46 protein-coding genes, 1 other RNA gene and 1 pseudogene (2 of these 48 cut by a window edge) are annotated in these 57,671 nt (G+C 68.7%); 25 read left to right on the top strand and 23 right to left on the bottom strand.

Features of this window, described 5'->3' with window-relative positions:
- A protein-coding gene (locus tag ABGB08_RS28330) for a Dabb family protein (RefSeq protein ID WP_347595774.1) crosses the window boundary here: on the bottom strand, window positions 1–58 show its start. It extends 242 nt beyond the left edge of the window; only the first 58 of its 300 coding nucleotides appear in the window; it begins with the start codon at window positions 56–58; its stop codon lies off the left edge, out of view.
- Window positions 59–232: 174 nt separating this feature from the next.
- Here ABGB08_RS28330 and ABGB08_RS28335 point away from each other — a divergent pair, with 174 nt between their 5' ends.
- Together ABGB08_RS28335 and ABGB08_RS28340 are read left to right on the top strand one after the other, a co-directional pair.
- Entirely contained in the window at window positions 233–907 is a 675-nt protein-coding gene (locus ABGB08_RS28335) for a GntR family transcriptional regulator (protein WP_347595777.1), read from the top strand.
- A gap of 67 nt (window positions 908–974) precedes the next feature.
- Window positions 975–1,880, top strand: a complete 906-nt coding sequence (locus ABGB08_RS28340; RefSeq protein WP_347595780.1) for an NADP-dependent oxidoreductase — start codon at window positions 975–977, stop codon at window positions 1,878–1,880.
- Between the two features lie 647 nt (window positions 1,881–2,527).
- Here the strand turns inward: ABGB08_RS28340 and ABGB08_RS28345 are convergent.
- The 8 genes from ABGB08_RS28345 to ABGB08_RS28380 form a co-directional block, all read right to left on the bottom strand.
- The gene (locus tag ABGB08_RS28345) at window positions 2,528–3,829 is read right to left on the bottom strand and encodes a CopD family protein (RefSeq protein ID WP_347595783.1); all 1,302 of its coding nucleotides are present in this window, start codon (window positions 3,827–3,829) and stop codon (window positions 2,528–2,530) included.
- Window positions 3,826–4,416, bottom strand: a complete 591-nt coding sequence (locus ABGB08_RS28350) for a copper resistance CopC family protein (protein WP_347595786.1) — start codon at window positions 4,414–4,416, stop codon at window positions 3,826–3,828. Before ABGB08_RS28350 ends, ABGB08_RS28345 begins: the two co-directional genes overlap by 4 nt.
- A 143-nt stretch (window positions 4,417–4,559) precedes the next feature.
- Window positions 4,560–7,166, bottom strand: a complete 2,607-nt coding sequence (locus ABGB08_RS28355) for a chitinase C-terminal domain-containing protein (RefSeq protein WP_347595789.1) — start codon at window positions 7,164–7,166, stop codon at window positions 4,560–4,562.
- 245 nt (window positions 7,167–7,411) lie between these two features.
- Window positions 7,412–8,056, bottom strand: coding sequence for a cupin (locus tag ABGB08_RS28360; RefSeq protein WP_347595792.1), 645 nt, complete (start codon window positions 8,054–8,056; stop codon window positions 7,412–7,414).
- Window positions 8,044–8,877, bottom strand: a complete 834-nt coding sequence (locus ABGB08_RS28365; RefSeq protein ID WP_347595795.1) for a PmoA family protein — start codon at window positions 8,875–8,877, stop codon at window positions 8,044–8,046. Before ABGB08_RS28365 ends, ABGB08_RS28360 begins: the two co-directional genes overlap by 13 nt.
- On the bottom strand, window positions 8,868–9,899 hold the full coding sequence (locus ABGB08_RS28370) for a Gfo/Idh/MocA family oxidoreductase (protein WP_347595798.1): 1,032 nt from the start codon (window positions 9,897–9,899) through the stop codon (window positions 8,868–8,870). Before ABGB08_RS28370 ends, ABGB08_RS28365 begins: the two co-directional genes overlap by 10 nt.
- 159 nt (window positions 9,900–10,058) lie before the next feature.
- Window positions 10,059–11,465, bottom strand: a complete 1,407-nt coding sequence (locus ABGB08_RS28375) for a glycoside hydrolase (protein WP_347595801.1) — start codon at window positions 11,463–11,465, stop codon at window positions 10,059–10,061.
- A 189-nt stretch (window positions 11,466–11,654) separates the two neighbouring features.
- Complete coding sequence (locus tag ABGB08_RS28380) at window positions 11,655–13,358, bottom strand: alpha/beta fold hydrolase (RefSeq protein WP_347595804.1); 1,704 nt, start codon at window positions 13,356–13,358, stop codon at window positions 11,655–11,657.
- Between the two features lie 294 nt (window positions 13,359–13,652).
- Between ABGB08_RS28380 and ABGB08_RS28385 the strand changes: the two genes are divergently transcribed.
- The 3 genes from ABGB08_RS28385 to ABGB08_RS28395 all read left to right on the top strand — a co-directional run bounded on the left by ABGB08_RS28385 (window position 13,653) and on the right by ABGB08_RS28395 (window position 16,832).
- Window positions 13,653–14,945, top strand: coding sequence for an extracellular solute-binding protein (locus ABGB08_RS28385; RefSeq protein WP_347595807.1), 1,293 nt, complete (start codon window positions 13,653–13,655; stop codon window positions 14,943–14,945).
- 76 nt (window positions 14,946–15,021) lie between these two features.
- On the top strand, window positions 15,022–15,984 hold the full coding sequence (locus ABGB08_RS28390) for a sugar ABC transporter permease (RefSeq protein WP_347595810.1): 963 nt from the start codon (window positions 15,022–15,024) through the stop codon (window positions 15,982–15,984).
- Window positions 15,981–16,832: a carbohydrate ABC transporter permease gene (locus tag ABGB08_RS28395; RefSeq protein ID WP_347595813.1), complete on the top strand. Its 852-nt coding sequence runs from the start codon at window positions 15,981–15,983 to the stop codon at window positions 16,830–16,832. Before ABGB08_RS28390 ends, ABGB08_RS28395 begins: the two co-directional genes overlap by 4 nt.
- Here the strand turns inward: ABGB08_RS28395 and ABGB08_RS28400 are convergent.
- Entirely contained in the window at window positions 16,807–17,841 is a 1,035-nt protein-coding gene (locus tag ABGB08_RS28400; protein ID WP_155344099.1) for a LacI family DNA-binding transcriptional regulator, read from the bottom strand. The two genes, ABGB08_RS28395 and ABGB08_RS28400, sit on opposite strands and share 26 nt — an antisense overlap.
- Before the next feature lie 164 nt (window positions 17,842–18,005).
- On the opposite strand from ABGB08_RS28400, the gene ABGB08_RS28405 reads away from it, so the two are divergent.
- The 3 genes from ABGB08_RS28405 (at window position 18,006) to ABGB08_RS28415 (ending at window position 23,983) form a co-directional block, all read left to right on the top strand.
- Window positions 18,006–19,385: a cellulase family glycosylhydrolase gene (locus tag ABGB08_RS28405; RefSeq protein WP_347595817.1), complete on the top strand. Its 1,380-nt coding sequence runs from the start codon at window positions 18,006–18,008 to the stop codon at window positions 19,383–19,385.
- A gap of 27 nt (window positions 19,386–19,412) precedes the next feature.
- Window positions 19,413–22,352, top strand: coding sequence for an endo-1,4-beta-xylanase (locus tag ABGB08_RS28410; RefSeq protein ID WP_347595820.1), 2,940 nt, complete (start codon window positions 19,413–19,415; stop codon window positions 22,350–22,352).
- A gap of 80 nt (window positions 22,353–22,432) precedes the next feature.
- Window positions 22,433–23,983, top strand: coding sequence for a glycoside hydrolase family 43 protein (locus tag ABGB08_RS28415; protein WP_347595823.1), 1,551 nt, complete (start codon window positions 22,433–22,435; stop codon window positions 23,981–23,983).
- 124 nt (window positions 23,984–24,107) lie between these two features.
- On the opposite strand, the gene ABGB08_RS28420 is transcribed toward ABGB08_RS28415, so the two are convergent.
- On the bottom strand, window positions 24,108–26,234 hold the full coding sequence (locus tag ABGB08_RS28420) for a prolyl oligopeptidase family serine peptidase (RefSeq protein WP_347595826.1): 2,127 nt from the start codon (window positions 26,232–26,234) through the stop codon (window positions 24,108–24,110).
- Between the two features lie 97 nt (window positions 26,235–26,331).
- On the opposite strand from ABGB08_RS28420, the gene ABGB08_RS28425 reads away from it, so the two are divergent.
- From ABGB08_RS28425 to ABGB08_RS28455, 7 genes are all read left to right on the top strand, one after another.
- Window positions 26,332–27,555, top strand: coding sequence for an amidohydrolase family protein (locus ABGB08_RS28425; protein ID WP_347595829.1), 1,224 nt, complete (start codon window positions 26,332–26,334; stop codon window positions 27,553–27,555).
- Complete coding sequence (locus tag ABGB08_RS28430; RefSeq protein WP_347595832.1) at window positions 27,552–28,487, top strand: DMT family transporter; 936 nt, start codon at window positions 27,552–27,554, stop codon at window positions 28,485–28,487. The genes ABGB08_RS28425 and ABGB08_RS28430 overlap by 4 nt, the downstream gene beginning before the upstream one ends.
- Complete coding sequence (locus tag ABGB08_RS28435; RefSeq protein ID WP_347595835.1) at window positions 28,454–29,620, top strand: acyl-CoA dehydrogenase family protein; 1,167 nt, start codon at window positions 28,454–28,456, stop codon at window positions 29,618–29,620. The genes ABGB08_RS28430 and ABGB08_RS28435 overlap by 34 nt, the downstream gene beginning before the upstream one ends.
- Window positions 29,617–31,416, top strand: a complete 1,800-nt coding sequence (locus tag ABGB08_RS28440) for a thiamine pyrophosphate-binding protein (protein ID WP_347595838.1) — start codon at window positions 29,617–29,619, stop codon at window positions 31,414–31,416. Before ABGB08_RS28435 ends, ABGB08_RS28440 begins: the two co-directional genes overlap by 4 nt.
- The gene (locus ABGB08_RS28445; protein WP_347595841.1) at window positions 31,416–32,570 is read left to right on the top strand and encodes a Glu/Leu/Phe/Val dehydrogenase dimerization domain-containing protein; all 1,155 of its coding nucleotides are present in this window, start codon (window positions 31,416–31,418) and stop codon (window positions 32,568–32,570) included. Before ABGB08_RS28440 ends, ABGB08_RS28445 begins: the two co-directional genes overlap by 1 nt.
- 55 nt (window positions 32,571–32,625) lie before the next feature.
- A complete protein-coding gene (locus ABGB08_RS28450; protein WP_347595844.1) occupies window positions 32,626–34,986 on the top strand; it encodes an acetate--CoA ligase family protein in 2,361 nt (786 codons plus the stop codon).
- A 137-nt stretch (window positions 34,987–35,123) separates the two neighbouring features.
- On the top strand, window positions 35,124–36,317 hold the full coding sequence (locus ABGB08_RS28455) for an FAD-dependent oxidoreductase (protein ID WP_347595847.1): 1,194 nt from the start codon (window positions 35,124–35,126) through the stop codon (window positions 36,315–36,317).
- Here the strand turns inward: ABGB08_RS28455 and ABGB08_RS28460 are convergent.
- The 5 genes from ABGB08_RS28460 to ABGB08_RS28480 are packed head-to-tail and all read right to left on the bottom strand — an operon-like array spanning window position 36,277 to window position 41,888.
- Complete coding sequence (locus tag ABGB08_RS28460; RefSeq protein WP_347595850.1) at window positions 36,277–37,230, bottom strand: DUF6879 family protein; 954 nt, start codon at window positions 37,228–37,230, stop codon at window positions 36,277–36,279. The genes ABGB08_RS28455 and ABGB08_RS28460 overlap by 41 nt on opposite strands.
- Window positions 37,231–37,233: 3 nt before the next feature.
- A complete protein-coding gene (locus ABGB08_RS28465) occupies window positions 37,234–38,151 on the bottom strand; it encodes an SCO2521 family protein (protein WP_155356789.1) in 918 nt (305 codons plus the stop codon).
- A gap of 40 nt (window positions 38,152–38,191) precedes the next feature.
- Window positions 38,192–39,136 (bottom strand): SCO2522 family protein, encoded by a 945-nt coding sequence (locus tag ABGB08_RS28470; protein ID WP_155356790.1) that lies wholly within the window; start codon window positions 39,134–39,136, stop codon window positions 38,192–38,194.
- Complete coding sequence (locus tag ABGB08_RS28475; protein ID WP_155344114.1) at window positions 39,133–40,047, bottom strand: SCO2523 family variant P-loop protein; 915 nt, start codon at window positions 40,045–40,047, stop codon at window positions 39,133–39,135. Before ABGB08_RS28475 ends, ABGB08_RS28470 begins: the two co-directional genes overlap by 4 nt.
- A 2-nt stretch (window positions 40,048–40,049) precedes the next feature.
- The gene (locus tag ABGB08_RS28480; RefSeq protein ID WP_347595855.1) at window positions 40,050–41,888 is read right to left on the bottom strand and encodes an SCO2524 family protein; all 1,839 of its coding nucleotides are present in this window, start codon (window positions 41,886–41,888) and stop codon (window positions 40,050–40,052) included.
- Between the two features lie 228 nt (window positions 41,889–42,116).
- Between ABGB08_RS28480 and ABGB08_RS28485 the strand changes: the two genes are divergently transcribed.
- Together ABGB08_RS28485 and ABGB08_RS28490 are read left to right on the top strand one after the other, a co-directional pair.
- The gene (locus ABGB08_RS28485; protein ID WP_347595858.1) at window positions 42,117–43,082 is read left to right on the top strand and encodes an NAD(P)-dependent oxidoreductase; all 966 of its coding nucleotides are present in this window, start codon (window positions 42,117–42,119) and stop codon (window positions 43,080–43,082) included.
- Between the two features lie 113 nt (window positions 43,083–43,195).
- Window positions 43,196–44,776 carry a thiamine pyrophosphate-binding protein gene (locus ABGB08_RS28490; RefSeq protein ID WP_347595861.1) on the top strand — a complete coding sequence of 527 codons (1,581 nt, stop codon included), beginning with the start codon at window positions 43,196–43,198 and terminating at the stop codon, window positions 44,774–44,776.
- On the opposite strand, the gene ABGB08_RS28495 is transcribed toward ABGB08_RS28490, so the two are convergent.
- Together ABGB08_RS28495 and ABGB08_RS28500 are read right to left on the bottom strand one after the other, a co-directional pair.
- On the bottom strand, window positions 44,771–45,361 hold the full coding sequence (locus tag ABGB08_RS28495; RefSeq protein WP_246268657.1) for a TetR/AcrR family transcriptional regulator: 591 nt from the start codon (window positions 45,359–45,361) through the stop codon (window positions 44,771–44,773). The two genes, ABGB08_RS28490 and ABGB08_RS28495, sit on opposite strands and share 6 nt — an antisense overlap.
- Window positions 45,362–45,382: 21 nt before the next feature.
- Window positions 45,383–46,726 carry a HAMP domain-containing sensor histidine kinase gene (locus ABGB08_RS28500; protein ID WP_347595866.1) on the bottom strand — a complete coding sequence of 448 codons (1,344 nt, stop codon included), beginning with the start codon at window positions 46,724–46,726 and terminating at the stop codon, window positions 45,383–45,385.
- A 174-nt stretch (window positions 46,727–46,900) separates the two neighbouring features.
- Here ABGB08_RS28500 and ABGB08_RS28505 point away from each other — a divergent pair, with 174 nt between their 5' ends.
- Window positions 46,901–48,361 carry an AMP-binding protein gene (locus ABGB08_RS28505; protein ID WP_347595869.1) on the top strand — a complete coding sequence of 487 codons (1,461 nt, stop codon included), beginning with the start codon at window positions 46,901–46,903 and terminating at the stop codon, window positions 48,359–48,361.
- Here ABGB08_RS28505 and menC read toward each other — a convergent pair.
- From menC to ABGB08_RS28525, 4 genes are read right to left on the bottom strand one after another with little or no spacing between them, the layout of a single operon-like run.
- A complete protein-coding gene (gene menC / locus ABGB08_RS28510) occupies window positions 48,338–49,441 on the bottom strand; it encodes an o-succinylbenzoate synthase (RefSeq protein WP_155356795.1) in 1,104 nt (367 codons plus the stop codon). The two genes, ABGB08_RS28505 and menC, sit on opposite strands and share 24 nt — an antisense overlap.
- Window positions 49,438–50,262, bottom strand: a complete 825-nt coding sequence (locus ABGB08_RS28515; protein WP_347595872.1) for a GNAT family N-acetyltransferase — start codon at window positions 50,260–50,262, stop codon at window positions 49,438–49,440. The genes menC and ABGB08_RS28515 overlap by 4 nt, the downstream gene beginning before the upstream one ends.
- The gene (locus tag ABGB08_RS28520; RefSeq protein WP_347595875.1) at window positions 50,259–51,380 is read right to left on the bottom strand and encodes a M20 family metallopeptidase; all 1,122 of its coding nucleotides are present in this window, start codon (window positions 51,378–51,380) and stop codon (window positions 50,259–50,261) included. Before ABGB08_RS28520 ends, ABGB08_RS28515 begins: the two co-directional genes overlap by 4 nt.
- A complete protein-coding gene (locus ABGB08_RS28525) occupies window positions 51,377–52,414 on the bottom strand; it encodes a membrane dipeptidase (protein WP_347595878.1) in 1,038 nt (345 codons plus the stop codon). Before ABGB08_RS28525 ends, ABGB08_RS28520 begins: the two co-directional genes overlap by 4 nt.
- Before the next feature lie 108 nt (window positions 52,415–52,522).
- Here ABGB08_RS28525 and ABGB08_RS28530 point away from each other — a divergent pair, with 108 nt between their 5' ends.
- The 3 genes from ABGB08_RS28530 to ABGB08_RS28540 are packed head-to-tail and all read left to right on the top strand — an operon-like array spanning window position 52,523 to window position 55,493.
- The gene (locus ABGB08_RS28530) at window positions 52,523–53,350 is read left to right on the top strand and encodes a Nif3-like dinuclear metal center hexameric protein (RefSeq protein WP_246268661.1); all 828 of its coding nucleotides are present in this window, start codon (window positions 52,523–52,525) and stop codon (window positions 53,348–53,350) included.
- A 2-nt stretch (window positions 53,351–53,352) separates the two neighbouring features.
- Window positions 53,353–54,093, top strand: a complete 741-nt coding sequence (locus ABGB08_RS28535) for a C4-type zinc ribbon domain-containing protein (protein ID WP_347595882.1) — start codon at window positions 53,353–53,355, stop codon at window positions 54,091–54,093.
- On the top strand, window positions 54,090–55,493 hold the full coding sequence (locus ABGB08_RS28540) for a bifunctional RNase H/acid phosphatase (protein ID WP_347595885.1): 1,404 nt from the start codon (window positions 54,090–54,092) through the stop codon (window positions 55,491–55,493). The genes ABGB08_RS28535 and ABGB08_RS28540 overlap by 4 nt, the downstream gene beginning before the upstream one ends.
- A 174-nt stretch (window positions 55,494–55,667) precedes the next feature.
- Here ABGB08_RS28540 and ABGB08_RS28545 read toward each other — a convergent pair whose 3' ends face one another.
- Complete coding sequence (locus ABGB08_RS28545; protein ID WP_347595888.1) at window positions 55,668–56,279, bottom strand: GNAT family N-acetyltransferase; 612 nt, start codon at window positions 56,277–56,279, stop codon at window positions 55,668–55,670.
- A 126-nt stretch (window positions 56,280–56,405) separates the two neighbouring features.
- Between ABGB08_RS28545 and rnpB the strand changes: the two genes are divergently transcribed.
- From rnpB to ABGB08_RS28565, 4 genes and pseudogenes are all read left to right on the top strand, one after another.
- An RNA gene (rnpB, locus tag ABGB08_RS28550) (RNase P RNA component class A) lies at window positions 56,406–56,792 on the top strand.
- A gap of 274 nt (window positions 56,793–57,066) precedes the next feature.
- Window positions 57,067–57,363 (top strand): annotated as a pseudogene (locus ABGB08_RS28555) (DUF6247 family protein); the annotation flags it as partial.
- A gap of 34 nt (window positions 57,364–57,397) precedes the next feature.
- Window positions 57,398–57,586: a type II toxin-antitoxin system RelE/ParE family toxin gene (locus ABGB08_RS28560; RefSeq protein WP_347595906.1), complete on the top strand. Its 189-nt coding sequence runs from the start codon at window positions 57,398–57,400 to the stop codon at window positions 57,584–57,586.
- Window positions 57,587–57,588: 2 nt separating this feature from the next.
- Window positions 57,589–57,671: the 5' portion of a helix-turn-helix domain-containing protein gene (locus ABGB08_RS28565; RefSeq protein ID WP_347595891.1), read on the top strand. Its footprint extends 265 nt past the window's final position; 83 of the gene's 348 nt are visible here — the first part of the coding sequence; it begins with the start codon at window positions 57,589–57,591; the stop codon falls past the right edge of the window.

A 57,671-nucleotide genomic window follows, 5' to 3' on the forward strand; every position in this document is an offset into this window, starting at 1 on the left:
CGATCTGGGCCGGGTCCACGTCGTTATTCCATCGGAAAATGGCTAGGTGGATGATCATGCGGCACTGTTCTTTCTGCCTGCCTGTGCATGGCTGCCACCGCGTGACCTGTAGCCGGTCGGGGCTTCAGGTGGTGCGTTAACTCTCCTGTAACACCGTGGCAGCTCGTGGTTCGACAAGTCAATAAAGAATCGAAAATTTGTCTTTTATTCGGCGATGTGATAGCGATGAGGCATGAGGCAAGGAGCCAACACGCTGAACGGAGCCGCGTACGACCGGATGCGAGCCGACATCCTCGCCGGGCGGCTGCGCCCCGGGGAGCGGCTCAAGTTCGCCGCGCTCTCGGAGCGCTACGGGACCAGCATCAGCGTTCTCCGTGAGGTGCTGGCGAAGCTCAGCGCGGAGAAGCTCGTGGTGGAGGCGCCGAGACAGGGTTTCCGGGTGATCCCACTCTCGCCGGAAGACCTTGAGGACCTCACCGCTGTGCGATGCGACATCGAATGCATGGCCTTCCGCTACTCCATCGAGCGCGGTGACCTGGCCTGGGAAAGCCGTGTCATCGCGGCGCATCACACGCTGGAGAACACGCGCATGACGGTGGACAGTGACCCCGAGCTCTTCAGCGAGGAGTGGGCGAAGGCGCACTCGCACTTCCACTTGACCCTGTTCGACGCCTGCGGCAGCCCCCGGTTGTGTGATCTCGCCATATCCCTCCGCGACAGCGCGGAACTCTACCGCCGCTGGTCACGCCCGATCGGCAAGGACCGGGAGCGGGACATCGCCGGCGAACACCGCCGGTTGATGGAGGCGGCCCTCGCCCGTGACGCCGACACGGGAGCGGAGAGGCTACGGGCCCACATCGCCCGTACGACCCACGTTCTGCTGGAGGCGGTCAACGCCGGCGACTGAGCGAAGGCGCGACTGCGAGTGCGGGCGCCCAGGTCTCACGCCGTCACATTCAGTTAGGAGAGATATTTTGCGCGCACTTCATATAGACAGGTTCGGCGGGCCGGAGGTGGTGGCGGTCCGCGAGCTACCCGCGCCGGAACCGGGTCAGGACGAGGTCCTCGTCCGGGTCGTGGCCAGCAGCCTCAACCCGGTGGATGTCAAAACCCGTAACGGCACGATCCGCGGTGGCGGCCCCGCCCTGCCGATGACCCTCGGCTGGGATCTGGCGGGCGTGGTCGTCAGTCCCGGTGACAGTGGCCTGAGCGTCGGCGAGCGCGTGATCGCGATGTCGGCCCAGCTCGCGGCCGGACGCGGGACCTGGGCCGACCTGGTTGCCCTGCCCGCCCGCACCCTGGCGGCCGCACCGCTGAACACGAGCTTGGTCGAGGCGGCCACCCTGCCGCTGCCCGGCCTCACCGCCGCCCAGACCCTCGACTGGCTCGGCGTCTCCAGCGGTCAGCGGCTCCTGGTCACCGGAGCCGCGGGAGCCGTGGGCGGGCTCGCCGTGCAACTGGCGCGGGCGCGGGGGATCACGGTCGACGCGCTGGTGTCCCGTTCGGCACAGCTGGAAATCGTCACCGACCTGGGCGCTCGAAGGGCCGTGACGGACGTCGCGGAGCTCGGCCGGCGACACTACGACGCCGTGTTCGACACGTGCGGGGCCCCGGTCGGCGAAACGGTTTCCGACGGCGGCCGGTACGCCACGATCGCCAGCGAGCACGGCGACCCCCCAGACCTGAGCCACCGTGGTGTCACCACGACACTGCACCAGGTCAAGGAGGACGGGGCGGGCCTGGCCGAGCTGGTGAAGCTGGTCGAAACAGGCGATCTGCGGCTGCGCCTCGATTCGAGCTTCCCGATCGCCGAGGTGCGCAAGGCCTATGAACGTTTTGAGACCCGCGGGCTCACCGGAAAGGTCGCCGTGGTGTTTTAGTGCCCTGTGCCGGAATGGCAAGAGTTGCGTCCACAGAAAGATCGCCGGTGCGCCCAGGTGGGTACACCAAACCCACAGGAGGTCGGCAGAACTCGTTCCAACCCCATTGCCGTGGGCGGCGAAAACGCTAAACCTGCAGGTGAGAACCCTCTTACCGGTCCGGTTCGAGCCAAGAGCAAGGGCCCAGGTCGACATCTGGGACGACCCCGGCGCGATCGCCCCCGTCACTTCATGGTCGAGGCGCTGAAGGAGGGGCCCGGTGTCCGCGGTCGGTCTTCAGGAACCGGGTGACCAGCGGATTCTGATCGTCGCGACGCCAGGCTATCGCGACGGTGGTGCGCGCGTCGTCCGGGTCGATCCGCCGGTAGGCGACACCGTCGAGGCGGATGCGGCGGATGCTCGCCCGGGGCGAGGGACACCCCCAGTCCCGCCCCGACGAGCGCGCAGACCGTCTGCCATTCGACCGCCTGCCGGCCGAGGCGGGGTTCGAAACCCGCGCCGCCTGTGGGACCTCCTGGACGAGGTGCGGGACCACTGGCTCCAGCATGGCCGGCTCCCACTTCATGGCGCTCTCGCCCGGTGGCCCCGGACGGGACGGTTCACCTTCGGCGCGGTGATGGGGCGCCGTCATCGGCCCGGTGGGTGGGTCAGGCGACGGGGGCGCGGGTGAGGGCGACGGCGACGCCGTACGCCAGGCCCATGATGGTGAGTTCCAGGGCGGCCCAGGTGGCGAAGGTGGTGGGGTGGGCTTGGGTGATTTTGGGGAGGAGGCGCCAGCGGATGTTGGCGGCTAGGAGGGCGATGGTGGCGGCGAAGGTGGTTTTGGCTAGGAGGAGTTGGCCGTAGCCGGTGGTGAAGAGGGAGGCGGGGAAGGGTTCGGTGGGGGTGAGGAGGAGTTCCACGATGCCGTTGAAGAGGCCGGAGAGGCTGACCAGGAGCAGGCAGATGGTGGCGAGGCGGGAGAAGCGGGGGAGGGTGGTGGCCAGGAGGGAGCGGTTGGTGGCGAGGAAGAGGGTTATCGCCAGGAGGCCGCCGGTCCAGGCTGAGGCACCGATGACGTGGAGCTCCATGGAGACCATGCTGAGGTCGTGCCAGTACCAGTTGGAGGCGTGGCCGGTGACGGGGAGGGGGAGGAGGCCGAACATCGCGACGAGGACGCGGAGTTCGGCGGGGACCTTCTCGCCGAAGCGGATGGCGAGGGTGCCGATGGCGGCGCTGACCAGGGCGGCGGAGGCGCTGACGATCAGGCCTTGGCCGCTGCCGATCGTCTCCACGTAGGCGCCGACGTCGGGGATCTGGCCGGGCATCACCTCGGCGGCGCTGAGCAGGGTGGCGAGCAGGGCCGCGGCGCACCAGGTGAGTGCGGACATGACGGCCCAGTGCCGGGCTCGGGCGGCGATCGGTTCGGTACGGTCCGCGTCGTCGAAACCCAGAAGTTTGGGCAGCAGGCTCAGGCCGACGGTCGCCAGGGCGGCGAGGTCCAGAAGCAGCCGGGTGACGGGCAGGCCGTAGTCCACGAGGATGCCGGGGACCGGGATGCCGAGGGCCTCTTCGGGGGCGGTCAGCCAGGTGGCGATGACGACGGCGAAGACGCCGGCGATCGCGAGTCCAGCCAGGGGAATCGTTCGCCGGGAAGGGGCATCGCCGTGGGTGTCGGCGGGTCTGGAGATGACGACCGGCGGGGAAGAGTCGGGGCCTTGGCCGTCATCGTTCTCGGTGTGGGTAGGTGCCGTGGTGACGCGCTGCGGTGGGGAAGTGGAGCGTGGGCCGTCGCTGTCGTCTGCGTAGGTGGGTGCCGGGTTCGTTGAGGCTTGGCCCGGTCCGCCGGTGCGGGGCGCGGGATCCACGCCTTTTGGTGCGGGGACGTCGTTCTCGGTGCTGGAGGTCCGGGTCTTGGTTGTGGTCGCGTCGGTTTCGCCAGATAGCGCGTGGTCGGGGGTGGCGGTCATGCGGCACCGCGCAGGTTGCGGTCGTGGCGGGCCAGGGTGCGGACGGTGAGGGCGAGGAGGGCTGCCGTGGCGGCGAGGAGGCCCCAGACCCAGCTGCCGCCGCCGGAAGGGGGGTTTGCTCCGGAGGAGAGGGGGGCGGCGGGGGGCGACTGCGCGGGGGCCGGGGTGGTGGCGGGCGTCGGGTCCGTCGTAGCCGAGGTGGCGGGCGTTGGGTCCGTGGTGGGGGTTGTGTAGGTGAAGGTGATTTGGCCGGTTACGGGGTGGCCGTCGTTGGAGAGGATTTGGTAGCCGATGGTGTAGGTGCCGGAGGTGGTCGGGGGGGTCACGGGAGTGACTACGTCGTTCTTTTCGACGGTGATGGTGCCGGATTCGTAGTGGGTGCCGGTTGCGTCGGTGAGGGCGATTTTGGCGAACTCGGGGCGTACGGGCTGGTCGAAGGTCAGGCGGACTTCGGTGGGGGCGGTGGTGAGGTTGGAGCCTTTGGACGGGGTGCTGCCTAGCAGGACGTTGTGGGCCTGGGCGGTGGTGAGCGGGGCTGCCAGGGTGGCGGCGCTCGCTAGCAGCAGGACCGTGAGTAGACGCCTCACCTGTCGATGACCTTCCGTTGGCTTTGGTGGTACGGAGCCATGGTGCCATCTATCGGTTTGGTGCGTGACCTGCCCGATTCTGGGATGAAAAGCCCGGGTCGCGTGAGCGTCACCTTTCTCACGCGACCCGGGGGCTTAGGGGGTTAGAGCTTCGTCCAGAGGGCGGGGACGTTGGCGGGTTCCCAGCCGGCAAGGGCGGTGTGGGACTGGCGGCATTCGTAGGTGGATCCGGCGTAAGTCACCTTCGCTCCGACCGTGTACGCCGTTCCGGCAGCCCAGGCCGGGAACTGGCCCGTGGGACTAGGCGACGGCGACGGCGACGGGGATGGCGAGGGCGACGGGGAGGGGGACGGGGATGGCGAGGGCGACGGGGAGGGGGACGGAGAAGGTGACGGCGATGGCGATGGCGAAGGTGACGGCGACGGCGACGGAGAAGGCGACGGGGAGGGGTTGCCTGTGCAGGGGCCTAGGTCTCGCCAGACTTCGTTGGTGCCGGGCTGGTTGTTCTGGGTCCACCAGCGGGCTTCCCAGGTCTTGCCGCCGAACGAGACCTGCATTCCGTTCGTGTAGATGGAGGTGGACACCCAGGCGGGTGCCGTGCAGGTTCCGCCTGACGGCGAGGGCGACGGCGACGGTGATCCAGACGGCGATCCGGACGGCGACGGAGAGGGACCCACGCCGCCCCGCGCATAGTCCTGGACGATCCCGTAGGTGTTCCCCCCGAACGTGACCGTCCAGTTGGAAGGCGTCGAGGTCGGCAGATAGTAGACAAAGGCGACGTCCACCGAAGCGCCCGGCGCCAATGTCTGCCAGCTGGGAAGCTTCAACGACACCCGGTTGTAGACGCCCTTCAACCCGCCGATGTTGTTAGCCGCCGTATGGTCCTTACGAATCACCTGCGACCCGAACCCCGACTGGTCGGCCGCGTTACCAGGAGCGGAAGTCGAGTAATCGAACTGGAACTCCGTCCCACCCGGAAGCGTCGAAGACGAATTATTGGTGATCCGAATCTTCGGATTGATCGGGTAGTTGTTGTCACCCAGCGCGAACTCCCGGAACTCCACACCGATATCCAGCTTCTGCGCGGGAATCGACGTCGTAGCCCGAACAGCCCCATACGGCGACGCGTTCTTGAACTTGTCATACATCAGCGTGGTCAACGTGGACCCGGGCTCATACTGCCCCTTCGCGGAATTGAACGCGTAGTCGCCCGCGAGCTCCCACATCATCGTCCCGCCGAGACCCTTCGCCACGACATAGTCGGCCTTCGCCGCCACCGACTGGTCGTCCTCGGTCGACAGGAACACCCGCTTCGTGGAATTCCACAACCACGGCGCGACCAGCCCGGCGTCGTAGAACCGCGTGTAGGTCCCCTGAATCGTCGTCCCACCCAGCCCGTACGACGCGAGATAGTCCCCGAGAATCCCCTGCTGCAGATTCTTGGCATGCCACATCGGATTGGACCCCGCGGGCATCTCCAGCCCGTTCTCCACGTCATGCCACAGGTTGTCGATCCCGACGGCCCCATCACCGCACTTGGTCAGCCCGGTAGGACACGTCGTCCCCACCGCACGCCCCCAGAGCCCATTGGTTCCACCGGTGACGTTCCTGAACCCCCGCGTGTAGTACGGCAACCCGATATTGATCCGCCCGGCGGGCATCGCCCCACGGAAGTAGTGATAAGCCCAGTCGGTATTGAGATACCCGATCCCCCCATACTGCTGGGTCGTGTACACACTAGCCGCCGCGAGCTCCCCGTCCTTCCCGTCGTCATACAACGCCGCATTCGGCCCGACAAACTCATTCCAGGCCCCATGCAGGTCATACGACATGATGTTCACATAATCGAGATACTGCGTGACCTGGAAGGTCTCCTGCCCCCGCAGCAGATACCCACTGGACGGCGCGGCCACGGTCAGCAGGTAGTACTTCCCATCCGCCACCGCCGCCGTGTCGAGTTTGGCCCGCAGCGTCTTCATCAGGGCCACATAGCCCTTCATCAGGTGCGCGCGCTTCCCGTTCGCGATCGACCAGTCGAGCGGATTCCCCGCGTCCTTCATCGACGTCGGGTACTCGTAGTCGACATCCACCCCGTTGAACCCGTACTGCCGGATGAACGCCACCGCCGAATCCGCGAACGTGTTGATGCCCGCCTGATTCACCGACCCGTCGCCGTTCACCGTCATCGAGTAGAACCCGCCCGACGCCTGCCGGTCACCGTTCGCGTCGAAGAACCCACCAGTCTCGGCCCACCCGCCGACGGAGATCAGCGTCTTCGTGTCAGGGAACTGCTTCTTGAACTTGCTCAGCAGATTGAAGTGCCCCCTGTAGGCGAAGGCCGGATCCAGCTCCGCCCCCGCCACCCCGGGCCACTCCCTTCCGATGGCCGCGTTCGCCGGAACCTGGCTCCCGACCGACAACCGGTTATCGGCACCGACATGCCCGAACGCGTAGTTGATATGAGTGACCTTCCCCCACGGAATGTCACTGACCAGATACCGCGTCTGCCCGTTGGTCCCGTCCCGCCAGCCGGTGAAATACCCGATGATCCGCCGCGGATGGTCTGCGCCGTTCTTCTCCCTGCCGTTCTCGTCGTACGCCAGGCAGTACGGCACATCCAGCCCAGGCGTGCGATACAGCCCGTCGGGACGGCAGGTCTCGTTGTCGACGGCCGCGCTGGCGCCGTGAATGGACAGGAGTGCGGCCACGAGAGCGAGCGAGGCTCCCGCGGCGGCTGCGCGCAGGCGCACGTGCCACCTCCGATTGGCGACGGTCGGAGATCGCGGATTCCGGCGACTCGCGACAGAACAGTTGGCCTCACCCCGCCCCCAGGGGATTGATCGCGAACCTAAGTCGTCTGATCAGGCCCGTCAATGGTTTCTTTTAAGAAAGTTTCCTGATAGTTAGCTCCTTAAGTCAGGCTTAACCAAATGTTGAGCGTGCGATCAGGACACCCTACGATCCGAGCACGGCTCATCTACCGGGCGGGTAACCCTCACACGGACGGATAAGCCTGCAGATTTCCGCACATGCCGGGCTTGGCGGTGGGGGAGAGGCGGGTCACCGCGCCCTCCCGCAGGTGGCTGAGATCGCCGTTCCTGAGCCGGGTCATCTGCTCGCCCGTGGCCAGCGCGGCCTTCAGGGGCCCTTCGCGCCAGCGCTGCTCGAAAGTGTCCAGCCGGTTCCGGACAATCCGGGCCGCGTGCTCGAGGAACCCGGCGAAGGAGGAGCCGTCTTCACGCAACGCCAGAAATCCCTCGATGGCCAGGTCCCGACGTGTCCGGACGTCGCCCGCGACGCTCTGGCCGTACCGGGCGGCGTCGGCGAGCACGTGCGGTGGGAAAGTGAAGACGGCGTCGCCGGCCTCGGGGAGGCCGCTGTTCTGCATGAGCACGATGATGCGCAGGCCGCCGCCGTTGATCAGCCGGTGTACGGTGCCGGGCGTGAACCAGACGACCGAGCCCGGCTCCAGCGGGGTCTCCTGGAATCCGGACCAGGTCAGGGTCTGTACGCTCCCGACCCCCGCGATCACCACGTACGCCTCCGCGCACAAGGTGTGCAAATGCGGAGAACCCCCGCAGAGCCCGTCGACGGTCGGCCAGTCATAGACGGTCAGATCCGAGACACCTACCCCGAACACGGATGTTCCTTCACGTACGCCTCCAGCCGGGCCCGATCCCACGCCCCGGTGGCGACGACCACCTGGTAGCGCAGGGACAGCGTCTCACCCGGCGGCAGCACCAGCACCCGATCGAACGCGATCGACGGATTGACGGCGGCGAACGGCGTCGTCCGGACGAACCAGTCAGTGGGCTGGGAACTCAGGAACAGCAGCGTCGAGCAGCGATCCACCTCGTCATGACGCCCGACATAAGCCAGCCAATCGGACGGCCGTCCCATCATCTCCGGACCTTCCCCATGCGAGGCGATCACATCGCCGCCCTCGAACGACCGGGGACCTCTCCAGAAAAGACCGCAATATCCAGCCAGCGGCCGCCCGTTCGTGGTCGGGCTTCCGAAGACCAGCTCCGAGCCGCGCACATTGGTGATCGCCGTGCTGAACTCCAGCGCCCAGGATTCCTCGAGCACATCCCGGACCGCGATCACGCGCTCCTCATCCACCCAGTGCTCGCCCGCCTGCGTATGCCAGGTCAGCCGCTCGACCCCCGGCGCCAGGAACTCCTCATGCCGCATGGTCCCGTTGTTGGGCAGATCCACATACCCACCCTCGGACCGCACATAGCTCCCGCCACCCCAGAAATTCTCGCCGGATAAATCCGACACGGTAAGCTGCAACCCTTTATGCCAGCGATGATCATGCGGCCGATACACGCTGACCACATCCCCCGCCAACGTCCTTATAGGATGAAAAAACGGCTTCGGCGACTCGAAAACCGGCATATCCGGTTCGTAGACGTAGCGCAGGATCTCCACCCCACGCTCGGAGAAGATCAGCTCCACGTGCCTCCATCCAACCGGTGATAAAACGGATGATCCACCGCCAGATCACTACGAAACACCGGTTTCCCCATAAAAGCCGACGCATACAGCCCAGTGATCAACTCCAGCGCCTGCCGCCCCTCGGGTCCACTCATCGGCGGCGCCTCCCCCCGCTCGAACGCGTTCAGCAACTCCGCCAGCTGCGCCTCATGCGAGCTTGGCACATCCTCCGGCGGATTCCAGAGCGGCGACGCGGAGGTCCAGTCCGCATTGCGATAGCCGTACAAATGCCGCAGTTCCACCGTCGCGGCGCTGAAATCGAACCGCAGGTAACTCTCCTCCCGCGGCGACAGCACGCTGTTCACCACCGACGCCATCGCCCCAGAGGAGAATCGCACGATGGCCATGGAAACATCCTCGGTCTCCACCCGCCGATCGAGCGTCCCGGTCATCGCCCGCACCTCGGTCCACTCCCCGAGCACCGAAAGCAGCACATCCATCTGATGGATCCCGTGCCCCATCGTCGGCCCGCCGCCCTCGGTCGCCCACTTCCCCCGCCACGGCACGTCGAAATACGCATGATCCCGATACCAGGCGGTCACGCACAACGCGACCAGCGCCCGCCCCAGCTCCGGCGCGATCGCCCGTAAATGCCGCACCCCCGACCCGAACCGATGCTGCGAGACAACAGACGCGAACGCATCCAATTCAGCGGATGAAATCAGGTCATACTCCGCCAGCGACCGGCACACCGGCTTCTCGATCCACACCCACGCCCCCGCCCGCAGGCACTCCACCGCCTGCGCCGCGTGCAGATGCGGGGGCGTGCAGATATGCACCAGATTCGGCCGCTCCCTCTCCAGCATCGCCTCCAGCGAGGTGTACGCCACCGGGATGCGGTGCTCCGCGCAGAACGCCTTCACCCGCGCCTCGTCCACGTCCACCGCCGCCACGACCTCGGCCCGGTGCGCCTGCGCGCGCAACGCGGGCAGATGGCACGCGCTCGCGATGCCGCCCGTGCCGACGATCGCTACCCGAATCATCCCGATCACCCCGATAAGTGGAACCGGAAGGGCGCCCACGCTCCCAGGGGCGCCCTCCCGGGGTCAACGGTAACTAATGAGAAACCTGCTCATCAGCCTGCCACCCCACTGTCGTGCCTGGTCAGGACCGTAGTGGCAGTCCATTTAGCAACTTTCTCATTAGAATCTGACGACGATGGTCGTCAGAGAACGCGGCTGCAAGGTCACCGGGCGGTGGCCGTGCTTGCCGGGCAGGACGGTCGGAGCCAGCGAGTTTCCACCATCGGTCAGGTAGAGGGTGGCCTTGCCGGACTTCGTCTTGAGGGTGGTGCTCACGGCGGCCGTCCCGGTGTTCAGGATCTCGACCACCTCGGAGCCGTCCTTGTTGCGGAACGCCGCCACCCGCAGCGCCGGGTCGCTCGCCGTGATCCCGAGCCGCACCGCGTCCGGCCGGATGAACCTGCTGTACGCGGCCAGCGCCCACAGCCGCTTGGACACGGCGTAGGTCTGGTTGGGCACGTCCACCTGCAGCAGCGCCCGGGTCGCCCCGCGCGAGGCCCCGAACCAGTAGACGTAGGCGGAGGCGTTGCCCAGCGTCATCGCGTCATGGATGGCGGCGGCGATGGTGAACCCGTCCCAGCCGCTGCCGTCGTCCCACGCCTCGTTCCAGGTGTCGCCGTTCGGGTTCCACTCCGACATCCACACCGGCCGGTTCGTCGGCAGCGGCGCGTCCACCGGGCTGGCGTAGGTGTGGCCCGCGTGCACGTCCACGTAGCGCCGCGCCGCCGGGTCGGCCTCGATCGCCGCCGTGTACGCCTTGGACTCGTTCCACCCGAAGGAGTCACAACAGACCAGGTTGAGCCCGGCCTGGCGGGCGTACGGACCCATCACCCGGACCATCTCGGCCGCCTGGGCGGGGGTGAAGCGCATGGAGGCGTAGACGGCCGTCCAGTCGGGCTCGTTGGTGAACCCGATGTCGGTGATCTTGATGCCCTCCTGCTTGTAGAACTTCGCGTACTGCACCAGGTATTTGGCGTAGGCCGTGCGCCAGTCGCCGCTGGCGCAGGTCACCCCGGTCAGGCCGCACAGGCTGCCACCGTTGCTGTCGGAGCCGTTGTCCTTCATGTAGCCGGGCGCGCTCCAGGCGTCGGCGTAGAAGCGCTTCACGCCGTACCGCTTGGCTTCCTTGGCCAGCCAGACCTGGCCGCCGTCCTTGCCATCCCAGACATAGTTCGGTGTCGCGTCAGGACCGCCGGGGTCGACCGGCTGGATCGATTCCATCAGGTCATAGGGGCTGCCGGTCGGCGAGGAGCCGATGCCGAGCCGCAGGATGCTGACTCCCGCGCCCTTCTCCTTGCTCAGCCAGAGGTCGAGGATCTCGCGCTGCTGCTGCGGGGAGAGTTGCTCGATGAGCTCCATCCGGCGGAACGCCTGCGAGATTCCGAATCCATCGATCTTCTGATGAACCGTTCGGTAGTCGACCTCGATCTTGGATCCATGGGAAGCGCTTTCCGCACCGGCGGGCGTGAACCCCGCCAAGGGTAAGGCCAGGATCGGAACGAGTAGTGCCTTGTGACGTCGCGACATGCGGAGACCCGCTTTCCGAAAGTTTCACAAGATTACCGAGACTTTTCGTGTCACGTAACGTAGATGTTGCCGGTAAAGCCCGTCAACCCGTGACTCGACAGACGGTAGGCACCGCGCGCCAAGTTGCGTCCCCGTGCTTCAGGAAAGGTTCGCCGTGCCTCAGGGGGGTTCCCGGGCTTCAGGAAAGGTTCAGAGCGCCCAGCCGTACAGCCACGCCACGAAAATCATTCCGATTCCGGCGGGCAGGATGGTGATCGCGGGGGCGCGAAGCCGGAAGGCGGCCACGATCGACAGGGCGACTGAGGCGACGGCGAGCAGGCCGTACCAGACGATCGCGGGGGGCACGCCGATGCCGAGCGCGTTGGGGCCGCCCGCCATGCCGGTCAGGCTGAGGGCGGCGAGGCCGCCGAAGGCGAGGCCGGTGAGACCGGCCAGCGCGGTGTAGCCGCCGCCGCCGCGGCGGACGGTCAGCCCGCCGCCCAGGAGTTGCACGGCGGCGGTCAGGAGGAACAGGCCCAGGGGGGCGAGCACCCAGGGCGCGCTCAGCGCCGTGTACCCGAGCATGGTCAGATGCAGCTCGCCGGGCTTCAGGTTCTCGTGCGGACGCTGTCCCGCGTCGCAGGGCGTCTTGGCCCCCGGATCGTTCAGGAAGGCCGTCACGGTCTCCCGGCCGCAGCGGCTGGACAGGAACACGCCGTGGCCGACGCCGGCGAATTCGGCGAACCGCGCGTTCGGCAGGTTCTGGATCGCGGCCCTGGCGGTCTCCGGCGGGGTGGTCGGGTCGTACTGCCCGCCGAGCACCAGCACCGGCGCCTCGGTGGTGGCGTTCTCCGGCCGCGAGCCGGTCAGCCGCCACTGCGCGCACACCGCCGCGTCCGCGGCCACGGTGATCAGGCGCTTGTCCGCGAAGGTGTTGGAGGGCGCCTCGTCCTGACACTGGACCGCGTAGTACTCGCCCCACTCGTGGCTGGTGAGCGCGCCCCCGGCCTGGTCCACCAGCGGGCGCAGCAGCGTGTAGTCGCCGTCAGCGAGCCCGTCCACCAGGGCGGGCACGATCGGCACCACGTCGGTCTCCCGGAGCGCCTCGCCGATCAGCGTGGCCACGTCGTCACCGGTCAGCCGGACCGCGACCGGGGCCTGCGTGACCGGGTCCCGGATCTCCACCTCGGCCGGGATCCGGTTCAGCCGGGCGACCATCGTGTCGAACCGGTCGGTGACGCCGAGCTTGGCGATCGACCCGCGCAGCGACGGCACGGCCTGGTCATACCAGGGCGTGGACTCCGGCAGGTACGAGTCGAGCACCACGCTGCGGGTGCCCTCCGGATCCATGGCGGCGGCCAGCAGCATCGCCCGGGTCGAGTAGCTGATCCCGAGCAGGTTCCACTCGGGGTAGCCGAGCGCGCGCCGCAAGTCCACGATGTCGGCCGCGATCTCCTGCGTGCGGTAGCCCTTCAGGTCGGCCCTGAGCCGGGCCCGGCAGGTCGCCGCGGCCACCGTCACCTCGTCCGGGCGCGAAGCTTTCAGACCGGCCACGATTCCGGTGGCTATTTCCGGACACTCCAGCCGGGGCTCGGAGAAGCGCCCGCCGCGCTGTTCGATCACGATGACATCCCGGCCGGGGGCGAGCTCGGCCAGCGTGCCGATCAGCGGCAGGGCGGCGGAGCCGGGGCCGCCGCTGGCGAAGACCAGGGGCGGCTGGTCGCCGCCCGCGCGGCGCACGGCGAAGCCGACCTTGACGGTGGCGCTGCCGAAGACGTCCCTGCGCTCGGGCACGAGCATGAAGCCGCAGGTCGTGGCGGTCGGCACCGGGACCGGGCAGGGCCGGTCCTCAAGGCCGCCGTCGGCGTGGGCCGGGCCGGGTAGGCCAAGCGAACCGATGACCGCGAGGGTCACGGTCAAGAGCGTCGTCCACTGGCGCACCGGTTCCGCCTCTACTGCCCAGATCCGTACTGATCGGATGTCTCGCGTCGACGTACGAGATTTCCGACGATCACGGCAGAACCCTAGCGTTCCCGGCCGAGTAACAGCTCCACAACGACCGTTGATCCCGTGGTAAAGCCGATGTAACCTCAGCGCCATCGATGGAAACTATCGGATAAATATCGAAAGTTTCAAAGACCGATCCCGTGGTGGCGTGCGGCCCCCGACCCCCTCGCCGCCGCGATAAGACGGAAGGGAACCACCAATATGTCGTTGACTCGACGCGGAGTGGTCACACTGGCAGCGAGCGCGTTGCTCCTGGCGGGCTGCGGCTCATCGGGAAGCGAGGAACCCGCGGCCGGTGGCAGTGCTGCGGCCCAGGAGAAGGTCACCGTGGAGTGGTGGCACATCCAGAACATCGAGCCCATGGCACCGGTGTGGGACGCCATGGCCAAGGAGTACATGGCCGCGCATCCCAACGTCACCATCAAGGTCACGCCGTTGGAGAACGAGGCTTTCAAGGCGAAGATGACCACCGTCGCCCAGTCGGGCGAATCCCCTGACATCTACCAGACCTGGGGCGGCGGCGTGCTCCAGCAGCAGGCCGACGCGGGCATCGCCAAGGACATCACCGCGGACATCGCCTCCTGGGCCGACACCATCACGCCGGCCGCGGCCGCCGCGTACAAGCTGGGCGGCAAGACCTATGGCGTGCCGTACGACATCGGAATGGTGGGCTTCTGGTACAACAAGGCGCTGTTCGAGAAGGCGGGGATCACAGCGCCGCCGGCCACGTGGGGCGAGTTCATCGAGGACGTCAAGAAGCTGCAGGCGGCCGGGATAACGCCACTGTCACTCGCCGGTAAGGCGAAGTGGCCGGGCCACTACTACTGGTCCTACCTGGCGATGCGGATCGCCGGCCTGGACGCGCTCAAGCAGGCGGCGGCCACCAAGTCCTTCGACAACCCCGACTTCGTCGCGGCCGGGCAGAAGCTCAAGGAGCTCGCCGACCTCAAGCCGTTCCAGAACGGGTTCCTCGGCGCCAACTACGACACCCCCGACGGCCAGGCCGCGACCATGGGCAACGGCAAGGCCGCCATGGAGCTGATGGGCCAGTGGGCGCCCACCGTCCAGAAGGACACCTCCAAGGACCTCGGCGACGACCTCGGCTTCTTCCCGTTCCCGATGGTCGAGGGCGGCAAGGGCGCGGCCACCGACGCGTTCGGCGGCGGCGGCGGCTTCGCGGTCGGCGCGGACGCGCCCCCGGCGGCGGTGGACTTCCTGAAGTTCATCCTGTCCCCGGAGAACCACCGCAAGGAGATCGGCACCGGCGCGATCCTCCCGGTCATCAAGGGCACCGAGGACGCGGTGACCAACGCGAGGAGCAAGATGGTGGCCGAAACGCTGGCCGTGGCGACCGACTTCCAGCTCTACCTCGACCAGGCCTACCCGCCGGCGGTCGGCCAGCAGGTCAACGACAGCGTGGCCGAGCTCATCGCGGGCACGAAGAGCCCCGAAGAGGTCGTCAAGGCCATCACCGAGACGGCTCAGTCGGAGTAATGGCGTAGTGGCTACGACGAAAGGGCCGGAGGGCACGACCTCGCCTCCGGCCCCTCCCCGAGTGCGATCGCGTCGCGTGATCGCCTCGTCCCCACCTTCGCGACCGGCGGCGGGCGGCACGCCCGCCGCTAGTCGGCGTCGCGCCTGGGTGACGATCGTCCTGTTCATTCTCCCGGCCTTCGTGCTGTTCGTGCTGCTGGTGCTGGCACCGATCGCGCTGGCCATGTACTCCAGCTTCTTCAAGTGGAACGGCTTCGGCCGGTTCCCGACGAACTTCATCGGGCTCGACAACTTCATCCGGCTGCTGGAAGACGAGATCTTCCTCGGCGACCTGTGGCGCGGCCTGCTCCTGATCATCTTCTCGGTGCTCATCCAGCTGCCGCTGTCGCTGGGCATCGCGCTGCTGCTCAACCAGAGGATGCGCGGGCGCGCGGTCTACCGGCTGATCTTCTTCATGCCGTACGTGCTGTCCGAGGTCATCACGGCCGTGCTGTTCACGATGATCCTCTCGCCGGAGCGCGGCCTGGCCAACGATCTGCTGGCCTTCATCGGCCTGGAGGAGCTGGAGTCAACCTTCCTGTCCGAGCCGTCCACCGTCATGTACTCGCTGTTCATCGTGATGACCTGGAAGTACTTCGGGTTCCACATGATCTTGTACTTGGCTGGCCGGCAGTCCATCCCGGCCGAGCTGATCGAGGCGGCGCAGATCGACGGCGCCACTCCGTGGCGGGCGTTCTGGCACGTCACGCTGCCGCTGCTCGGCCCCACCATCCGGATCACCATCTTCCTGTCGGTGATCGGCACCATCCAGCTGTTCGACCTGGTCTACGTGCTCACCGGCGGCGGTCCCGTGCACGCCTCGGAAACGATGGGCGTGACCATGTACGAGTTCGGCTTCAAGCGGTTCCAGGTCGGCTACGCCAGCGCCATCAGCGTCGTGATGTTCCTGCTCAGCCTCGTGTTCGCGATCGGGTACCAGCGATTCGTCATGCGCCGCGACACCGAAGGGGCCATCACCAACATGCGAGCCAAACGATGACCACACACGCGCGGGACAAGCCCGCCATCCAGGTGGCCAAGCCGATCGCGCTGCACGCCGTCGTGATCGTGATCGGCATCTTCATCCTGCTCCCGATCCTGTACGGCGTGCTCGGCGGCTTCAAGAACAACCAGCAACTGTCCACGAACCCGATCGGCCTGCCCGATCCCTGGGTGCCGTCCAATTACACCAACGTGCTGGCCTCCGGTGATTTCTGGGTCCAGGTCTGGAACAGCTCGTTCATCGCCCTGGCCACCACCTTCATCACGGTCGGGGTCTCGGCGCTGGCGGCGTTCGTGTTCGCCAGGTTCGCCTTCCGCGGCCGGGAGTTCCTGTTCACCGTCTTCGCGGCCGGGCTGATGTTCCCGTTCGCGGTGGCGATCCTGCCGCTGTTCCTCCTGCTGCGCTCCTTCGGCCTGCTGAACAACCCGCTGGGGGTGATCCTGCCGCAGGCCGCCTTCGGCCTGTCGCTGACGATCATCATCCTGCGGCAGTTCTTCCGGTCGATCCCGGGCGAGATCGAGGAGGCGGCCACCCTGGACGGCTGCACCCCGTTCGGGTTCTTCTGGCGGATCCTGCTGCCGATGGCGCGCCCGGCGCTGGCCACCGTCTCGGTGCTGGCGATCGTGGGGAGCTGGAACAACTTCTTCCTGCCCCTGGTCGTCTTCAACGATCCCGGCCTGTGGACGCTGCCGGTCGGCGTGCAGCAGTTCCAGGGGCAGTTCAGCCGGGACACGGCCCGCATCCTGGCCTACGTGGTGCTGGCCATGGTGCCGGCGCTCGCCTTCTACGCGGTCGCCGAGCGCCATCTCGTCGGCGGTCTCACCACGGGCGCGACGAAGGGATAGGCGATGGCTGCGCCGTGCTTTCGCGGACCACCAGGTCGGTCGCCAGCTCCACCCGCCGGGCCTCGGCGGACTCGCCGCGGCCCATCGCCAGCACCATCCGGGTGGCCAGGTCGGCCATGTCCTGGAGGGGCTGGCGGACGGTGGTGAGCGGCGGCCAGGCCGACCTGGCCAGCGGCAGGTCGTCGAAGCCGACGACGCTGAGGTCCGCGGGCACCCGCAGCCCCCGCTGCCGGGCCGCCTCGAAGACCCCGAACGCCTGCATGTCGCTTCCGGCGAAGATGGCGGTCGGCGGGTCGGGCAGGGACAGCAGCGCGTGACCCTGATCGTGGCCGGAGTCCACCAGGAAGTCGCCGTGCCGGATCAGCTCCGGCTCGACCGGCACGCCGGCGGTCTCCAGGGCCGCCCGGTAGCCGTCGATCCTGGCCCGGCTGCACAGCATGTCGCCGGGCCCGCCGATCATCCCGATCCGGCGGTGCCCGAGCTCCAGCAGGTGGCGGGTGGCCGACAGGCCGCCGTGCCAGTTGGTGGCCCCCACCGAGGCGACGCCGTTGGCGGGCTCGCCCTCGGGGTCGACCACCACGAACGGCATCGAGCGGGCGCTCAGCTGGCCCTGCAGGCCGGTCGAGAGCCGCGAGGCGACGATGACGACGCCGTCGGTCCGGCGGGCGGCGATGCGCTCCAGCCAGTCCCGGCCAGGCCCGGCGTGGGTGTGCAGCACCGAGATGACCACGCTGGCCTCGGCCTCGCGGGCCGCGGTCTCGGCGCCGCGCACGATCTCCATCGCCCACGGGCTCTCGATCTCGGCGAACACCAGGTCGATCAGCCCGACCGGGCCGTCGCCGGGGCTGACCCGGCGCTGGTATCCGTGTTTGTGCAGCAGGCGTTCCACCCGCTGCCGCGTCTCTGGGGCGACTTCGGGGCGGCCGTTGATGACCTTGGAAACCGTGGGGACGGAAACGCCGGCCTCTTCGGCGATAACGGCGATAGTCACCCGCCTTTTCGATGGCATGGAACGGATCATAGCCGAAAACTTTCGGTCCCGCTTCCCCAGGTCGGATAGGCATATGGAAGCGCTCCCACGAGATGTTGACGTGTTACCTGCCTGGTATCTATTCTGCGATTTGCGAAATATTCGGTTGATATCCGAAACTTTCAGAGAGCTCAGGAGCGTCGATGCCCGACTTGCGCGTGACCGGATCCCACCTCACCGACTCAACTGGACGGCCGGTACGACTTCGCGGCGTCGGCCTCGGTGGCTGGCTGAACATGGAGAACTTCATCACCGGCTACCCGGCTAACGAGACCGCGATGCGGCTGGCCGTCCGGGACGTGCTGGGCGAGGAGCGCTATGAGATGTTCTTCGACCGGCTGCTGACCTCGTTCTTCGACGCGGCCGACGCGGACCTGCTCCGCGACATGGGCACCAACTGCGTGCGCATCCCGGTGAACTACCACCACTTCGAGTCCGACGACCAGCCGTTCGAGATCATCGAGCAGGGCTTCCGGCATCTGGACCGGGTCGTCGGCCTGCTCGGCGAGCGTGAAATTTACAGCGTGATCGACCTGCACGCGCTGCCCGGATCGCAGAACCAGCACTGGCACAGCGACAACCCCACGCACGTGGCCTCCTTCTGGCAGCACCGGAACTTCCAGGACCGGGCCGTGCACCTGTGGGAGGCCATCGCCGACCGGTACAAGGACAATCCGTGGGTGGCCGGCTACAACCCGATCAACGAGCCCGGCGACGTGCGCGGCCAGGTGATCGGACCGCTCTACGACCGGCTGGTCAAGGCGATCCGCGCGATCGACCCCGGGCACGTGCTGTTCCTGGACGGCAACACCTACTCCACCGACTTCTCGATCTTCCGTGAGGTGTACGAGAACACGGTCTTCGTCTGCCACGACTACGCGCTGGCCGGGTTCGCGCACGGCGGACCCTACCCGGGTTACACGCGCGGCGAGTGGGTGGACCGCGACCAGCTCGAACAGGCCTTCGAGAAGCGCACCGCGTTCCAGCGGGAGACCGGGACGCCGATCTGGGTGGGCGAGTTCGGGCCCGTCTACACCGGGAACGCGGAGACCGACGCCCAGCGGTACCAGATCCTCAGGGACCAGCTGGAGATCTACAACGCGCATGCGGCCGGGTGGTCGATCTGGACGTACAAGGACGTCGGGCTGCAGGGGCTGGCCGGGGCGGCGGGGCCGTACATGGAGAGGTTCGGGGACTTCATCGCCAAGAAGCAGCGGCTCGGGGCGGACCGCTGGGGGTCGACCATGGAGGAGTCGGCCAGCGATCTCGCGCCGCTGCACCGGCTGATGGACACCGAGTTCCCGTCCTGGAACCCCTACCCGTGGGGCGCGCGCTACCAGATCGACGACCTGGTCCGGCACATCCTCATCGCCCAGGCGCTCGTGCCCGAATACGCCGAGTTGCTGCGCGGCTGCTCCGACGAGGAGCTGGTCGCCCTCGCCGACTCCTTCGCGCTGGCCAACTGCGTCCGCCGCCAGCCGCTCATCGACCTGCTCACCGACGACATCACGCGAAACCCGTAACACTCCCACCTGACCAGGAGCCCCCTCATGCGCACGGCCCGATACTGGGTGATCCCTGCCTTCCTAGGACTGTTAGCCGGGCTGCTCGCGCCCCCGGCGCTGGCCGATCCCGTCACCATCGCCGGCTACGACTACGAGACCAGTGCCGGGGGGTGGGCACCACGGGGTGCGGGGGTCTCCGTCGCCACCACCGCGGACGCGGCGCACTCCGGATCGCAGTCCCTGTCGGTCACCGGCCGGTCTGCGACCTGGCACGGCACGTCCATCACGCCGCCGTTCGAGAAGGGCATCACCTACAACGTCACCGCGTGGGCGCGGGCGCTGCCGGGCCAGCCGTCCTCGACGGTCGCGCTCACCATGGAGCGCACGCCGTCCGGCGGCAGCACCACCTACGAGCGCATCGGGGCGGCCACCGTCACCGACGCGGCCTGGGTCGAGATCTCGGGGGCGTACTCGTTCTCGGTGGACTCGACGCTGAACCTGTATTTCGAGAGTTCGGGCGACACCGTCGCGTTCTACCTGGACGACGTGGTCATCAGCGCCGACTCCGATCCCACCCAGTCCGGCCTGTCCACCGACTTCGAGACCGGCGCCGCGCAGGGCTGGGCGCCGCGCGGGTCGTCCACCCTGGCGGCGTCCACCTCGGCCGCCCACGCCGGCTCGTACGGCCTGGCCGTCACCAACCGCTCCGCCTCCTGGGACGGCCCGGCCCGCAACATCCTCGGCAAGATGGCCAAGGGCTCCAAATACGCCCTTGAGGTGTGGGTGCGCTCGGCCACCGCGCAGAACCTCGGTCTTTCCATCGAGCGGCGGCTGAGCGGCACGCCCAGCTACGAGCGCGTCGTGGCGCCCACCGCGCTCGCGGCCGGGGTGTGGACCAAGCTGGCGGGGACGTACACGCTGGCTTACGATCACGACTTCCTCAGCGTGTACGTCGAGTCCGACACCGGCACGCTGCCGTTCGACATCGACGACTTCTCGCTCACCTACATCGCGCCCAAGCCGATCCAGACCGACATCCCCTCCCTGAAGGACACCGTGCCGTTCACCCTCGGCGCGGCCTTCTACCGGGGCGCGACCCTGGGCGAGCACGCCAAGCTCATCAACAAGCACTACGAGAGCGTCACTCCGGGCAACGCGCTCAAGTGGGACGCCACCGAGCCGACCGAGGGCGTGTTCACCTTCGCCGAAGGCGACGCGCTGGTGGACTTCGCCACCGACAACGACCTGCAGTTCCGCGGGCACACGCTGGTGTGGCACAGCCAGACGCCCGACTGGGTGTTCGCCGGGGCCACCAAGGAGATCCTGCTCCAGCGGATCGAGAACCACATCCGCGCCGTGATGGGCCGCTACAAGGGCCGGATCGGCACCTGGGACGTGGTCAACGAGGTCATCGACGAGAACCAGCCCGACGGGCTGCGCCGCTCGCCGTGGTTCACCATCGCCGGGCTCGACTACATCAGGACCGCCTTCCGGGTGGCCCGCGAGGTGGACCCGGACGCGACGCTCGTCTTCAACGACTACAACACCGAGTTCCCGCGCAAGCGCGAGGCCATGTTCAAGGTGGTCAAGCAGCTGCGGCAGGAGGGCGTGCCGATCGACGCGGTCGGGCACCAGCTGCACGTCAACATCGAGCAGGCGCCGGCCTCGTGGATCGAGTCGAGCATCGAGCGATTCGCCCAGCTGGGCGTCGAGCAGCAGGTCACCGAGCTGGATGTGAGCGTGTACACCGACTTCGTCAGCAGCTACGCGAGCGTTCCGGCGGCGGTGCTGGCGGAGCAGGGGCACCGGTACAAGGAGATCTTCGATGTGTTCCGGCGGCAGGCGTCGAAGCTGACCTCGGTGACGATCTGGGGTGTGGCCGATGACGCGACCTGGCTGTCGTCGTTCCCGATCACGCGGCTCAACCCGCCGCTGCCGTTCGACGACGAGCTGCAGGCCAAGCCCGCGTTCTGGGGGATCGCCGATCCTGCGCAGCTGCCGCCGCTGAGCCGGCAGTTGAACGCGCCGGCCGGGAGCGTGGAGGTGGACGGGAAGCGGGATGTCGCGTGGGATTACCTGCCCGACGCACCGATCGCCCGGGTTGGGAACCTGTCGGCCGGGTTCCAGGTGCGGAGCACCTCCGGTGGGCTTTACGTGCTCGGTGAGGTGGTCGACGCGACCAACAACAAGACCGACACGGTGACGTTCACGGTGGAGGGCACGGCGTACAGGATCCAGCGGGGTGGCACGCACGCGCAGGGGTTCAAGGCGCACGCCAAGAAGACCGACGACGGTTACCGGGTGGAGGCCAAACTTCCCTCTGGTACGGCGACCGATGTCAAGGTGGTCGTCGACGACGCCTCCGGTCCGGAAATTTCGTGGAATGGCACCATAAGTCTGCTGCCTGCGATCAAGACGACCTCCGCACCCAAGGGCACGCCGGTGGTCGACGGGACCGTGGACTCGGTGTGGAGCAAGGCCAAGGAGGTCACCACCGGGACCTGGGTGCAGGGCACCTCCGGGGCGACCGCCAAGGTCAAGGCGCTGTGGAACAACGGCACGCTGTACGTGCTGGCGCGGGTCACCGATCCGGTGCTCAGCGAGGAGTCGCCCAACGCGTACGAGGAGGACTCGGTCGAGATCTTCGTGGACCCGGAGAATAACAAGACCAAGGGCTACGACGATGACGACGGGCAGTACCGGATCAGCTTCACGGGCCACCAGAGCATCGGCGGCACCTTCGACGCCTTCGGCATCCGCGACAACCTGACCAGCGCGGCCTCACTCACCCCGACCGGCTACATCGTCGAGGCGGCCATCAAGCTCCCGACGGTCACCCTGGCCAAGGACGCCCTCCTCGGCTTCGACCTCCAGGTCAACGACGCCACCGGCCCGGCCAGGACCGCCGCCGTGACCTGGAACGACCCGACGGGCCAGAGCTACCTCAACACCTCCCGCTGGGGCGTCCTACAACTAGCAAAGTAAACATGTTCAAATAGGAGCAGTTGCCGGGCCCCACCCTTCCGCAGCGTGCGGGGCCCGGCAGCTGTGTTCGGGGAGACTCTATGTTCACGAACCCTGTTATTCCGGGATTCCACCCGGACCCTTCGGTGTGCCGGGTCGGCGCGGACTACTACCTCGTCACCTCATCCTTCGAGTGGTTTCCCGGGGTGCCGATCTTCCACAGCCGGGATCTGGTGCACTGGCGCCAGCTCGGGCACGTGCTCGACCGCCCGTCGCAGCTGGCTCTGGACGGGGTACGCCCTTCGGGCGGCATCTACGCCCCGACCATCCGCCACCACGACGGCGTCTTCTACATGATCACCACGCTGATGGACGAACCGGGCAATTTCCTGGTCACCGCCACCGACCCGGCCGGGCCGTGGAGCGACCCGATCTGGTTCCCCGAGACGCGCGGCTTCGACCCGTCGCTGCTCTTCGACGACGACGGGCGCACATGGATGTGCGGAGCCCGCGAGAAGACCGCCAAACAATACGACGGCGACACCGAGATCTGGCTCCGCGAGCTCGACCTGACCGCCATGAAGCTCGTCGGCGAGGAACACGTCATCTGGGAGCCCGTACAACGCGGCGGCATCTGGGCCGAAGGCCCGCACATCTACCTGGTCAACGGCCGCTACTACCTGCTGACCTCCGAAGGCGGCACCGCCGAAGACCACGCCATCATGGTCGCCCGCGCCGACCAGATCACCGGCCCCTACGAGCCCAACCCCCGCAACCCCATCCTCACCCACCGCCACCTCGGCCTGCGCCACCCGATCACCAGCACCGGCCACCCCGACCTGGTGCAGACCCAGGACGGCGACTGGTGGTCCGTCCTCCTGGCCACCCGCCCCTACGGCGGCCCCGCATCCGGGCCGCTCACCATGGCCGCCGTACGCGCCGACAGCGGCTACAACCTGGGCCGCGAAACCTTCCTCACCAGCGTCCACTGGGAAGACGACTGGCCGGTCTACGACCTCGTCCAGCCCGAAATGCCCGCCCCCGCCCTCCCCACCCACCGCTGGCCCGCGGAACCCGCCTGCGACCACTTCGACGGGCCGCGGCTGTCTCCGGCATGGAACCATCTGCGCACCCCACGAGAGCCGTACTGGAGCCTCGCGGACAGCCGTCTCACGCTGAGCCTGCGCCCCCAGACGCTGACGGAATGGGGCAATCCCAGCCTGATCGCCCGGCGCCAGCAGCACATGGACTTCGCCGCCCACACTGTCCTGGAATTCCAGCCACAGGGCGGGGAGAGCGCCGGTCTCGCGCTGATCCAGAACGACGAATACCAGATCAGGTTCGCGCGCTCCGCACACGGCCTAACGCTGATCCGGCGCGCGTCCGGGGTCGACACCGTCGTCGCCGCCACCGAGTCACACGCGGGCAGGACCTGGCTCGGCGTCGAGGCCCACGGCCAGGACTACCGTTTCAGGTACGCCGAGGCGCCCGGCGAATGGCGGGACCTGGGCGACCCGGTGGACGGCCGCATCCTCAGCTCCACCACCTCCGGCGGCTTCATCGGCGCGATGATCGCCCTGTACGCCACCTCCAACGGCACCCCCACCACCAACACCGCCTCCTTCGACTGGTTCGAATACCAACCCATCTGAGCGGTCGGATGCGGCGGCCCCCCGTTGGCGCCGGTGCGGCGAGAAGTGGCGCTGGCGTAAACGGCGCCGGATAACGGCGAGGAAGCTGGAGCCTTATACGTGCTTGGTTGCGGCGATAGGGGGGTCAATCCAATAGGTGGGTTCGGAACCAGGCGATCATTCGTTCGCTGCGGTCGATTCGGCGGTCCAGTCGGGCGGTGTGGGTGAGGGAGTGGTCGGAGTCGGGGTAGAGGACGTACTCGACTTTGCGGCCGAGGCGGCGGAGGGCGACGAACATCTGCTCGGCGTCGGAGGGTGGGCAGCGGTGGTCCTGTTCGCCTTGGAGGAGCAGGAGTGGGGTGGTGATGTTCGCGACGTGGCGGAGTGGCGAGATCTTCCAGAGGTGGTCGATGCCTTCCGGGGTCCAGACGTCGCCGAGGGCTGAGTCCACGTCGTAGATCGCGCCTAGGTCGCAGGCGGCGAAGCTGGAGATCTGGTTGGTGACGCCGTTTTGGCTGACCGCTGCGCGGAAACGGTCGGACGTGCCGATTAGCCAGTTGGTGAGGAAGCCGCCGTAGGAGTTGCCGTAGCAGCCGATTCGGGTGGGGTCGGCTAGGCCGAGGGCGATGAGGGTGTCCAGGACGGTGTGGCAGTCTTCGGCGTCGGGGTCGCCCCAGTTGGGGCCTAGGGCGGTGCCGAAGGCGTACCCGCGGTGGAAGGAGCCGCGGATGTTGGGGCGGACGACCAGGAATCCGGCGGCGGCGAGGAGCAGGGCGTCGGTGTCGGGTTCGACCGGCCAGGCCCAGGCGGGGCCGCCGTGGAGTTGCAGGATCACGGGGAGCGGTTTGTCCGAGGGGGGTCCGACCAGGAAGACCTGGATGCCTTCGATTTCGAGTTCCCGTTGGATGGGGCGTTCGAAGCTGGACAGCCAGGCCGCGCCCGAGCGGAACAGGAGTTCTGGGTCGCCTTCCGGGGTGAGCCGGTAGAGATCGGGGCGGGCCGCGCCGCCGAAGGTCGCGATCGCGCACACCACGCCGCCGGCGGCGGCCAGCGCGTGCACGACCGGGTCGAGCCGCGCGGGGGTCAGGTCGACGATCCCGGTGTCCGTCACCCGCTGGGCGATCTCCCGGCCGTTGTCGCAGGTGACCGTGAGGCGTTCGTCCGTGGTCGGAGCCTGGCCGGAGAACCGGTCGAGGTGGCCGGTCAGGGAGATGGGGGATTCATCCGGAACGGTGTGCCACAGTTGCTCGTTTTCGAAGTCGGTCGGGCGGCGTGACGGGGCCGCGACGCAGACGACGGTTCCGTCCGGGTCGTAGGAGAAGCGCGTCACCGGACCCGCGACCCAACTGGCCAGAGTGATCGGCCCTCCGGCCAGCGGAACTTCGTAGACCTGCGGATTCGGGTCGAGATCCGCGTCGGGCCGGGGATCGGCGATGAAGCCCACCTTCGTCCCGCAGGGCGCGACCCGTGGACTCGACGCCCACCAGTCACCCGAGGTCAGCCGGACCGTCTTCCCGTCAGGTTCGACCAGGTGCAGATGGGTGGGATACAGCCGTAACCCGTGACCATCCTCACGCCAATCCAGCCGACGAATCACGCGCGCGGTCGATTTCCCCGACATGACCGGAGAGTCCTCGTCGGGAACGACGACGACGAAGGCCGCTCCGAACCAGGCGTAGTCGGTGACCCCCTTCGGAAAGGAGGTGACCCTGGTCGCCGGACCGCCGGACGAGGGCCGGGTGTGAAGCTGGTCCTTGAACAGATACGCCAGGGTGCGTCCATCAGGAGAGAAACGCGGAGTCGACGCCTCCAGCGCGATCACGGTCGCGGCGGCACCGGAAGCGATCGGTGCCTTCGAGGGGATGCCCGGCGGCCTCTCGTCCGAAGCGATGGATGTCGCGGCGACGACTAGCCGCCCTCCGCCGGAAGCGATCGGTGCCTTCGCGGCGGTGCTCGGCGGCCTCTCGTCTGAAGCGATGGATGTCTTCGCAGCGACGGCTGGCCGCCTTTCGCCGGAAGCGATCGGTGCTTTCGCGGCGACGACCGGAGGCCCGCCATTCGAATTGATCGATTTCTCGGTGGCGACCGGCAACCCCTGAGCCGTCTCCGAGGCGGCGAGCTGGGATCCCGCGCTCGGGATCGGGACGGTCAGCAGGCGATGGTGCTCCTTGCCGCGAACCACGCGGCGTTCGATGACGGCGGCGAGCGCTCCGTTTGGAGCAACATCCAGCTCTGTCAGCAACCGGTCGGCTGCCAGGTCCTGCGGGCGCATCCGCGTACCCCCTTGCTCAGGGATGGAGCGTAGTGAATGACTATTGCCAAGGTAAAGAGTGCTGTGTTTGAGTGGCGAATCAGGAAAGGGGGGTCCGATGGCGGACAAGGCGCTGCGGTGTGCGCGGCTGGTGGACGTGGTCGCGGGGCGGGTGCTCGACGATCAGGTGATCCTGATCGAGGGGGAGCGGGTGGTCGATGTCCGCCCTGCCGCCGAGGTCGCGTTCGAGGGTGAACTGATCGATCTGGGCGACGTGACGGTAACGCCCGGGCTGATCGATCTGCACACTCACCTGGTCGGTGTCGCGGCCTGTGGTGACTACGCGCAGGAGCTCAAGTACAGCGCCGCCCAGCAGACTCTGGCCGGGGTGCCCAACGCCCGCGACACGCTGATGGCCGGATTCACCACCGTCCGCGATGTAGGGACATTTCGGGCATTTCTGGATGTGGCACTACGGGATGCCATTGACGCCGGGCACATTCTGGGGCCCCGGATGGCGGTCGCAGGGGCGTACATCACAGTCAAGGGCGGCGGGGGCATGGTCACCGGCCTCGCCCCCGACATCGAGTTGCCGCGTGAGTTCCGGTTCGGCCAGACCTCCAGCGTGGACGACATCCGCGAGCGGGTCCGCGAGATCATCTTCAACGGCGCCGACCTGATCAAAGTGATCGCCACCGGCGCGGTCCTCGCCAACGGCACCGTCCCCGGCGCCCCCGAACTCACCGAGCCCCAGCTCCGCGCCGCCGTCGAGGAAGCCTCCTGGTACGGCCGCCACGTCGCCGCCCACGCCCACGGCGCAGAAGGCATCAAACGCGCGATCCGCGCGGGCGTGCGCTCCATCGAACACGCTTGCTTCCTCGACGACGAGGGCGTGGACCTGATGGTCGAACACGGCACCTACCTGTCCGCCGACATCTGGTGGGCCGACTGGATCACCGAGACCGGCCCGTCCCAGGGCTACGACGCCGAGCAGCTCCGCAAGAACGACGAGACCGCCGAAGCCCAGCGCACCGCGTTCGCCAAAGCCGTCAAAGCCGGCGTGAAGATCGGTTTCGGCACCGACGCGGGCGGCTTCCCGCACGGCCTCCAGGCCCGCCAGCTCGCCACCATGGTCGAGCACGGCATGACCCCCGTGGCCGCCCTCCGCGCCGCAACCCTGACCAGCGCCGAATGCATGGGCTGGGAAGACCGGGTGGGCTCGCTCACCCCCGGCCGGTACGCCGACCTGATCGCCATCCCCGGCGCCCTCGATATCCAGAAATTTCAGCACGTGCCCTTCGTGATGAAGGGCGGCACGGTCGTCAAGAACGAGCTCGGGTGAACCGCTTCTACCTCGCCGGAATCGCCGCCCTGGTCAGCGTCACCGCGATCTGGGGTTCCACATTCCCGCTGACCAAGGACATGCTGCTCCGCCTACCCGTAGCGGACCTGTACGCCGTGCGCTTCGCGATCGCGGTCGCCGTCCTGGTAGCGATCCGGCCAAGATCCCTCCTCGGACTGACCCGCCGCACCTGGCTGACCGGAATCGCCCTGGGCCTGGTGTACGGCGCCGCCCTCGTGGTCCAGACCCTCGCGCTGATCGAACTGCCGTCCTCGGTGTCGGGTTTCGTGACCGGGTCGTACCTTGTGCTGACGCCGTTACTGGCCTGGATCTGGACCAGAACCGTGCCGGAACGCAGAACCTGGGTCGCGGTCGCCCTGGCCACCGCCGGAATGGCCGCGTTCACCCTGCTCAGCGGCGGCGACACCGGCGGCGAGATCGCGCCGGGCCCGGTCGCGCTGACCCTGCTCTCCGCCGCCCTCTACGCGGTGCACATCGTCGCCCTCGGCCGCTGGTCCAGCCCCGGGGACGCGTACCCCTTGTCGATCATCCAGATCCTCACCCTGACCGTGATCATGTGGGTGGCCGCCGCGCCCGGCGGGGTGGCCATGCCCGAGACCCCCGCCGACTGGGCCGGGGTCCTCTACCTGGCCACCATCGCCGGAGCCTTCACCTTCCTGGCCCAGACCTGGGCGCAGGCCCACGTCCCGCCCACGGCCGCCGCCGTCGTCATCTCGGCGGAACCGCTGTGGGCCACCGGCTTCGCCTTCGCCCTCTACGACGAGGCGCTCACCTGGCCCGTCCTCGTCGGCGGCGCCTGCGTGGTCGCCGCGATGATCCTGGTCGCCTGGCCTCGGCGTGAGGCGGCCGTCCCCCACTGGCTTCCTGAGGAGGCGACATGTCCCGCGTCCCCCGTACCGCCCGGGCGTTGACCGAGGAGCAGGCGGACGCCGTCCGGCTGGCCCGCGACTTCGCCGCCGCCGAGATCCGGCCGCGCGCCCGGGAGGTGGACGAGGCCGATCACGTGCTGCCCCGGGAGATCTGGGCCAAAGCCGCCGGGATCGGATTGACCTCGTTCATGATTCCCGAGGCGTACGGCGGGGGCGGGGTGGCCGATCTGGTCACCCAGTGCCTGGTGCAGGAGGAGTTGTGCCATGGCGACATCGCGATCGGCAACCTGGTCACCTCCAACGGCTTCTTCGCCGCGCCCGTACTCGAACTCGGCACCGAGGAGCAGCGGAAACGCTTTCTGACGCCGCTCTGCTCCGCGGATCCGCCGCTGACCGCGCTGGCCACCACCGAGCCGGGCGTCGGCTCGGACGCCGCCGCGATCACCACCCGGGCGGTACGCGACGGCGACCACTACGTCCTGACCGGCCAGAAATCCTGGATCTCCAACGCGCCTTTCGCCGACTATTTCGTCATTTTCGCCACCGTCGCGCCGGGAACCCGGTCGAAAGGCATCACCGCATTCGTGGTCGAACGCGGCACTCCCGGCCTGACGATAGGCAACCCGATGCCCAAGATGGGCCAGCGTGGCATCGCCTGTGCTGAATTGTTCCTGGACGGGGTCAGGGTGCCGGTGGAGAACCGGCTGGGCGAGGAGGGCCAGGGCTTCTACGGCCTGATGCGCACCTTCGACGCCTCCCGCATCCTGATCGCCGCCGCCTGCACCGGCCTGTCCCGGGCCGCCCTCGACGCCGCACTCGCCTACGCGAAGGACCGCGAACAGTTCGGCGTGAGAATCATCGACCACCAGTCGGTGGCCTTCCGCCTCGCCGACATGGCCACCAAGACGGATATTTCACGACTGGTAACCATGCGTGCCGCAGAACTGTACGACACCGGCGCGACCGTGACCGAAGAGGCCGCGATCGCCAAGCTGACCGCCTCAGAACACGCGATGTGGTGCACCTGGGCAGCCGTGCAAATCCACGGCGGCTGGGGCTACTCCCGCGAGTTCCTGGTCGAGAAGTGGATGCGCGACGCCAAACTGGAAGAACTCGAGGAAGGCACCTCCGACATCCAGCGCCTGATCATCTCCCGCTCCCTGGCCCGCCGATGACCACCGCCGCGCAGGTGCTGGCGGCGACCATTCGCGCGTACGGTGTGGACCCCGTCTTCGGCATTCCCGGCACGCACAACCTCGCCATCTACCAGGCGTTGGCCGAGGCGGGCGTCCGCTGCGTCACCACCCGCCACGAGCAGGGCGCCGGCTACGCCGCCGATGGTTACGCGCGGGCGACCGGCCGCCCCGGCGTCGTCCTCACCACGACAGGCCCGGCCGTCCTCAACGCCGCCGCCGCGCTCGCCCAGGCCTACTCAGATTCGTCCCCCGTCCTGCTCATCTCACCCGGCGTCCCGCTGACCCATCCCCGCCTCGGCCGTGGTTACCTGCACGAATCCAAAGACCAGTCCCGCGCCCTGGACTCTCTCTGCGCCTGGAGCCACCGCGTCACCTCCCCCGAGGAGATCCCCGCCGCCCTCTCCCGCGCCTTCGCCTCCTTCACCGAGGGTCGCCCCCGCCCGATCCACCTGGAAATCCCGGTAGACCTCCTCGACCTCCCCACGTCCGTTCCCCCGGCCACCCCGTTCCAGGTTCCGCCCCGCGCTCCCGACCCCACTGCCATCGCCTCCGCCGCCACCCTGCTCGGTACGGCCCTGCGCCCCGCGATCGTCCTCGGCGGCGGCGTCCACCACTCCCACGCCGACCACTCACACGTCCATCGCTCCCGCGCCGGGACCCTCGCCCTCACGTTGGCCGAACGCACCGGCGCACCCGTTGTCACCACGGCCAACGGCAAAGCGGCCGTCCCCGAGTCGCACCCGCTGGCCCTCGGCGCGACCCTGCACCTGCCGGCCGTCCAGACCTGGCTGGCCACGTGCGACGTCGTCCTCGCGATCGGCACCGAACTGGCCCCCTCTGACTTCTGGATAGACGACTTCCGCCTGACCGGCCACCTCATCAGAATCGACGTCGATCCCGCCCAGATGCACGGCGACCACCCCGCCACGATCCCGATCGTCGCCGACGCGTTCCTTGCCTTGAACGCCCTGCTCATCCATCCGGCGATACCTCAGATACCGGAACACGTTCCGCGGGAGCCACTGGACGCCGAGTCACTCGCGGAGCGGCGGGATTCCGTTGTCCGGTCAGGGCCGGATGCCGAGTGGCTCGCGGACCGACCGGAATCCGTTGTCCGGGCAGGGTGGGATGCCGAGTCGCTCGCGGATCGACCGGAATCCGTTCTCCAGGCTGGCTTGGATGCCGAGTCGCTCGCGGGGCGGTCGGATTCCGTTCTCTGGGCTCAGCGGGATGCCGAGTTGGAGGCGCTTGCGGGTCGGTGGGGTTCCCAGCTCAAGGCCGTCAGGGATGTGCTTCCTGCGGACACGATCGTGACCGCTGACAGCTCGATGTTCTGCTACTACGGTGCGCTCGGCGGTCTGCCGGTTGATCCGCCGGGGCGGTTCCTCTATCCGACCGGCTTCGGCACGCTGGGCTTCGCGCTCCCCGCCGCCATCGGAGCCAAGATCGCCTACCCGGAAAGGCCGGTCGCTGTGCTGGCCGGGGACGGCGCGTTTCAGTTCAGCGTCCAGGAACTGGCCACAGCGGTGGAACTCGGCCTCCCGTTGCCGATTGTGATCTCCGTCAACGGTGGATACGGAGAGATCCGGGCGGAAATGGTGGCGCGCGGCATGTCGCCCGTGGCGGTCGATCTGCACAATCCCGACTTCGTTGGTCTCGCCGTGGCGTACGGCGCTGGCGGGGTTGCCGTGGACACGCCGGAGGAGCTCGGGGAGGCGGTTGGGAAGGCGTTGCACGCTTCGGGGCCCACTGTGATCGTTTTGAGGGAGGCGTGATGGCGCGGGAGCCGTACCTGAAGGTGACCTGGACCGATGAGGTGACCGGGCGGCCGGGATATCTGGTCATCGACCGGCTGGGCCGGGGGGTGAGCAGTGGCGGGTTGCGGATGCGGGCCGGGGTCACGCTGGCTGAGGTCGCGGACCTGGCTCTGGGGATGAGCCGTAAGGAGGCGCTGGCCTATGAGCCGGGGCTGCGGTATCAGCCGCTGGGTGGGGCCAAGGGCGGTATCGACTGTGATCCGCTCGATCCGGGGGCGGCTGGGATGTTGCGGCGGTACATCAGCGCCATGAAGCCGCTGCTGCAGACGTATTGGGCGACCGGTGAGGATCTGGGCCTGCGGCAGGAGTCGATCGACGCCGCCTGCCAGGAGGCGGGACTGCGCACGTCCATCGACGCCGTTTTGCCGCTGCTCCCCGACCCGGACGCGGCGCTGAAAGGCCTCGACGAGGCGTTCTCGGTGACCGTCGATGGGATCGGACTCGGTGATCTCGCTGGGGGCTGCGGAGTGGCGGAGGCGGCGCTGACCGCCCTCGATCTGGTGATCCCCGATCGCCGGGCGACGGCGGTGATCCAGGGGTTCGGGTCGATGGGCGGCGCGACCGCGCGTTTCCTCGCCCGGGCGGGGGTCCTGGTGGTCGGCATCGCCGACAGCGAGGGCGTGGTCGCCAACCCGGACGGGCTGGACGTGGAGACGCTTCTGCTCACCCGGGACGAACACGGACGCATCGACCGTTCCCGGCTGCGCGTCACCGACGAGAAACTGCCCAGGGACGCCTGGCTCGACCTGGAGTGCGATGTGCTGGTTCCGGCGGCGGTGTCGTACTGCATCGGCATTGACGAAGCCCCGAGGGTGACCTCGCGCCTGATCGTCGAAGCCGCCAACTGCCCGGTGACGCCGGACGCCGAAGCACTGCTCCGGGACTTCGGCGTGATCGTCGTCCCAGACGTGGTCGCCAACTCGGCCACCAACTCCTGGTGGTGGTGGACGCTGTTCGGCGACATCCCCGCCGAAGCCGACGCCGCGTTCGCCAAGATCCGCTCCTGGATGCGCCGAGTGGTCACCGACATCCTCACCGAGGCCACGACCACCGGCATGCTGCCCCGCGAGATCGCCCACACGCTCAGCGAACGCATCCTGGAAACCCGATGAACCGCCGGTTCGTGCCGTGTTTTGTCGCGGTTGGTGAGAATGATCGGGAGGGTGCGTGAACGGTCTGTTCGACCCCTGTTCTGTCGCGGTGGTGGGTGCGTCGGATGACCCGGCCAAATGGGGTTACTGGCTGGCCAAGGGTGCGTTGCGTGGGGTCGGTCGTCGAGAGGTGTATCTGATCAATGGCCGGGCCGGGCAGGTTCAAGGCCAGCATGCCTATCGACAGCTTTCCGATCTTCCGAAATTTCCGGAACTGGTGGCGATTGTCACGCCGCCCGCTTCGTATGAAGCCGTTGTCGAGGACGCGCTTTCGGCAGGTGCGCGTTATCTCGTTGGCATCACCGCCGGGGTCGACCGTGCCTACCCCGGCGGTCATGCGGCCCTGGCCGCCCGCGTCCGCGCCGCCGGGGCCCGCCTGCTTGGTCCCACCTGCATGGGTGTGTATGACGGCGCCACCGACCTCGCCCTCACCTGGGGTTCCCTGACTCCGGGCCCGATCGGCGTGGTCTCGCAGAGCGGCTCGGTCGGCCTCGAAATCGGCTACCTGGCCACGCGCGCGGGCCTCGGCCTCTCGCGTTTCGTGTCCGTCGGGGCCCAAGCAGACCTCACTACCGCGGACCTGCTCGACCCGGTCATCACCGCACCCAACACCCGGGTCGTCATCCTCTACCTGGAAGACCTGTCCCTCGGGCGCTCCCTCATCACTTTCGCCGACCGGGCGAGGGCGCTAGGCAAACGTGTCATCCTGCTGGCCGTCGGGGGCTCGGCGGCGGGCGAACGCGCGATCAACTCCCATACCGGTGCCCTTGCCACCCCCGACACGGCGGTGAACGCGCTCTGTGACGCGGCCGGTGTCATCCGCGTCCACACCCCGGCCCAAGCGGTCAACGCCGCCCAGATCTGCCTGGCCGGCCTCCCTTCGAGGAAGCCGCGCCTGGCCGTGGTGGCCGACAGCGGCGGGCAGGGCGCGCTGGCGGCCGAGTTCGCCGAACGCGCGGGACTTGAGGTGCCCGCACTGTCCCCGGAGACCATCGAAGTCCTCGCGAAGATGCTCCCGGCGGACGCGGGACTGGCCAACCCCATCGACCTCGCAGGGGCCGGTGAAGCCGATCTCGGGATATATCCGCGTGTGGCCCACGCGGTCGCCGCCGACGTCGACGTGGTCCTTTTAACCGGATATTTCGGGGCTTACGCGGCCGACAGCCCGGCGCTCCGCGACATCGAGGAGACCGCCGCACGCGACCTCCCCTGGGGCCGATGCCTGGTGCACACCATGCGAACCGACGGCCCCACGACCGACATACTTCGCCGCGGCGGCTTCCCCGTCTTCGACACGATCGACGACCCCATCAACGCCCTTGCCGCGACTTTCCACGCGAACGAGGGAATCCGCCCAACATCGGACCCGGCACCCGGCGAAGCCCACGACACTCGTCCGGCACCCGAGGCAGTCACTGGGATCGGTCTGGTACGGCAGGGACCCGCTGGCGGTGGTCTGGTGCCCGAGAGAGTCACTGGGATCGGTCCGGTACGGCAGGATCCCGCTGGCGGTGGTCTGGTGCCCGAGAGAGTCACTGGGATCGGTCCGGTACGGCAGGATCCCGCTGGCAGTGGTCTGGCGCCCGAGAGAGTCACTGGAATAGGTCCGGCACATCAGGAACCCGCTGACGGTGGATTGGCACGCGCGGGAGCCACTGGGATCGGTCCGGCAGGTCAGGAACTTGCTGACGGTGGATTGGTGGGAGCCACTGACATGGGTCCGGCACCCAGTGAGAACGCTGATGTTGGTCCCGTCGGTGGAGTTGACCGCATTCGGGCGGAGCTGGTCGCCAGAGGTGTGGTGTTTCCCGAAGGGGGATTCGCCGCCACTGCCGACGAGGCCGCGCGGTTGGCCGCTCGGCTTGGTGGGACGGTGGTGCTCAAGGCTGTTGGGCCTGTGCACAAGACCGAGGTGGGTGGGGTCGTGCTGGGGCTCACGTCGGCGGGAGCCGTACACGAGCGGGCTGTGGAGATGGGCGGGCGGCTGGAGCTGGCCGGGTTTTGGGTGGAGCGGCAGGTGGGAGGAGGGGTGGAGCTCATTGTCGGGGCGTACCGGGATCGGGAGGTGGGGGTGCTGGTCACGGTTGGGAGTGGGGGAGTGCTGGCCGAGTTGGTCGCCGATACGGCGACCGCGCTTGGGCCGCTCGATCATGAGGGGGCGCTGCGGCTGATCGGCCGGACGAAGGCCGCCCGGATGCTGGACGGCTGGCGGGGTGCGCCGCCGTGCGACCGGGATGCGGTCGCACGAGTGGTGGTGGCGGTGGGGCAGGTGCTCGCGGCCCATCCCGAGCTCTCCGGAGTGGAACTCAACCCGCTACTGGCAAGGCCAAGGGACAGCTTTGCCCTTGATCTTCTTGCAACACTCCGCGACCCGTAAAGGGGCGGCTGGAAGCGGCGATTCGCGCTAATCTCGACCCGGGCCGCGCCGCCCCCATAGTCTCTGCGCCTTGCTTATATGCCTGAGGCCAGGCTGCGCCTAGTCTGAATTCAACCCGGTAAAGCCTGGAGTCGCTTGTGCCAGAGATTTGCGACGTCGCCATCATCGGTGGCGGAGTGATCGGCAGTGCGATCGCCTACGACCTCAGCTCTGAGGGCCGCAGCGTGATCCTCGTGGACGCTGCGGAGGACCTCGGCCTCGGCGCCTCCGACGCGGCCATGGGTGGCATTCTCACCCAGACCGAGACCGCCTGCCTGGGACCGCTGAGCAGCGTCATCCGCCGCAGCCGCGACCTCTACGAGCCATGGCTGGGCCGGCTCAGGAAGGAGTCCGGCGTCGAGGTGAACGTGCTCGGCGGCGGCGACATCCAGGTCGCGCTGGACCGCCAGGAGATGGACCGGCTGCTCAGCGAGGTGCTGCCGCGCTGGATCGAGGCGCCGTTCGAGGTCCGCCAGCTCACCGCCGCCGAGGCACGGGACCTGGAGCCGCTGCTGAGCGACCGGGTGGTGGGCGCGTTCCTGCTGCACGAGGAGCTCGCGCTGGACCCGCGCGAGCTGATGGTCGCGCTGCGCCGCGCGATCGGCCGCTCCTCGGTCACGCTCCGGCTGAGCACCCGCGCGGTCCGGGTCGACTCGGGTCCGGCCGCCGCCGAGGTGGTGCTGGCCGACGGCTCGGTGATCCAGGCGGGCACCGTCGTGGTCGCCGCCGGCTACCTGAGCGGCACGCTGCTGCCCAAGCTCGCCGACCTGATCTTCCCGATCAAGGGCGAGGCGTTCGACCTGCGCCCGCCGGGCGTCACCGGCTACCCGCTCGACCACCACGTCTTCGCCGAGATCGACTGCGGCGACGAGCGCGGCTACCCCTACCTGGTGCCCCGCCACGACGGCCGGGTCGCCGTCGGCGTGACGTACGAGGAGAACGTCTTCGACGACACGCCCACCGCCAAGGGCTTGCGCGACATCCGCTCCTGGACCAGCACGGTGATGCCGGCCACCGCCGACTGGTCGCTGGAACGGCACTGGGCGGGGCTGCGCCCGGCCAGCCCGGACCACGTCCCGATCGTCGGTTACGTGGACGAGCACCAGCGCCTGCTCGCCGCGACCGGCCACTCCGGCCTCGGCGTGACGCTGGCCCCGGTGACGGCGGAGATGGTGACCGACCTGATCCACGGCCGGACCGCCGATCCGGAATTCCAGGAGCGGATGAGGATCTGCAGCCCCGACCGGGACTTCACTGATCCAGCGTTGTCGCCAGCTCCCACAGCTCTCTGAACCGCTCGATCCGCTGCCGCACCCGGGGCCGCTCCAGGATCAGCAGGGTGCGTACGAACGTGTGGGTGACCAGCTCACCCACCGACAGCGTGTTGGACGCCATGATCTCGTAGCTGACCACGCCGTCGAAGACGATGAAGTCGTCCACGCCGAGCGCCGAGGTGAGCTGGCTCGCGGTGAGCACCCGCACGTCCACGCCCGCCGCGACGTGCATCCTGCTGATCTGCTGAAATGTCTCCGATTGCACGCGCTCGGGCGTGTCGACGTAGAAGATGCGGCGGATGGTGACCCCGGCCTTGGCGCGCTCCCGCTGGATCTCCAGGTAGCGCTGCCCGGCGTCGGTGATCCAGAATCCGCCGTCGAACTCGCCCGGACCCTGGTCCACCACGGCCAGGCTGAGCGCGTCGATGCTGAGCTCCACATTCCTGGCCAGGCCGAGCAGCCAGTCCCGGTCCTCGCCCTCGTAGGTGACGTCGCCCTCGCCCAGCTCGCGCAGCAGGGTGGAGATGCGCTCGATCTCGGACTGCGCGAACTTCTGGATCAAGGGCGGCATTTCCTTGTCCACCCCCGTGGCGTTGCGCACCAGCTGCGTCACCAGGTCGATCTGCACCGCCGACGCCTCCACCAGGCCGAACAGCTCGGTCGCCTCATCGATCCTGGACAGCCCGTCACGCAATTCCTGCCGGACGGCGTCGTTCTGTTTCTCCACCGCGATCAGGTGCTGCGCGACGAACGCCGCCGACGCCGCGAACAACGAGATGAGGATGCTCCACATGTCGTTGACGCCGAGACCCCCGCCCTGGAACAGCTCGGAAACGCCCCAGACGATGCCGCCGAAGACGAAGCTGATGAGGATCTTCACGAACGAGGGGTTGATCGAATCTACATCGAACTCCGACTTCCGGTCGGCCATAGATCATCCGTTTGTCTCGCGCAGGAGGGCCAGAGTGTTGACCGCGAGCTGGTCGCGGATTCGTTCGACTAGGGACTGCCACTGCCGGGAGAAACCGGGCGTGCGTTCCAGGCTCTCCCATAGCGCGGCCAGCGACGGATGGATCCTCGCCCCGGGCATCCACAGGTGCAGCAGCGTGTCGACGGCCGGGGCGAGCCGGGCCGACACCTCGGGACGGGAGGCGCCGCCGATGCGGGCCCTCTGGACGATGGTCAACAGGGTGGTCAGCAGCCAGTCGTGCAGCGCGAGATCCTCACACAGGTCCACGACGGCGGGAGAGAACTCTCCCTGGTGGGTGACTTTGAGCGTGCGCTCCTGGCCTTCGCCGAGCGTGAAGTGCACGCCGGGCTCGCCGGTCTCGGCCACCCAGCGCAGCCGGGTCCGGTTGCTGCGGAACGGCGCCCGCAGATCCAGCACCGGCGACTCCTGGACCACGTCCATGAACCGGTCGCTGACCGAGCCCAGGTCCAGGTGCTCGCCGGGCGCGCCGAAGGCCAGGAACCCGTCGGCCACGTCGGGCCCGGACACCTTGCCCAGCACCTCGACCACGCCGGGCCTGGCCAGGTAGTGCGACCAGGGCAGCCGGTAGTTGACCTCGCCGCGCGTCACCCGGACGTACGAGGAGCCCTGCAGCACCCGGCCACCGGTGATCGAGGACCGGGAGACCACCGTGCCGACCCCGCGGATGCGGGCGCGGGAGGCGGACGGCAGCCGGCAGTCCACGCCGGTGAGCAGGTCGGGCGAGACCGCGTACACGATCGGCCGCCGGGACATCCGCACCCGCTCCCCGGCGAGCAGCCCGAGCACCGCCTGGTGATCCCGCTCCTCGATCTCCGCCGAGTTCTGCAGCAGACCGGTACGGACTTCTCCCATGATCAGCATGTCGCCCCCGACCGAGGATGGCCTAGAGAAAGAGGATGGCCTAGAGAAATACGTAGGAGATGCGATCGACCAGCTCTTCTTCGAGCCGCAGGTCCTCGTCGGAGCTCCGGCTGAGCACCTGCTTGAGGACTTCCTCGTCCACCGAGACCTGGCTGAGAATCGTACGCACAGCCAGCTCCACCTGCAGGAACCGGGTCGACAGAACGGACAGGGTCGTGTACGCGCTGAACGGCGTAGCCGACGAGTTCAACTTCACCACCGGCGGAAGATTATCCCAGCTCGTGGGAAATCCTCCGTCGACCGCCACCGGCTGCACCGGCAGCTGCCCCTCGTTGCGCAGCAGCCCGAGCCGCAGCAACTGCCACACCGCGGCCAGAAACGGACACGACCACGTGCGCCCCCGGCTGTCGTCGTTCCACAGCTCGACGTCCACGAAGATGGAGTGCCCGCGCTTGGCGTTCTGGGTGGGCGCCTCCCATCGCACCGCCGTCTTCATCGCCTGGCCGGAACCGGCGACCGGCGAGCGGGTCCCGTTGGCCAGCCAGCCCGTCTCGTGGGTGGGCGGGCGCCAGCCCCGGGTGCCCGGCGGCGGATCGGGCACCAGCCGGTCCTCCACCAGCTTGGCCAGCTTCACCCCGTCCGCCTCCGCGCACGCCGACTCCCTGGCCAGATAGTCGATGACCAGGTCGTTCTCGGCGGCCGCCGTCAGGATCATGGGCACCAGCTCGCTGGGCGTGCTGAACCGGCTGAAGTAGTCGTCGATCAGGAAGCAGGTGCTGATCCTGGCCCGGCCGCCTGGCGTGCGGCTCTGCCAGCTGCGGCGTACGGTCTCCAGCCAGGGGGCGACCGCGGCGAACTGCCGGCGCAGCCGGTCGGGACCGGCCTGGAAGTCCTCCATGTAGAGGTGGCCGAGCTCGACCGAGACGTGGGACAGCGGCCCCGACTTGATCTGGCGTTCCGCCGTGACTTCGCTGAAGGACGTCACAGGCCCTCCCACGCGGTGTCGTCGACGATCTTCTTGGCCAGGTCGTCGAAGGCGAACACGGTCTCCGGATTGGCGATCTCGGTGCCGGCCACGTCATCGTCGGAGATCAGCTGCTCCCGCCACTGCAGCACCGGGTCGAGCGGGACCTTGCCGAGCATGGTGGTGAGGCCGACGCCGTGCCTGGTGGCCAGCTCGCGCAGCTCCCGGTCGATCTCGTTCAGCCAGGAGCGCTGGGCCGGGCGCAGGTGGGCGAAGTCGCCGGAGCCCAGTTCCAGCACGGCGGTGCGGACGAACCTGATCCGGTCGATCAGCGCGTCCCGGTCGTGGCCGTGCTCCACGCCCACGTCCAGGAGCCCGTGGTCGCCCCGGACCAGGCCGTTGGCGGCGATGATGTGCTGCCGGGTCCAGCGGTGGAAGACCAGCCAGCGGGCGGGGATGCGGGGCAACTGGGCGGTGGCGGCCAGGGCCAGGTGGGCGGCGAAGGAGCGGCCCGCGCTCAGGTCCACCATGATCAGGTCGAACTGCTCGTGCAGGCCGGCGAACAGCCGGACGCAGCGTTTGAGCATCTCCCCGTCGAAGGTGGCGAACTCGCCGCCGCCCTCGTCGCCGGGGAAGAGCACCATCTGCCCGGCTCCGGCGGGCTTGGCGCGGATCGTGTCGCGGTCCGACTCGGTCCACACGTCGATTCGGGTGGGTTCGGGGATCTCGCCTTCCAGGTAGCGGTGCATGCCGCCCTTGGTGGTGCCCCGGGAGGCCGTGCTGACCCGGAAGATCGCGCCGACCGTGGGGGAGCCGAAGTCGAAGTCCAGATAACAGACGTCCTGGCCCTGCAGCGCCCGCCGGTAGACGATGTTGCTGCTGGTCACCGACCGTCCGGTGCCACCCTTGTCGGAGATGGCGAACACGAGCATCGTTACATCGCCTCCGAGGCGTTCTCTCGGGCGGCGGCGAGCTGGTCGAGTTCGAGCAGGGACTGGTTGATCAGGGCCGCCGCGCTGGCCGGGCGCTCACCCATGATCTTCCTGGCCCGGTTCAGCCGGGTGGCGATGGTGGTGATGGTGGAGCTCGCGCCCCGCCGGGCCCGGACCGGCCTGATGACCTGCTCCCGGTTGAGCAGGTGCTCGGCCTCGGCCAGCATCTCGCCCGCCACCTCGACCAGCTGCTGGCTGCGCAGCGGTGACTCGCGCGAGGTCAGGGCCAGGGTCACCAGGAACTCGACGATGCGCTCGGTGAAGTACCACGACACCTGGGTCTGCTCGTCGCCGACGTCGTCGAAGGCGCCGGCCGGGTTGTCCCACAGGCCCTTGACCTGCTGGTGGGTGAACTGGCGTTGCTGGATGTGGGCCCAGATCTGGTCGGCCAGGGTGTGCAGGCGCTCTCTGGTCCGGTTGCTCTGGGTGATGGTGGCCACCCAGATGGTGCGCTTGAGCAGCGTGATGGCGAAGTCGGCGACCTGCCAAATCAGCTGCGGGCCCAGCTCCTCGCTGCCGAGCAGCGTGACCTTGACGCCGGGGTGGTGCAGCGCGACGGCGCTGAGGTCGTTCTCCACCGGGCGGCGGGTGATGCGGGCGCTTCTGGCCAGCTCCTCCAGGACTCCGGCGACCCGGCCGAGGTCGACGTCGCCGGCCCGGGTGCGGACCAGATATTGCACCACCATGGCGGTGACGCCGAGGCTGTAGTAGTCGGACTCCTTGCCGTCGGTGGTCCGCCAGGGGATGTCCTCCAGCGGCCAGCGGTCCTTGCCGAAGGTGGCCACGGTGCGCCAGTAGTTCTGGGTGATGTCCCAGCGGCGCTGCAGGGCGTTGGCCAGCTGCTGCTGGTCGTCGTCGAGCAGGCCGAGCACGCGGGTCCGTTCCGACCACAGGTCCACGACGCCCACCAGGGCGTTGGCGGTGAAGTAGAGGTAGGGGATCTCGGGGGCCACGCCCTTGGGCTGCTCCCCGACCTTCAGGTCGGTGACCACCTCGGGCGCGTTCTTCACCACGCCCCAGGCCCAGCCGCATTCGAAGAGCAGGTTGGGGTTGTCCAGGTCCACCTGGGCGCCGGAGCCGATGGTCAGGTCGCGCAGCCCGGCCCTGACCTCCTCCAGGGACTTCTGCAGGTCGTCGTGGACCCGCCGGTCGTGCACCTTGGCCTGATTGGCGGTGCGCAGCAGCGCTTGGCCCTGCGGCGAGCCCGGCTCGAAGACGTTGATGGTGAAGCTGCGCAGCAGGCCCACCATGGCGGCCGACAGCCGGACGTTCGCCCGGGACTCCAGATCGCTGATCTTCGCGCGGATGTCCTGGCGGGTGACGCTGCGCCGGAACACCTTGAGGAAGCCCAGGGTGCCGAGCATCAGCGTGACGCTCATCGAGTAGGAGTCGACCACGTCCAGCGCCCGCTGCTCGCCGGTGATCTCCTCGCCGGGCTCGTTCGGCAGGAAGTAGCTGTCCCCGCCGAAGAGCGGCCGGCCGTCCTTGTCGGAGTAGGTGGTCAGGTACGCGTCGAGCAGGGTGAGCAGCCGCTTCGGGATCTCGACGCTGTCCCCGATGGCGGCCAGGGCTTCGAGCACGTCGTCGGAGGTCGCGTCGGGCGTGTCCAGGCGGAACTCGGGCAGTTCCGAGGCCGGATACATGAAGCACAACAATTGCTCGGCGTCGGAGATGGAATTGGAGCCGTGCCGGCCGCCCCAGCGCCACTCCTTGCCTTGGGAGGAGGCCCGGGCGGCGGCTTCCCAGATCTCCAGGAGTTGCTGGCGTGGCTGGAGTTTCACGCGTTCCCCCTGTGCGACGATGCCGCGGCCCCCGGCGACGGCTTTTGCGTTGACATGGAGCGAGTGCCATTGTCGCCCAGCGAATGGGCCACTAACAACGACACTACCCAGGAATTCCGCGGGAGTGGAAAGAGTTCTGGAGGTTCTACACTGGGCTGCCGACCGGCGTATCCTTAGACCAGAGGAGGCCGTTCGTCAAATCCGACAAATGCGCTCGAAAGACACATCATGGCCCATACAGGTAAGATTCTTGTCACTGGTTCGGGAATCGACCTGACTCTGTTGCGCCCGCTGGAAGAGGCCGGAAATAGCATTGTCGCCCGGCCGAAACTCCTCTCTCCCGCCGAGCTCAAGGCTGAGCTCCGGGACGCGGTCGCCTACCTGCACGGCGGCGAGGAATACGCCTCCGGCGACGCGCTGAGCACCGCGGAATCGCTGAAGATCGTGGCCTTCATGGGCATCGGCTATGAGAGCTTCGTGGACGTCGACGCCGCCAAGGAGCGCGGCCTGCGGGTCACCTGGACGCCCGCGCGGCGGCCCGACGCGGTCGCCGTCTTCACCCTGGGCCAGATCATCTACGCCAACCTCGGCATCCGGAACCGGCTGGACGAGCGCTATCCGCCGCAGTGGTCGGCGGCCGTGCCCATGCCCAGCGAGCTGTCCGCGCAGCGCGTCGGCATCGTCGGCCTCGGTTCGATCGGCAGCCGGCTGGCCGGGCTGCTGCTCACGATCGGCTGCGAGGTCTCCTACTACAGCCGGACCAGGAAACTGGCCGAGACCAGCCTCGACCTGACCTACCGCACCCTGCCCGACCTGGCCGCCTGGTCGGACATTCTCGTGGTCCTGCTGCCGGAGAGCCCGAGCACGGTGAATATCATTGATACTTCGGTATTCGCCCGGATGAAAGAAGGGTCAATTCTCATCAATACCGCTCGGGCCGCGCTGGTCGAACCGGTGGCGCTGGGAAATGCGCTCCGGGACGGCACGATCGCGGTCGCCGCGATTGACGGGCATTACCGCGATGAATCCGTAAATGCCGCCCTGATGCGGGAGTTCGGGCCCCGGCTGCTGTGGACCGCGCACGTCGCGGCGCACACCCGGCAGTCGATGGCGGCGATGGTGGACCAGGCGGTCCGGTCCGTGCTCCGGGCGCTGGACAACGCGCCGGACGAGAACATGGCGGTCGGCCAGTAAGCCGGGATTTCGGCTTTCCAAAACGGAGATGACCTTGTCGGGTCACGGTCGGGTAAATATACGATGGAGATGAACCAGCCATATTCCTGAGAGGCCCGCTTCGGGTGATTGGGGTGGATGTGACGGCGACGGGGGCGGGCGTACTCGTCGAGGCTCTGTCTCTCCATGGGGTGGAACTCGTCTTCGGCATTCCCGGCACGCACAACGTTCCGATCTACGCGGCGCTGGCCGCGCGGGGCGTGCGGCTGGTCACCCCCCGGCATGAGCAGGGCGCCGGATACGCCGCCGACGGATACGCGCGCAGCACCGGCCGTCCCGGCGTGGTGCTGACCACGACCGGTCCCGGGGCGCTCAACGCGGCGACCGCGCTGGCGCAGGCGTACTCGGACTCGATCCCGCTGCTGCTGATCTCGCCGGGGGTGCCCACCGACCATCCCCGGCTGGGGCGCGGTTACCTGCACGAGAGCAAGGACCAGTCGGGGGCGTTCCAGGCATTGTGCGCGTGGAGTCACCGGGTGAGCTCGATCCGGGAGATCCCGGCGGCCGTGGCCAGGGCGTTCGGCTCGTTCGCCGAGGGGCGGCCGCGGCCGGTGCACATCGAGATCCCGCATGATCTGCTCGACGCGGAAGGGCCGGCGAAGCTCGCGGAGCCGTACCGGATCGGGTCGCGGGAGCCTGATCCGGCCGCGCTGGACGCGGCGGCGCGGCTGCTGCGGGGGGCCGCGCGGCCGGGGATCGTGCTGGGCGGGGGCGTGCAGCGCCCGCCGGGGCAGGACGCGGGGGCGTTGGCGCTGCGGCTGGCGGAGTGGGCCGGGGCGCGGATCGTCACCACGGCCAACGGCAAGGGCGTGGTGCCGGAGAGCCATCCGCTCGTGCTCGGCGCGATGTTGCACCTGGCCGGGGCCCGGCGGTGGCTGGCCGACTGCGACGTGGTGCTGGCGGTGGGCACCGAGCTGGGCCCGGCCGACCTGTGGGTCGAGGACTTCGCCCTGGCGGGCCGGCTGATCCGGGTGGACGTGGACCCCGGGCAGATGTACGGCGACCACGTGGCCGACGTGCCCGTGGTGGCCGACGCGGCGCTCGCGCTCCAGGGATTGCTCGATCGGGTGGGCCCGCGCGAGGGAGCCCGCGCCCCGGCCCCCGACCTGGCGCGGGAGCTGGCCGGGCTGGCCGGACGCTGGGAGGTCACCTTGGAGGCGCTCGGCCGGGCGCTGCCGCCGGACGCCATCGTGGTCGGCGACAACTCGATGATCGTCTACCACGGCGCGCTGCTCAGCCTGGCCCTCGATCCCCCCGCGCGGCTGCTGTTTCCCTCGGGTTACGGCACGCTCGGCTACGCGCTGCCCGCCGCCATCGGCGCCAAGCTGGGCTGCCCCGACCGCCCGGCCGTCGTGCTGACCGGCGACGGCGCGCTCCAGTTCTGCGTGCAGGACCTGGCCACCGCCGTGGACGAGAAGCTGAGCCTGCCCATCGTGGTGTCCGACAACGGGGGCTTCGGCGAGATCCGCGAGGAGATGCTCCGGCGGGACATGACCCCGGTGGCCGTGGACCTGCCCGGGCCCGACCTGCTCCAGCTGGCCGCCGCGTACGGAATCGCCGCCTGCCGCGCCGACACTCCCGAGGAACTCTTCAAAGCCCTGGTGGCCGCCCTGGAACACCCGCTCCCCACGCTGATCGTGGTCCGCGAGTCATGACAGCTGGTCGGGCTCCAGGGCGAGCTCGGTGGCGGCCGCGATCCGCACCAGCTCGAAGAGCCGGGCCCGGGTGAGCATTCGCTTGTGCACGGTGACCTGCACGGTCAGCCCGTCGATCAGCGACATCAGCCGCCAGGCCGCGCCCTCCGGATCGGGGCACTTGAAGACGCCCTCGTCCGCCCCCGCCCGCAGGATGGAGGCGAGCGCGTCCTTCCAGCGCAGGTCCAGCGCCCGGGACACGTCTTCCAGGGCCTGGTTGCGCATCGACTCCGACCACGCGTCGATCCACAGCGCCCAGGACTTGGACTTCCCGGCGGGGGAGTAGAGCTTGAGCATCGCCCGGAGCTTGTCCATCGGGCCGCCCGCCGACTCCAGCAGGGCGGCCAGGTTGTCGAGGTCGCGTTCCGCGGCGTAGCCGAACGCCTGGGCGAAGAGCTTGTCCTTGGTTTCGAAGTGGTAGAAGAGCAGCGCCTGGCTCACCCCGGCCGCCTGGGCGATGTCGACCGTGCGCGTGTGCCCGAAACCCTGTGCCGCGATCACCTCGCACGCCACGCGGAGCAGGTCTTCCCGGCGCATGCGGCTCATTCCCCGTCCCACAACGAAACCCTAGCGCGCGATCGGGATACGCAACACGAATCGGGCGCCGCTGTCGCTGTCCTCGATGGCGAGGGTGCCGCCGTGGGTCTCGGCGATCTGCCGGGCGATGGCCAGGCCGAGGCCGGTGCCCCCGACGTCGCGGCTGCGGGCCGCGTCCAGGCGGGTGAACCGCTGGAACACCATCTCCCGCTTGTCCGGCGCGATCCCGGCGCCGTCGTCGATCACCTCGAGCACGGCGGTCCCGTCGCGGCCGTACACGCGGACGGTGACCTCGGTGTTGGCGTGCCGCTCGGCGTTGTCCACCAGGTTGGTGATCAGCCGGCACAGCCGGAGCCGGTCGCCGCGCACCATCACGTGCTCGTCCAGATCCTTGATCATCTTCACCCGGCGCCGCCGCCGGTCCAGCTCGCTCCTGGCCAGCCGGCCCAGATTGATCGGGTCGCTGCGGCCCGGCGCCCGCGCGTCCAGCCTGGCCACCTGGAGCAGATCGGTGACCAGCGCCTGCAGCCGGTCCAGGCTGACCAGCAGCGCCTCCCCGATCCCGGGCCAGTCGGCGTCCTCGGGGTGCAACATCGCGCCCTCGATCTCGGCCCGCATCGCGGTCAGCGGGCTGCGCAGGTCGTGCGAGGCGTCGGAGGCGAACCGGCGCTGCTGCTCGACGGCCTCCTCAAGCCGGTCCAGCGTCTGGTTGGCCGTCTCGGCAATACGCCGGACCTCGTCCTTGAACTTGGGCACCGGCACCCGGTGGCCGAGGTCGGAGGCGGTGATGTTGGAGAGTTCCGCGCTGATCGCGTCGACCGGGGCGAGGGCGCGGGCGATCGTCCAGGCGGCGCCGTACCCGGTGATGGCCAGCACGAGCAGGCTGCCGCCGATGAGGGCGGCGAGCAGCCAGGGATCCACGTACCAGGGCACGGTGGGGTCGGCCGCGTAGATGATCCAGTCGCCGTCGGGCTGGTAGACGCGGAAGGCGATGATGATCATGCAGGTGTCGGGGAAGTCGGGGCTGTCGCAGACCAGCTGGTCGCCCCGGACGACGGACTCGTCGGGCAGGAAGACCGCCATCGGCGGCCGGTTGAGGAGGTTGGGGGTGGCCGCGCCGATCGTTCCGTCGGGCTTGATGACCTGGATGGCGGTGACGCCCTGATCGGGGATGACGCCGTCGAGCACGTCCCGCTTGATCAGGTGCACGGTCTTCAGCGCGGCCCTGACGATCCGGTTGGTCTGGTAGTTGTACGCGAGATCCCGCACCCCGATGAGGGCGCTGATGGTGACGGCACAGCAGATCAGCGCCATCACGGCGCACGCGATCAGTGTCAGCCGGGCCCTCACCGACCAGCTGTGCCATCTGCTCAACCGATCCCCCCTGTGTGTCAGGTGATCACAGGTCGCGGTCCGATGCACACTCACGGGAGTCAAAAAAGGGCAAACGTGCCGTCTAGAGCAACGCTCCAGCGCTGGTTAGGGTAAGTAAGCACTGATTAGAGCGGAAATGGATCTTGCCGAACCCCGCGGACTCCTGGAGCTCTGATGTTTGATTTCAGCGAGACGCCCAGCTTCTACGCGATCGCCGGCGCGCATCCGGAACGCCGGGCGGTGGTGGACGCGGACGGTTCGGAGACGTCCTTCGGTGAGCTGCTGGCCCGGGTCAACGCGGTTTCCCATGGTCTGCGCGCCCGAGGGCTGGCGGTCGGCGACGTGGTGGCGGGCGTGCTGCCGAACGGCGTCGACGCGGTGATCATGCTGCTGGCGACCGGGCAGATCGGGCTGTACTACGTCCCGATCAACTGGCACCTCACGACCCCCGAGATCGACTACATCCTGTCCGACTGCGACGCCAGAATCGTCGTGTACGGCCCTGCCGACGTCACCGCCCTCGCCAACGGCCAGATCACGAAAAATCCGGACGATCGCACCAATGGGACGGTCATGTGGTACACCTCCGGGACCACGGGCTTCCCGAAGGGCGTGCAGCGGCCCCTCACCGGCAAGGCCCCCGAGGAGACCATGCCGCTCTACGCCTGGTTCCTCGGCGAGGTCTGCGATCTCCAGCCGGGGGACGCGGTGCACCTGGTGACCTCGCCCATGTACCACTCCGCACCCTGCGCCCACGTGGTCTTCGCGCTCAACATGGGCCACACCGTCGTCATCGCGCCCCGCTTCGAGCCCGACACCATCCTGGACCTGATCGACCGCTACCAGGTGGACAACGCCATGATGGTCCCGACCATGTTCCACCGCATGCTCCACCTCCCTCCCGAAGTCCGGAAAAATCATGATCTGTCCAGCTTGCGGCAGGTGATACACACCGGCGCGGCCTGCCCGATCGCGGTCAAGAAGGCGATCATGGACTGGTGGGGCCCGGTCCTGTACGAGTACTACGGCTCCACCGAGTCGGCCATCGCGTTCTCCGTCAAACCCCAGGAGTGGCTGGCCAGACCCGGCACGGTCGGCCGCGCGGCCCCCACCTTCGAGGCGAGGATCCTGAACGACAACGGCGACGAGGTCCCCCGCGGCGAGCCAGGACTCCTCTACCTCAAGTCCATCCTGGGCACCTTCCAGTACCGCAAGGACCCTGCCAAGACCGCCGCCAGCATGCGCGACGACTGGTACGCCCCCGGCGACATCGCCTCCATGGACGAGGACGGTTACCTGTTCATCCGCGACCGCAGAACCGACCTGATCATCTCCGGCGGCGTCAACATCTACCCGGCCGAGATCGAAGCCGCCCTGCTGGAGCACCCGGCGGTCGCCGACGTCGCGGTCATCGGCGTCCCCGACGAGGAGTGGGGCCACCGCGCGGTCGCCCTCGTCCTGCCCTCCCGCGACGTGACCCCCGACGAGCTGCTCGACCACCTGCGCCCCCGGCTGGCCCGCTTCAAACACCCCCGCGTCATCGAGTTCCGCGACGAGCTGCCCAGAACCCCGACCGGCAAGCTCTCCCGCTCGAAGGTCAGAGCCGACTACCTAGCTGGGCAGCCACTCGACTGACGTGGTGATCGCGTCCAGTACGTGCCCGAGCGGCTCCACCCCGATGCCGGGCCCCGTCGGCACGTCCAGATGTCCGTCCCGGAGCTCGAAGGGCGGCGTGATATCCGTGGCGTAGTACCGCCGCGAGGCTGAGGTGTCCCCCGGCAGCGTGAAGCCGGGCAGCGCGGCCAGCGCCACGTTGGCCGCCCGGCCGATGCCGGTCTCCAGCATGCCGCCGCACCAGACCGCGATCCCGTGCGCCCGGCACAGGTCGTGGATGCGGCGCGCCTCCAGGTAGCCGCCCACCCGGCCCGGCTTGATGTTCACGATCGAGCACGCGCCCAGCGAGATCGCGGCGGCGGCGTGCGCGGCCGACTCGATCGACTCGTCCAGGCAGATCGGCGTCGCCAGCCGTTTGGCCAGCGCGGCGTGCTGCACCAGGTCGTCGTCGGCCAGCGGCTGCTCGATCAGCAGCAGCTCGAACGGATCCAGCCGGGCCAGCTGCGGCGCGTCCAGCAGCGAGTAGGCGGCGTTCGCGTCCACCTGCAGCGGGATGTCGCCGAACCGCTCCCGGACCGCGCGGACCGGCTCCACGTCCCAGCCCGGCTCGATCTTCAGCTTGATCCGCACGTACCCCTCGGCCAGGTAGCCGTCCACCACGCCGAGCAGCTCCGGGATGGAGTCCATGATCCCGACCGAGACGCCGCACGGCACCCGGACGGCCGAGGCGCCCAGGAACGTCGCGAACGACTCCCCGGCCGCGCGGAGCTGCGCGTCCAGGACGGCGGTCTCCAGCGCGGCCTTGGCCATCCGGTGGCCCTTGATCGGTTCCAGCACCCGGCCCACCGCGTACGCGTCCACGTGCGGCCTCGCGGTCAGGGCGGGCACCATGAAGCGGCGCATCACGTCGGCCGCGCCGTCCGCGTACTCCGGCGAGTAGAGCGGCTCGGCCATCGCCACGCACTCCGCCCAGCCCTCCGCCTCCGGCGTGACCACCCGCACCAGCAGGACCTCGCGCGCGTGCTCGGTCCCGAACGACGTGCGGAACGGCGCCACCAGCGGCATCGCGATCCGCCGCAGCTCCACCCCGGTGATCTTCATGTTCGCTCCACCACGTAGCCCCCGCGCGCGAACCCGGTCACCGTCGCGCCCTCGTCCATCATCCCGCCCAGCACATCCCGGACGGCCAGCCGCCACGCCTTGGCCGCGCCGGGATCGGCCCGCCGGATCGCCTCGATATCCTCCGGCAATTCCACCAGCACCACCCGCTCCGCCGCGACCCGGGCCACCGGTCTCCCCTCCACCGCGATCAGCCCCCGGCACGCGCTCTCCGGCACCTCCGGCTGGTACGGCCGGCCCGACGCCGCCGTCAGCGCCTGCGGCGAGGTCAGCCGCCACACCGCCAGCACCCGGTCGGACTCGTCCCCGGCGTTCACCTCGTCGGCCATCGGGCCGTAGAACTCGCGCAGGTACTCCTCCGGCCTGGCGCCGAGTTTGGCCAGGTTGAAGTAGGCGTTGCGGCGGACGAGGGGGTCGAAGGTCCAGGTCACCGTGGTGAGGCCGCGGGCCAGGGCCCAGGCGCGCTGGTGCAGTTTGAGGGCGTGGCCGGCGCCCTTCTTGACCGCGCCGGTGACGTGCGAGTGCAGGGACTCGCCGATGGGGGCGGACAGGAAGCCGACCGACGCGCCGACCAGGCGGTCGCCGTCGAACGCCCCGGCGACGTAGTTCCCGGCGTGGGAGAGGGCGCGCATCATCTCCACGCTGACGGGGGCGTTCAGCGGGTCGGGGTGCCAGATGTCGTCGTACAGGTGGAAAACGCGGTCGAAGTCGGAAATTTCCTGAAGTTCGCGGAGTTCGACGCCCGCTTTCCGGGCCGCCGCGGCAACCGCGGCCTCCGGGGTTCCTGGGGTCTTCGGGGTCATCGCGCCAGCACCGATTCGATCAGGGCCGTCAGCAGGCGGGCGCGTTCCGGCAGGCGGTCCACCAGGACGTGCTCATCGTCCGCGTGCGCGCCGCCGCCGACCGCGCCGAGGCCGTCCAGGGTCGGGCAGCCGACACCGGCGGTGAAGTTGCCGTCCGAGCCGCCGCCCACCGAGACGCCCGTCAGCGGCGGCAGGCCGAGCCCGGCCGCGAGATGGACCGCCTTGGCGAACAGGTCCACCGAGGAGTTGGCGTCGAACGGGGGACGGTTCGGGCCGCCCAGGAGCTCCAGGCTCGCGCCGGGGGTTCGCGGGGTGAGCGCGCGCATGAGCTCGTCCACCCGGAGCTGGGAGGCCAGGTCGGGCACCCGGACGTCCACCGCCACCCGGGCCAGGGCGGGGATCGTGTTGGTGCTGGTCCCGGCCGAGGCCAGGGTCGGGGTCACCGACAGCAGGCCCGCCTGGGAGGACGACTCGACCGCGCTGGCGATCTCGGTGATGGCCAGGATCTGGTGGGCCAGCTCGACTCCGGCGTTGACGCCCTTCTCCGGTTCGAGACCGGCGTGGGCGGCCCGGCCGTGCACGAGCAGCTCGTACCGCGAAATGCCTTTACGGGCGATTTTGAGGGCGCCGTTCTCGCCGCCCGCCTCGGTCACGAACGTGGCCGCCAGGCCGCGGGCGGTGTCCTCGATCAGCGGCTGCGAGGTGGGCGAGCCGAGCTCCTCGTCGCCCACGATCAGCACGGCGACGCCCTCCAGGGAGGGCAGCGCGGCCAGCGCGTGGAAGATCAGCACCAGCCCCGCCTTCATGTCGAACACGCCGGGGCCCCGGGCGACGCCGTCGGTCACGCTCCACGGGATCCGGTGGATCGTGCCTGTCGGCCAGACGGTGTCGTGGTGGCCGAGCAGCAGGACCTTCGGCTCGCCGAACACCCAGCGCAGGTGCGGCACGCCGTCGATCCTCAGGGTCTCCGGCGCCACGCCGAGCGAGCGGCGGCCGACCTCCGCGACCGTCTTGGCGCTGCGGGCCAGCGCCTCGTGGTCGCTGGAGAACGACTCGCAGCAGACCAGCTCGGCCAGATCGGCGAGGATCGCGGCAAGCTCGGGTGACTCCGTTCTCACCGGCCCACCCCGAGTTCGGCCAGGAAGAGGCGGTGCAGGTTGCCACCGACGATCTTGCGGATCTCCTCGTCGGCGAAACCGTGCTTGGCCAGCGCCTCGGTCACCAGGGGCAGGCCGCGCGGGCCGTCCAGGTCGGGGATGCACGCGGCCACGTCCAGGCCGCTGAAGGAGCCGGCCTCGCAGCAGGGCGGGGTGAGGTCGGCGAAGACCTCGCGGATGAAGTCGGGGCCCAGGCCGACGTGGTCGATGCCGGCGATGGACACGACGTGCTCGATGTGGTCCACCAGGTGGTCGATGGTGACGGATCTCGCCTCCACCGCCAGGAAGGCCGCCAGGAAGTTCACGCAGACGACGCCCCCGGTGGCGGCGATGCCGCGTAGCTGGTCGTCGGTGAGGTTGCGGTGGTGGTCGCGCAGGGCGCGGGCGGAGGAGTGGGTGGCCAGCACGGGCCGGGTGGCCAGTTCGAGCACGTGCCCGACGCCGGAGGCGCCGAGGTGGGAGACGTCGAAGAGGATCCCGAGCCGCTCCATGGTCTGGAGGGTTTCGACGCCGTGGCTGGTCAGGCGGGATCCGGTGGCGTCCTGGCCGCTGCCGTCGGCGAGGGGCGTGCGGTTCCAGTGGGCGATCGAGGCGACCCGGACGCCCAGCCGGTGCAGCGTCGGCACCAGTTCCACGCTGGCGTCGATGCCCGGCATGCTCTCCATGGCCAGGACCAGGGCGATCCGGCCGCCGGCCAGGGCCTGGTCGATCTGGGGGCCGTCGACGCAGAGCCGTACGGCGTCGGGGTTGCCCTCGGCGAGGGTGTGCGCGCATTCGATCATGCGCAGGGTCTGCCGGAGCGCGCCCTCGGGGCGGTACTGGCCGTCGATGAACACCGGCAGGACCTGCAGGTTCACGCCGCCCTCGGTCAGCTGGGGGAGCCAGCGTTCGCGGAAGAACGAGGCCCACAGCTCCGGCGGCCGGGCCGACACGGCCATCAGCAGGTCGTTGTGCGCGTCCGCGACGACGGCGTCGCGATGCAGGTCAGCAGGCACCTGAACTCCTCACGGGATCGTGTACCCGGACGTTACCCCGCCGGGAGGGGTCCGGCGAAGGCGGTCTGCCGGACGTCGCGCGTCCGCATTCCCGGTACCCTCCCATCCGTGACGGAGACCACACTCGCGACGGTGATCGAGACACTGGAGCACGCCTACGACCCGGCCCACGCCGAGCCCTGGGACGCGGTGGGCCTGGTCTGCGGGGATCCCGGCCAGGTCGTGCGCAGGATCGTGTTCGCGGTGGACCCGGTGGCGGCCGTCGTCGACGAGGCCCTGGAATGGCACGCCGACCTCATCGTCACCCACCACCCCCTCTACCTGAGGGGCACCACCTCGGTCGCGGCCGACACCGCCAAAGGCCGCCTCATCCACCGCCTGATCAAGAACGACTGCGCCCTCTACACCGCCCACACCAACGCCGACGTGGCCGACCCCGGCGTCTCCGACGCCCTCGCCCGCGCCGTCGGCCTCTACCCGCCGTACCGGCCGCTCAGCCCGATCGCCGTCCCCGGCCTCGGCCTCGGCCGCGTCGGCGTCCTCCCCGTCTCCATGACCCTGGCCAAGTTCGCCGCCCTCGCCGCCCAGGGCCTGCCCCGCACCGCCGGCGGCCTGCGCGTCGCCGGCGACCTGGACCGCCTGGTCAAGGTCGTCGCCGTCAGCGGCGGCTCCGGCGACTCCCTGCTCGGTACGGCGCGCGCCGCCGGCGTCGACGTCTTCCTCACCGCCGACCTCCGGCACCACCCGGCCAGCGAATACGTGGAGTCCGGTGGCCCCGCCCTCATCGACGCCGCGCACTGGGCCACCGAGTGGCCCTGGCTGGCCGAAGCGGGGGAGCGGCTGACGTCCGCCCTGGCGGCGAAGGGTATTAGTGTTGAGGCGCGCGTCTCCGACACGGTCACGGACGCCTGGACCACAACAGCACAGCGAGGATAGGGATGAAGGCCTCACCGGAAGCACAGAAGCGTCTCCTCGACCTGGCTGAGCGCGATGCGGCTCTCGACCGGCTCCGGCATCGCCGCCGCACGCTCCCCGAGCTGGCCGGGATCGAGGAGCAGTCCAAGAAGCTCGCCCAGGTCTCCACCCAGATCATCGCCGCCGAGACCGAGGCGGCCGACCTCGCCCGGGACCAGGGCAAGGCCGAATCCGACGTGGACGCGGTCCGGCTGCGCGCCGAACGCGACCGCAAGCGCCTGGATTCCGGGCAGGTCTCCTCGCCCAAGGATCTGGCCAGCCTGCAGTCCGAGATCACCTCGCTGCACCGCCGCCAGGGCGACCTGGAGGAGGTCGTGCTGGAGATCATGGAACGCCGCGAGGCCGCCGACACCAAGGTCGCCGACCTGCGCGCCGAACGCGACGAGCTCACCGCCACCCTCTCGGTGGCCGAGGCCCGCCGCGACGAGGCCTTCGCCGAGATCGACAAGGAGGCCGGCGAGGTCCGCGACCGCCGCGGTGTCCTGGCCGCCGAGATCCCCGCCGACCTGTTCAAGCTGTACGAGAAGCTGCGCGAATCCTCCGGCGTCGGGGCGGCCATGCTCCAGGGCGGGCGCTGCCAGGGCTGCCGGACCACGCTTTCCATCGCCGATCTCAACCAGATCAGGGCCGCCGCGCCCGATGAGGTCGTCCGCTGCGAGGAATGCCGACGCATCCTCGTCCGCACACCCGAGTCTGGACTGTGAGCGCCGACTACGTCTGCGAGGCCGACGGTGGTTCCCGGGGGAACCCCGGGCCTGCCGGGTACGGCGCGGTCGTGCGCGATCCGTCGGGCGACGTGCTGGCCGAGGCCGCCGCGTCGATCGGCGTCGCGACCAACAATGTCGCCGAGTATCGGGGGTTGATCGCCGCTCTGCAGGCTGTCCTCGATCTTGGTGGCGAGGGGCGTACGGTCGAGGCGCGGATGGACTCCAAACTCGTCATCGAGCAGATGGCGGGTCGTTGGAAGATCAAGAACGAGGGTTTGCGTCCCCTCGCTCTCGAAGCCCAGGACCTGGCCCGGCGCCTGCGGGTCACCTGGAAGTGGATCCCGCGCGAGCGCAACAGCCACGCCGACCGCCTCGCCAACGAGGCCATGGACGCGGCCGCCCGCGGCGAAACCTGGCAATCCACGACGATTTCCTCGGGTGGGCATTCGGCCAGCACGACCGTTTCTCACGCCACGACAATCCGCTCGGAAGGGCCGAACAACTCAGGCCGATCGTCTTCGACTTCGTCTTCGACGTCGCCTTCCGCTTCGACCTCGGCTTCGGCTTTGACCTCGGTTTCGATCTCGGCTTCGGTTTCGGGGGAACCCGGCAGCCGCACCGCTGGCCACGCGGTTTCGGGGGAACCCGGCATCCGCTCCGATGGGCACTCGGTGCGAGGGAACGGCCATACTTCCACTGAGGCCGCGTCCGGTGACGGGTGGGTCGGCGACGCCAGCCGACCAGCCGGGCGGAGCGGTCTTGGCTGGGGACGTGCGTCGCGTGTGGCGACGTCATTGTTGTTGCTGCGGCATGGGCAGACGCCGCTGTCGATCGAGAAGCGATTCTCCGGGACCGGTGATCCTTCGCTTACCCCTACAGGAATGGCGCAGGCGGAGGCGGTGGCGGCGCGGCTGGCGCGGGAGCCGTACCGGATCGAGGCGATCGTGAGCTCGCCGCTGACCCGCGCGCGGCAGACCGCCGAAGCGGTCGGAGCCCGGATCGGACTACCCGTGCGCGTTGACAAAGGCCTCAGAGAGGCCGATTTCGGCACCTGGGAAGGGCACACGTTCGCCGAGATCCAGGAACGATGGCCACACGAACTGGCCGCCTGGCTCGCCGACCCGGCCGTCGCCCCACCCGGCGGCGAAAGCTTCACCGAAGCGGCACTCCGGGTAGAACGCGCCCGCGACCGCATCCTCACCGACCACCAGGGCAAGACCGTCCTGATGGTGTCCCACGTGACCCCGATCAAACTACTCGTCCGCTTCGCACTGAACGCCCCACCCGAAGCGCTCTACCGCATGCACCTCGACCTGGCCTGCCTGTCGATCATCGACTACTACGACGACGGCCCAGCCGTACTCCGCACCTTCAACGACACCACCCACCTGAACTGAACATACGCGTGCCGCCGAACGAGACGCGTCGGACGTTCTACGCGTGCCCGTGCACGTTCAACGGCTTGGGCCACCCGTTCGGAGCATGCCCGCGTGCGTCCAACCACAGGGCTCACGCGTTCTGGGCATACTCAGGTTGTTAAACGAAGGGTTCGCCTGTTTCTGAGGTGCTTATCAACGACACGGCTCATATGCGCCGAGCTGATCACCATCGAGCGGTACCCGCAGATCCAGAACCGCCCCCGCCGCCCTCGGCACCACGGCGCCCGCCGCTTTGAACAGGGCGAGCATGCGGTAGTTCGTCGCGTACACAGTGGCGGTCAGTGCGCGGATCCGGCGGCTGGGCGCGACGCTCAGGAGATGCCGTAGCAGCATCCGGCCGAGCCCCCGCCCCTGCCACTCGTCCTCCACCAGAAAGGCCAACTCGGCCTCCCCGGCGGCGAGATCCATCAGATTGCTCATCGCCACAACCCGCTCACCCCCGGCGATATGAGTTACGAACGTCACCCCTTTCGCCGGATTCGTGAACAGCCCGATCACCCGATCGCTCAACCGCGGCACCGGCCCGAAATACCGGAACCGCAGGCTCTCAGGCGAGCACCGCTCGTGCATCTCCCGGACCGCCTCCGCGTCGCCCACCGTCATCGGCCGCGTGATCAGCTCAACCCCGCCGACCTCGGTCCGCAGAACCCGCGGCGACGGCTGCGTCCCCCGTACCGGCTGAGCCCCCCGTACCGACCGCGGCCCCCGCGGCGGACGCCCGTCCCCCGGATGCTTGTTCGTCATTCTTCCCCCAGTACCCCTCGTTCGTGGCGGCCCGCGCGGGCCGCCCGTTCGTGACATTCGACCGCGACCTACTTGCTGGATGGTTGGTGCTCACTTGAGACGCCACTAGGCTGGTCGTACGGCGGACGAGCCGGCCGGACGGCCGCGTCGAGGTCTTCGCACCTCGCCGAGGAAGGTCCGGGCTCCACAGGGCAGGGTGGTCGGTAACACCGACCCGGGGCGACCCGCGGGACAGTGCCACAGAAAACAAACCGCCCCCTCACCGAGGGGGTAAGGGTGAAACGGTGGTGTAAGAGACCACCAGCGCCCACGGCGACGTGGGCGGCTAGGTAAACCCCACCCGGAGCAAGGTCAAGAAGGAATGCCCACGGGCATTCCGCGCGCGACACTCGAGGGCTGCCCGCCCGACGCCGCGCGGGTAGACCGCTTGAGACCACGAGCAATCGTGGCCCTAGATGGATGGCCGTCAGGTTACCCAACCTACAAAACCCGGCCTACAGGCCGACTCGTCCGCCTTTAAGCCCCGGAGACGGGCCTTTCGCTCCTCATGATCCAGAAGTCATCACCACGTCAGCCTGGCTCGCGCCTAGCGGGACGCTCCAGGGATGCGAAGCCGCACTCCACACCAGTGGCGGTGGACAACTGGCTACGCTCAGAGGCCGACGCCCGCGTCCACTAGATCAGTGGCTGGGACGCTCCCAGTAGGAGGTGGCAACATTACAGCTGAGCCGCAGCCGGTCACCCCGCGGACTCCTGATCAGATCGTCGAGTCGTTGAAGCCGATCGGAGTCCTCGCAACATCCGTGCGTGCCTGCCTCCTCCCGACCGCGGCCACTTCGACAGTGATTACCGACGGGCCATGGCTAAGGCCACCGAGGACCTGGACCTCTCACCCGTAAAGGATCTGCTCGCTCACTGGTGGCATATGGCCAGGATGAAGGCGACCGGCGAGTACGAAGAGGTTCTGGAGCAGGCCACTCGAGTGCAAGAGCAGATCGAGAGTGGTGAGTATGTCCCAGGTCGGCCGCTACATGAGGTCTTGGCCGAGCGGGCTGCTGAACTCGGCGTGAGGCTGCGCCCATAGATGTATACGGCTTAAGGGAAGCTCCCTGCGCCACCTGAAAGAACTGTGTCCGGGATCACGCGGGCGTTCGGAGATCAGGATCATCTTCGCCCTCGATCCCACCCGGGCGGCGCTGCTGTTGCTGGGTGGCGACAAGGCCGGGAACTGGGAACGGTGGTACAAGGAGAACATCCCCCTGGCTATACAGCTCTACATCGACTACACCAGCAACGAAGAGGAGTGACCATGCCGAAGAGGACGCCGGGGGACTGGGCCGACCTTGAGCGGGAGCTACACGAGGCCGGTGTCTCTCCTTCCGTGATCGAGGA

The sequence above is a fragment of the Acrocarpospora sp. B8E8 genome, from assembly GCF_039871605.1.
Taxonomy (GTDB): domain Bacteria; phylum Actinomycetota; class Actinomycetes; order Streptosporangiales; family Streptosporangiaceae; genus Acrocarpospora; species Acrocarpospora macrocephala.

Excerpts from the sequence above, each read along its gene's own strand:
- ABGB08_RS28335 (WP_347595777.1), top strand. The coding sequence starts at position 233 with ATGAGGCAAGGAGCCAACACGCTGAACGGAGCCGCGTACGACCGGATG.
- ABGB08_RS28345 (WP_347595783.1), bottom strand. The coding sequence starts at position 3,829 with ATGACCGCCACCCCCGACCACGCGCTATCTGGCGAAACCGACGCGACC.
- ABGB08_RS28370 (WP_347595798.1), bottom strand. The coding sequence starts at position 9,899 with ATGATTCGGGTAGCGATCGTCGGCACGGGCGGCATCGCGAGCGCGTGC.
- ABGB08_RS28375 (WP_347595801.1), bottom strand. The coding sequence starts at position 11,465 with ATGTCGCGACGTCACAAGGCACTACTCGTTCCGATCCTGGCCTTACCC.
- ABGB08_RS28385 (WP_347595807.1), top strand. The coding sequence starts at position 13,653 with ATGTCGTTGACTCGACGCGGAGTGGTCACACTGGCAGCGAGCGCGTTG.
- ABGB08_RS28395 (WP_347595813.1), top strand. The coding sequence starts at position 15,981 with ATGACCACACACGCGCGGGACAAGCCCGCCATCCAGGTGGCCAAGCCG.
- ABGB08_RS28400 (WP_155344099.1), bottom strand. The coding sequence starts at position 17,841 with ATGCCATCGAAAAGGCGGGTGACTATCGCCGTTATCGCCGAAGAGGCC.
- ABGB08_RS28405 (WP_347595817.1), top strand. The coding sequence starts at position 18,006 with ATGCCCGACTTGCGCGTGACCGGATCCCACCTCACCGACTCAACTGGA.
- ABGB08_RS28410 (WP_347595820.1), top strand. The coding sequence starts at position 19,413 with ATGCGCACGGCCCGATACTGGGTGATCCCTGCCTTCCTAGGACTGTTA.
- ABGB08_RS28415 (WP_347595823.1), top strand. The coding sequence starts at position 22,433 with ATGTTCACGAACCCTGTTATTCCGGGATTCCACCCGGACCCTTCGGTG.
- ABGB08_RS28420 (WP_347595826.1), bottom strand. The coding sequence starts at position 26,234 with ATGCGCCCGCAGGACCTGGCAGCCGACCGGTTGCTGACAGAGCTGGAT.
- ABGB08_RS28425 (WP_347595829.1), top strand. The coding sequence starts at position 26,332 with ATGGCGGACAAGGCGCTGCGGTGTGCGCGGCTGGTGGACGTGGTCGCG.
- ABGB08_RS28435 (WP_347595835.1), top strand. The coding sequence starts at position 28,454 with ATGTCCCGCGTCCCCCGTACCGCCCGGGCGTTGACCGAGGAGCAGGCG.
- ABGB08_RS28440 (WP_347595838.1), top strand. The coding sequence starts at position 29,617 with ATGACCACCGCCGCGCAGGTGCTGGCGGCGACCATTCGCGCGTACGGT.
- ABGB08_RS28445 (WP_347595841.1), top strand. The coding sequence starts at position 31,416 with ATGGCGCGGGAGCCGTACCTGAAGGTGACCTGGACCGATGAGGTGACC.
- ABGB08_RS28460 (WP_347595850.1), bottom strand. The coding sequence starts at position 37,230 with ATGGCCGACCGGAAGTCGGAGTTCGATGTAGATTCGATCAACCCCTCG.
- ABGB08_RS28465 (WP_155356789.1), bottom strand. The coding sequence starts at position 38,151 with ATGCTGATCATGGGAGAAGTCCGTACCGGTCTGCTGCAGAACTCGGCG.
- ABGB08_RS28475 (WP_155344114.1), bottom strand. The coding sequence starts at position 40,047 with ATGCTCGTGTTCGCCATCTCCGACAAGGGTGGCACCGGACGGTCGGTG.
- ABGB08_RS28485 (WP_347595858.1), top strand. The coding sequence starts at position 42,117 with ATGGCCCATACAGGTAAGATTCTTGTCACTGGTTCGGGAATCGACCTG.
- ABGB08_RS28495 (WP_246268657.1), bottom strand. The coding sequence starts at position 45,361 with ATGAGCCGCATGCGCCGGGAAGACCTGCTCCGCGTGGCGTGCGAGGTG.
- ABGB08_RS28505 (WP_347595869.1), top strand. The coding sequence starts at position 46,901 with ATGTTTGATTTCAGCGAGACGCCCAGCTTCTACGCGATCGCCGGCGCG.
- menC (WP_155356795.1), bottom strand. The coding sequence starts at position 49,441 with ATGAAGATCACCGGGGTGGAGCTGCGGCGGATCGCGATGCCGCTGGTG.
- ABGB08_RS28515 (WP_347595872.1), bottom strand. The coding sequence starts at position 50,262 with ATGACCCCGAAGACCCCAGGAACCCCGGAGGCCGCGGTTGCCGCGGCG.
- ABGB08_RS28535 (WP_347595882.1), top strand. The coding sequence starts at position 53,353 with ATGAAGGCCTCACCGGAAGCACAGAAGCGTCTCCTCGACCTGGCTGAG.
- ABGB08_RS28545 (WP_347595888.1), bottom strand. The coding sequence starts at position 56,279 with ATGACGAACAAGCATCCGGGGGACGGGCGTCCGCCGCGGGGGCCGCGG.